Origin of the sequence: Cupriavidus sp. WGlv3 (assembly GCF_023952475.1) — a bacterium.
GTDB classification, from domain to species: domain Bacteria; phylum Pseudomonadota; class Gammaproteobacteria; order Burkholderiales; family Burkholderiaceae; genus Cupriavidus; species Cupriavidus phytorum.
Map to the genome: position 1 here is coordinate 1 of NZ_JALHRX010000020.1, position 55,529 is coordinate 55,529.

A 55,529-nucleotide genomic window follows, 5' to 3' on the forward strand; every position below is an offset into this window, starting at 1 on the left:
AAAACGCGCTTTTTGGTTACTTTTTGGCGCTCGGCCAAAAAGTAACCCGCCCAGCAGGGCGGAACCAGACGGTTCAACAGCCGACAGCATGTCACCAACACCGCCCCCCAAAAAATCCCCTACCAAGGCAACGAATACGTCTTCGTATTGCAAAAACTCTTCATCGCCTCCAGCACCCCTTCCTTATACCCCAGCCCAGAATCCTTGATCCCCCCGAACGGCGTCAGCTCGAGCCGATACCCCGGCACCTCCCGCACATTGACACTACCAACCTTAAGCTCCCGCACGAACCGCGTGATGTAGTCGAGCCGATTCGTGCAGACCGACGACGACAAGCCATAGGCAGTGCCGTTGGAAATACGGATGGCATCGTCGATGTCCTTGAAACGGATCACCGGCGACACCGGACCAAAGGTTTCGTGCTTCACCACCGTCATCTCCGGATCGACATGATCGAGCACCGTCGGCGAATACAACGCGCCGCGCCGGATATTGCCGTAGCGCAGCGTCGCGCCCGCGGCAATCGCTTCATTGACCACCTTCTCGAACTGGATCGCCGCGGCCTCGTCGATCACCGTGCCCATGTCGACCTTCGGGTCCAGCGGGTCGCCGTAGCAGACGGCCTCGGTCTTCGCCACCAGCAGCTCGACAAAGCGGTCAGCCACCGCCTCATGCACCAGCATGCGCTTGATCGCCGTGCAGCGCTGCCCCGAGTTCTTGTACGAGCCGCTGGCAGCCAACGTGGCGGCCTCCTCCAGGTCGGCGTCTTCCATCACGATGATGGGATCGTTGCCGCCCAGCTCCAGCACCTGGCGCTTGTAGGTGGCCTTGGCGGCGATGTACTTGCCGATCGGCACGCCGCCGGTAAAGGTAACCAGGTCGACGTCGGGGTGCGTCAGCATCTCGTCGGCGATTTCACGCGGATCGCCGGTGATGACCGACAGCATCTGCGGCGGCAGCCCTGCCTCATACAGGATATCGGCCAGCATGAAAGCCGCCAGCGGGGTCTTCTCGCTGGGCTTGAGCACCATGCGGTTGTTGGTGGCCACCGCCGGCGCGACCTTGTGGATCACCTGGTTGAGCGGGTGGTTGAACGGCGTGATCGCGGTGATCACGCCCAGCAGCGGCTCGCGCAGGGTATAGACCTTGCGGCTCTTGCCGTGGTGCGTCAGGTCGCACGAGAACACCTGGCCGTCGTCGACCAGCGCCTGGTTGGCGGCGAACAGCAGCACGTCCGAGGCGCGGCCGACTTCGTACAGCGAATCATTGCGGCACAGGCCGGATTCCAGCGTGATGGTGCGCGAGATCTCGTCCAGCCGCGAGGCGATGATCTCGCCGGCGCGCATCAGGATCTTGTAGCGCTCGTAGCGCGTCAGCGTGGGCTGGTAGTCGCGCGCGATGCGGTAGGCGTGGCGCACGTCGTCGAGCGTGGCCCTGGGCACGGTGGCGATGACTTCGCCGGTGTAGGGGTAGGTCACCTCGATCACGTCTTCGCGGTAGATCTTCTCGCCGGCGATGCGCAGGGCCTCGTGGCGGATATCGGGAATGGCATGCAATGCGGTCATGGTTTTACCCTCGCGGGTTTCTGAGCAGTGTGTTGAAAGACAATGCGGGCGTCGCAGGCGGGCCGGCGCGGTGCCGGCCCCGCCCGGCTAGCCGTTAGCGGCGGATGAACGCCGCGATCACGGCGCTGATCATGCAGCTGGCTGCCACGATCGGGAACACCAGCGAGGTATTGCCGGACTGGTCCAGGATGCGGCCGATCAGCGGCTCGCCCAGTCCGGCGAGCAGGTAGGAGAAGAAGTTGAGGATGCCGGTGGCCGTGCCCGCGCGCTTTGCGCCGACCAGGTCCGGACACAGCGCCCAGAACGACGAGGCCGGGCCATAGACGAAGAAGCCAGCGAGGAACAGCGCGACGATGGCGCCCATGCCCGTCGGCAGCTGGTACATCACCATCGAGGCGATCGCGCCCAGCACCATGTAGAGCATGATCGCCTTGCTGCGGCTCGAGCCGAACAACCGGTCCGAGATCCAGCCGTTGGACAGCGCGCCGAACGCCATGCCCACCGGCAGCGCCACCGAGATCCAGGCCGGGTCGATCAGCGTTTCGGCGGTCTTCCAGTCCTTGCCCAGGAAGTGCACCGGCACCCAGACGATCAGGCCATAGCGCGCCGCGTTCTGGAAGCCGATCGACAGGCCCGCGATGATCAGGCGCGGATTGCGCAGCACCGCCTTGTAGCGCGACCACGAGCTTTCCTCGGCATCGGTTTCAGGCGTTGTGTGGGCCGTTGTGCGTGCCGTTGTGCGCGGGTCGTCATCCTCGCCCTTGGCCACGCCGGTATCGGGCGACTTGTAGCCGAGGTCTTCCGGCCGCTCGCGCACGATCAGGTAGAAGGTGATGCCGCCCACCAGCATCAGCAGCACCGGCAGGCGGAAGATCCAGCGCCAGTCCAGATGCAGGATGTTCACCACCACGATCGAGGTCACGAACGACAGTACCGACGCGCAGCCGGCCGCGAACACGTAAAAGCCGTAGACCTTGCCGCGTTCTTCGGCGCCCCACCAGTTCGACAGCAAGCGGCTGCCGGGCGCCCAGCCGAGTGCCTGGAAATAGCCGTTGATGCCCCACGGAATCGCCAGGCTCTTGAAGCCGACAGCGAAGCTCACCACCCAGTTGGCCGCGCACGACAGGATCGCGCCGGCGGTCATCACGCGGCGCCCGCCGAACTTGTCGCCGAGGTTGCCGTTGATGGCCTGGCCGATGGCATAGCACCACAGCAGGCAGGTCGAGGCCCAGCCCAGCGCCGCCTTGGACAGCCCGAACTCTTCCTGGATGCCGGGAATGGCAAAGCCGAAGGTCTGCCGCCCGGTGTAGAAGAAGAAATAGCAGAACATGGCGGCCAGCAGCATGCGCCACTGTGCGCGCCGGAACGATTGCTCGGCGGGGGCAACGAACGCCCCTGCCTGGATGCGATCGGCAGTTTCCATGGTTGTCTCCTTTGGTATTGTCGGCCCGTTTGCCGGGCTCATGTGGGCGGGTAAACGCTGGCCGTCGCGAAGCGCTAGGCCGGTACGGCGCCGATGAAGTTCTTGCCGCGCGCGCCGTCCAGCGCACGCGCGATCATGGCGCCGGCCTCGTCGTCGCTGACGCCGTAGTCGGCAAACTCGGTCTTCACGCCCAGCCCTTGCAGCAAGGCGCGCAGGCGCTGCTGCCCGCCGTCCAGCGACGGGCCGAATAGCCGCTGCAGCGTGCGGTCGCGGTCGGGGCGGCGCGCCCAGGCCTTTTCCAGCACCAGCGGCAGCGTGAACGAGCAGGCAATGCCGTGCGGCAGGCCATGGCGCAGCGTCATCTCGTAGGAGATCGAATGCGCCAGCGCGGTCTTGGTGTTGGAGAACGCCAGGCCGGCCTTGAGTGCGGCCAGCGCCATGCGCTCGCGCAGCGACAGGTCGTCCAGGTCCTGGACCAGCTGCGGCAGGGTCTCGAAGATGTCCTCGACCGCCGACACCGCGAAGGTGTCGGAGACCGGATTGGCGTTGACGTTCCAGATCGATTCGAGCGCATGCGACAGCGCATCGAGGCCGGTGGCAATGGTGGTGCCGCGCGGCACCGACAGCATCAGCTGCGCATCGACGATGGCGGCTTCGGGCCAGGTCTGCGGCAGGTGCAGTGAGTATTTCTTCTGGTTCGCCGCATCCCATATGGTGGCCCACGGCGTGACTTCGCTGCCGGTGCCGGCGGTGGTCGGCACGGCGATCAGCGGCTTGACCTGCGCCGGCGTGAACGACTTGCCGCTCGCCAGCAGGCTGATCAGCGAGTCGAAGCGGCCCGAGCGGGTGCCGACCATCAGCGCCTTGGCGGTATCGATGGCGCTGCCGCCGCCGACCGCGACGATGGCGTCGCAGCGGTCGGCGTATTCCCAGAAGCGGTTGTACAGGCCGGACAGGTGCGCCACGTCCGGGTTGGGCTGCACGTCTTCGATCAGCCCGGCCAGGTCCGCGCCCAGCAATGCTTCCAGCCGCGCCACCAGGCCCAGCGCGCGCGCTTCGGGGAAGGTCACGACCACGGCGCGCCGGCCGTGCAGCAAGGCCGGCAACTGGTCGAGCGCGCCGGCCCCGCAGTGGATCGACACGGGGTTGTGGTAAGCATGGGTCATCGGGAATCTCCTGTGTTCTGGCTTGCGGTAGCTGGGCGGTCGGCCGGTGCCGTCGCGCCTGGTTGCCAGAAGTGTGGGAGACGCCAACCCCCCGGTCCAATCGCATCTTTGACGCCGGGGTGTGCCAAAACCGATGGATCGCCGCGGCGCCGCGCCGGCCTCGGGGAAACCCTGTACGCATCGGCGCACGGCTGTGGGAGACTCGCCGGACACGCCGCCGGAGCGGCGGCCAGCCCCCATCCATTCCATGTTCCACCAGTACTACAAGTCGATCCGCTGCTTCCACGCGGTGGCGCGCACCGGCGGCTTCACCGCCGCGGCGCATTACCTGCATATCGGGCAACCCACCGTGACCGACCAGGTCAAGGCGCTGGAGACGCGCTTCGGCGTGGAGCTGTTCCTGCGCAGCGGGCGCAGCGTGCGCCTGACCGATGCCGGCGAGCGGCTCTATGCGATCACGCAGGGGCTGTTCGGCCAGGAAGAGGAGGCCATGCAGTTCCTGCACAGCGCGCACAAGCTCAAGACCGGGCTGGTGCGGGTGGGCGCGGTATCACCGCCGATCGCGCTGGGGCTGGCGCGCAGCTTCCGCAGCGCGCATGCGGCGCTGGAACTGACCGTCACGATCGGCTCGGAGGCCTCGGTGCTGCGTGGCCTGCAGGACTTCGACATCGACGCCGGCATCCTTGCCGAGCCCGACCCGGTGGCGGGACTGCATGTCGTGCCCTATCGCAGGGAACGCATCGTCGCGGTAATGCCGGCGGACCATGCGCTGGCTGGCCGCACCACGGTCACGCTGCAGGACCTGGCCGGCGAACCCGTGATCCAGCGCGAGGCCGGCTCGAAGACCCGCGACCGCGTCGAGCGCGCGTGCGCCCAGCATGGCGTGGCATTGCACTGCGCGATGGAGATCAACAGCCGCGAGGCCATCCTGCATGCGGTGGCCAGCGGCATGGGCCTCAGCTTCGTCACCGAGATCGAATGCATCCCGTTGCCGGGGCTGCAGGTGGTGCCGGTGGACGAGCCGCTGCTGTCGATCGACTATTCCCTGTGCTGCCTGGCGGTACGCAAGGAGCGCCCGTTGATCTCCGCGCTGTTCGCGGTGGCGCTGGGCGGCGGCTGAGGCTGAGCGCGTTCCCGCTCGAGTTCAAGATCACGCTGGGCCTCGGCCGCGGCCTCATGCCGGCGCGAGCCGTAGCGGCGCGCGTACTGCCAGGTGAACTCCGCACCCAGCAGGAAGATCTGCGCGGAGTAATACACCCACAGCAGCAGCACCACCAGCGAGCCGGCCGCGCCGTAGCCGTTGGCGACGCCGCTCTTGCCGATATACAGGCCGATCAGGAACTTGCCCAGCGTAAACAGCAGCGCGGTCACCGCCGCGCCCAGCCAGACGTCGGGCCAGCGCACCTTGGCGCGCGGCATGATCTTGTAGATCATGGCGAACACCACTGTGATCAGCACCAGGCTGACCACGGTGTCGAGCACATGGCCGATCAGCTCTTCGGCCCCGAACAGCGGCCCCCACAGGCGGTTGAGCGCGGAGATGGCGGCGCTAAACAGCAGCGACACTACCAGCAAAAAGCCGATGCCCAGGATCATGCCGAACGACAGCAGCCGCGCGCGCAGCAATGAGAACAGGCCGGAAGTCTTGCGCCGCTCGGGCACCTCCCAGATCCGGTCGAGCGCGGACTGCAGCTCGGCGAACACCGTGGTCGCGCCGATCAGTAGCACCACCACGCCGACCACCGCGGTCAGGGCGCTGGCCGCGGGCTTGCTGACCGCGAGCAGCATGGCTTCGACGGTCTTGGCGCCTTCCGGGCCGAGCAGCCCCTGCAGCTGCGCCACCACTTCGCCGCGCGCGGCCTCGTGGCCGAACACCACCCCCGCCACCGAGATCACGATCAGCAGCAACGGCGCGATCGAGAACACCGTGTAGTAGGCCAGCGCCGCGCCCATGCTGGGGGCGTAGTCTTCCACCCAGGCGTTGACGGTATCCCGCAGCAGCCCGTAGAGCGCGCGTGGCGAGGACAGCAGAACCGACGAAATGGAAGGCATCGCTGGACCCCGAGGAAACGATACTGCCCCAGCCTCCCGCAATTCCCGTTCCTGCCCCCTGCCATGTGCTGCGGCCATGGCAGGCGCGCCGCCGGAGCGCCGCAAACCCAGGCGTGGTGCGGCCTGGCGGTGCGTCTCGGCATCCGTTTGGCGCCGCTCGGGCGCCGAATCGCATGCATTCTTTACAACGCCCGCGTCAGTCGGCCGGCGCCGCGCCGGGCTGGCCCAAGCCCGGACGGCCTGGTCACGGCGCCTGCATCGATACCCCGTAGCCGCCGAAGATGCGGGCCAGCTCGCCGTTGCCGCGGAGGGTATCCAGCGCGGTCTGGAGCGCTTCGGCCAGCTCGCGTTCGCCGGCCTTGACCGCCATGCCGACGGCCCAGCCGCGCGGCGGCAGCAGCGGCGCGCTGATGTCACTGGCGGCATAGCGGCTGGCGGCGTGGCCGCCGGCCTTGAGCGCGCTTTCATACTGGGCGCGCGTCACCAGCGCCGCGGCGATCTCGCCGGCGAACAGCGCGTGCAGCGCCAGCCCGGGCTCGGGGTAGATCCTGACCCGGTCGCGCAGCGCGCCGCCGCCGGCGGACAACAGCGCGTTGGCCCCGGCCGAGCCCGCGGCCGCGCCGGTGGGCTGGCCGGGCAGGTCTTCCAGGCCGCGCACGTCCGGCACGCGTTCGCGGTCTCGCACCAGCACGAAGGTCTCGCGGTAGTAGGGGGCCACGATCAGCGCCTTGTCGTTGGCGCGCATGAAGGCGCGGTCGACCGGCACGTGCAGCATCACGTCGGCCGGTCCGTAGCCCAGGTAATGGCCGCGCCAGACCATCGCGCGCAGGTCGTCGGCCATGTTCTCGTCGGCATCGAACGGCAACAGCGCCACTGACAGGCCCAGCGCCTTGCCCAGCGCCTGCGCCAGCGCCACGTCGATGCCGGCGTACTGGCTGCCGGCCAGCGACGAGAACGGCGGCAGGCCCTTGTACACCGCCACCTTCAGCGTGCCGGCCTGGCGGATCCGGGCCAGGTCGGCATGCGCTGGCGACACGCCGAGCAAGGCGGCGGCAGACAGCAGGATGCAGCCGAGCCAGCGCAGCATCCGCGCCGGCGGCGCGGGCAGGACGGAAAAGGTAAGCCGTGGGCCGCGCACAGGGCTGTCAGGCATGGCATTGCTCCAGTTGGACGAAGGGGACCGGCGGCATCGATGGCGTTGGCGCGGCGCTTACTCGTGGCGCGATTCCAGGTAGGTCTTGATGGCCCAGACCGCCTCCTGGCTCAGCACGCCGTCGAACGGCGGCATGTAGACACGGCCGTCGCGGGTGCGGCCCTTGCGCACGGTGGTGGTGTAGAACTGCGAGATCTCGCTCTGGCAGGCCTGCTTCTTCTTGGCGTCGGCCAGGGCGACGCAGTCGCCGTCCAGCTTGCGCAGGTCGGGGGCAATGCCGCCCGACACGGCCTCGAGCCCGTGGCAGCGCGCGCAGTTCTGGTTGTACGCCGACGAGCCGATGCGCAACGCCTCTTTGTGCGCATCGCCGCTGCGGTAGGGATTGTCCGGACGCCATTCGTCGCCCAGCTGTGGTAACGCTTTGGTGTCGACGGCCTGGGGCGTGACATCGCCATGGGCCAGCACCGGGCCGGCGGAAAATGCGGTCAGGGACGCGCAAAGCGAGAGCAAGGCAAGCAGGCGGCGCTGCGATTTCATGGATGTCTCCTACAGTGATGGGGCGGCTTTTGTTTGGCTCCGTTTCCGCAAGAGCCATACCAACGTGGCGGCGCGGCAAAAATACCGGCGAAGTGCCGCTTGGGGCGGGCAAAATCCGCCTGAGCAACGCAGCGGTGTCCCGGAATGCCACACCCTGGCAAGTGTTTTGCTTCACCACGCAACACTGTCGAGCCCGCGCCTGGCGCGGCCGGCGGCGACCCGCGCAGAGATCGCGGGCGGATTTTCCACAAGGAGACCGAGACATGACCATCCAGCCGGATCCGCATCCGCGCGCGGACGCCCCCGGTGATACCGGGCAGCACGAGCGTGCCGAGCTGATTGCCCAGGCCCACCAGCGCTCGGAGTCTTATGGCCTGCGCCCCTATGAATCGCCCGATTTCTGCCCGGTGCTGCAGAGCGAGCTGAAGACCCGCATCGAACGCAGCCAGTCGCTGTTCACCTATGCGCTGCCGGTGATGGAGACGCTGCACGACCAGATCGTCGACACCCAGAGCATGATCGTGCTGACCGACGCCGACGGCCTGATCCTGCACGCCATGGGCGACGACGACTTCCTCGCGCGCGCCGACAAGATCTCGCTGCGCCCGGGCTCGGAGTGGTCGGAGGCGCGCCGCGGCACCAACGCCATCGGCACGGCGCTGGCCGAGAACCGCGCCACGCTGGTCCACGGCGCCGACCATTACCTGGAGGCCAACCAGTTCCTGACCTGCTCGTGCATGCCGATCCTGGACCCTTACGGCAAGACCGTGGGAGCGCTGGACGTGACCGGCGATCAGCGCGGCTTCCACAAGCACACCATGGCGCTGGTGCGGATGTCGGCGCAGATGATCGAGAACCAGCTGTTCGGCAACGCCTTCCGCGACATGGTGTGCATCCGCTTCCATTCGCGCGCCGAGTTCCTGGGCACGCTGGTGGAGGGCATCGTCTCGTTCACGCCCGGCGGGCGCTTCCTGTCGGCCAACCGCAGCGGGCAGTTCCAGCTGGGCCTGTCCATCGGCGCGCTGCAGGCGCATACCTTCTCGTCGCTGTTCGGGCTGTCGATGTCGCAGCTGTTCGACGCGGCGCGCGCGGCCCATGCCGGCATCGTCCCGTTGCACCTGCCCAGCGGCGTCAAGGTCAGCGCGCGCGTGGAGTGGAAAACCCCGGCCGCGGCACTGCCCGGCGGCAACGAGGCGCGCCATGCAGGCACGGGTGCCACCGGCATGCCGCGCAGCCTGGCGGCGGGCCCGGCGCCCTCGCCGGGGCTCGATGAGCTGGACACCGGCGACGCGCAGATCCGCGCCGTGATCGGCAAGCTGCGCAAGGTCATCGGCAAGGACATTCCGGTGATGGTGCTGGGCGAGACCGGCACCGGCAAGGAACTGATGGCGCGCGCCATCCATGCCGACAGCGGGCGCCGCGCCGGGCCCTTCATCGCGGTCAACTGCGCCTCGATCCCGGAAAACCTGATCGAGTCGGAGCTGTTCGGCTACGAGGAAGGCGCCTTCACCGGCGCGCGCAAGAAGGGCGGCATCGGCAAGATGCTGCTGGCCAACGGCGGCACGCTGTTTCTCGACGAGATCGGCGACATGCCGCTGCACCTGCAGGGCCGCCTGCTGCGCGCGCTGCAGGAGCGCGCGGTATCGCCGCTGGGCAGCAGCAAGGTGATCCACATCGACGTCTCGGTGGTGTGCGCCACCAACCGCAACCTGCGCGACCTGGTCGCCAGCGGCCAGTTCCGCGAAGACCTGTACTACCGCCTCAACGGGCTGGTGGTGCGGCTGCCGGCGCTGCGCGAGCGCAGCGACCTCGACGTGGTCGCCGGCAAGCTGCTGCGCCAGGACCACGGCGGCGGCGCGGCCGGTGCGGACGGTGCGGTCAACGACGCGCCCCGCATCAGCGAGGCGGTGATGGCGCTGTTCCGCCGCTACCACTGGCCGGGCAATATCCGCCAGCTGTGCAACCTGCTGCGCACCGCGCGCGTGATGGCCGAAGGCGAAGCCGAGATCACCGAGGAGCACCTGCCCGACGACTTCCTCGACGACCTGCGCGAGCCGCCGGCGCCGGCGGCCGCGCTGGCCGTGCCGACGCCGCCGGGCGCGCAGCCCACGCGGCTGGCCGAGGTCGAGGCGATGGCGATCGTGGCCACGGTCAAGGCCCACAACGGCAATATCTCGGCGGCGGCCAAGGCGCTGGGGATCTCGCGCAACACGGTCTACCGCAAGATGGAGGAAGCGCGCGGCCTGCCGCACCAGGGCAGCTGACGCCGCCAGCGCACCCCGGCTTCAGGCCCGCGGCTCGCCCTGCATCCACGCGTCTTCAAGCTGGCGCCAGGCGCGCTGCAGGTTCAGCGGATGGCGCGTCGGGAAATGGCGCCAGTGGCGGAACGGCTTGGCCGCCACGGCATCGGCCGCTTGCGATGCATCGCGCCCCGCGGCCAGCGCGGCGCCGATGCCGTCGGTGAGCGCATCGAGATACGCCAGCGTCGGCACCAGCGTCTGCGCAGGCGTCCCGGTCGCGGTGGCGACGACGGTGTCCGCCGGCAGTGCGATCAGTTGGCGCAGCGCCTGGCGCCAGCCTTGCAGCGACGCCTCCTGCATCTCCGGCACGCGATCCCGGTACGCCAGCCCTCCCGCGCATAGCAGCCGCAACTGCGGCGCGTACAGCACGGTATCCGACGCGCTGTGGGCCGGCGCATGCACCTGCACCTGCCACGCGGTGTCGCCGGTGTGCAGCCAGGCGCCGTCCTGCAGCGCCGGCTCCGGCAACACGATCTCGGTGCCGCGCAGGGCCGCGCGGCCGAGCTGCGCGGTCAGGCGCGCCAGGCAATCCTCGCATCGTTGCCGCATCAACGCGGCGGTGGCGGCCGACGCCAGGAACAGCGGCCGCGGCCGCAGGCCGGCAAAGGCGGCGTTGGCCAGCACGTGCTCCGGATGGGCGTGGGTGTTGACCACCCAGCGCACCGGCTGCGCCGTCAGCGCCCGGATCGCGCCGAGCAGCGCCCTGCCCCACACTGCCTGCGGCCCGGGATCGGCCACCAGCACGCCCGCGCGCGTGACATGGACCAGGCTGGGCACCACCGCGCCGGCGTTCGCGCGCGTGGCTTCGGCGTTGACGGCGCGGGCGACGTAGACGCCCGGCTGCAGCGGGTCCAGCATCACCCGTGCGCTGGCCGCGGCGGCCGGCCGCCAGGCATCGACGGCTAGCGCCAGCGTGGCCCCGAGGAAATTGCGCCGGGTGGCAATCATCAGCGCTGCCAGGCGCTGGCGCGGATCGCGTCCGCGAGCGCATCACGCATGGCGCCGTCCGCCAGGTGCCCGGCGTCGACCCATGCCAGCCGCGCGTCCGGCATGGCGTGCCGCAGCCGCAGCGCATTGGCCGGCCGGCAGACCGCGTCGGCGCGGCCATGCAGCAGCGTCACCGGAAGGCCCTGCGCGGCGATCTCGCGCGCCGCGCGCAGCAACGCGGGCTTGCCCAGCCCGGCGCGGTGGCGCAGGTAGCGCGCCTGGATGCGGTACTTGCGTACCGTGGCCAGCCGTTCGCGCGCGGACTGCCGGCGTTCTTGCTCACCCCCGCGCAGGCCGAGCCGGTCCAGCTCGAGCCGGCGCCACGCCGCCGCGGTGTCTCGTTTTTGAACAGCCGTCCCACTTTGCAACAGTCGAGACACCGTCAGCAGCCGGGCACGCGCCTCGGGCAGCCGCTCGCCCGCCGGCGCGACGCGGCGCAACAGGCCGGCGCCGGGGCATGGCGCAAACAGGCCCAGCACGTCGTCGCGCCCGGTCAGGAAGGCGCCGCGCAACACCAGCGCCGCGACCGCATGCGGATAGCGCGCGGCATAGGCCAGCGCCAGCGCCGCGCCCCACGATCCCCCGACCACGCCCCAGCGCGCGATGCCCAGCGCCGCGCGCAGCTGCTCCAGATCCGCCAGCAGCGCGCCGACATTGTTGCGGCGCAGGCCGCCTGCGGGGGTCGAGCGGCCGGCGCCGCGCTGGTCGGGCATCACCACGCGGTGCCGTTGCGGGTCGAACCATGCCGCCATCGACGCGGCGCAGCCGCTGCCCGGACCGCCGTGCAGGACCAGCCAGGGTTCGCCGTGCGCCGGACCGCTCAGCCGCACATGCAGGCGCTGGGCGTCCGGGGTGCGCAGGTGGAAGACAGCGCTGCTCATAGTTGCGTCGGGCATGGTTGTTGCCTTTCCGGGCATTGCGGCAGCCACGCTGCCATGCCGCGACGATACTCACTAACCATGCCACCCAAGGAGACAGACATGACCTGGACCACGCCCGCCTACACCGAGCTGCGGCTCGGCTTTGAAATCACGATGTATATCGCCAACCGCTGACCGGCCGCGGCGTTCCGCGGGCGGGCGTCGCCGGTGGTTGCCGGTGGTTGCCGGTATGGCGCCTGCGCGGGACCGCCGTGATCCACTCTCGAGCGCTCGCGCCATGACCACCATCCGGGTACTGGGATCGGCCGCCGGCGGCGGCTTCCCGCAATGGAACTGCAATTGCCGCAACTGCGACGGCGTGCGCCGCGGCACCGTGCGCGCCACGCCGCGCACGCAATCGTCGATCGCGCTGTGGGGCGACGGCCCGGAAGCGATCCTGGTCAATGCCTCGCCCGACATCCTGCAGCAGCTGCGCCAGACCCCCGCGCTGCAACCTGCCCGCGCCGGGCGCGACACCGCGATCGCCGCGGTGCTGCTGATGGACGCGCAGATCGACCACGTCACCGGCCTGCTGATGCTGCGCGAACACCGCCGCGCGCTGCCGCTCTATGCCAGCGCCAGCGTGCTCGAAGACCTGGCCGGGGCGTTCCCGCTGACGCGCATCCTGTCGCATTACTGCGGGCTGCAGTGCCATGCGCTGCCCTGCGACGGCACCGCGTTCTCGGTGCCGCCGCTGGATGGCGTGGCGCTGACCGCGGTCCCGCTGCAAAGCAAGGCGCCGCCCTACTCGCCCAGGCGCCACACGCCGCAGCCCGGCGACAACATCGGCCTGCGCATCGAAGACCGCCGCAGCGGCCGCAGCGCCTTCTATGCGCCCGGGCTGGGCCAGGTCGACGACCATGTGTTCGCGCAGCTGCGCCGCGCCGACGTGGTGCTGGTCGACGGCACCTTCTGGCGCGACGATGAAATGCAGGCGCTGGGCTTCTCCGCGCGCAGCGCCGCCGACATGGGCCACCTGGCCCTGTCCGGGCCGGGCGGGATGATCGAGGTGCTGGACCGCCTGCCCGCCAAACGCAAGATCCTCATCCACATCAACAACACCAATCCGGTGCTGGCGGAAGACTCGCCCGAGCGTGCCGAGCTGGCCCGGCACGGCATCGAGCTGGCCTACGACGGCATGGAAATCGCGCTATGACAGCCACCGTTGCATGGACCCCGGCTGAATTCGAGGCGCGCCTGCGCGCCCGCGAAAGCGGCTACCACATCCACCATCCATTCAACCAGCGCATGGCGGCGGGCCAATGCACGCCCGCGCAGATCCGCGCCTGGGTGGCCAACCGCTTCTACTACCAGGCCAGCATCCCGCTCAAGGATGCCGCGATCCTGTCCAACTGCCCCGACCGCGCCACGCGCCGCGAGTGGGTGGTGCGCATCCTCGACCATGACGGCACCGACACCGAGCCCGGCGGCATCGAGGCCTGGCTGCGGCTGGGCCAGGCCGTCGGCCTGGAACGCGGCGCGCTGCTGGAGCACCGGCAGGTGCTGCCCGGGGTGCGCTTTGCCGTCGACGCCTATGTCAATTTCGCGCGCCGCGCGCCGTGGCAGGAGGCGGTGTGCTCGTCGCTGACCGAGATGTTCGCGCCGAAGATCCACCAGGAACGGCTGGCCGGCTGGCCCACGCATTACCCGTGGATCGAGGCCGGCGGACTGGACTATTTCCGCTCGCGCATCCCGCTGGCGCAGCGCGACGTCGACCACGGCCTGCGCGTGACGCTGGACCATTTCCGCAGCCCCGCGCAACAGCAGCGCGCCCTCGACATCCTGCAGTTCAAGCTCGACGTGCTGTGGTCGATGCTCGATGCCATCCAGCAGGCCCACTCATGAACGCCGGCACGCAAGACCTCGCCACGCCGACCCTGCACCGCACCTTCCGCCTGCAGTGGGAAGACTCGCAGCAAAGCTGGGTGCTGCTGTATCCGGAAGGGATGGTCACGCTCAACGACAGCGCCGCCGCGATCCTGCAGCGCTGCGACGGCAACCATACGCTCGACATGCTGATCGACGACCTGCAGGCCGCCTTCGGCGTGCAGGGCATCGCGCCGGAGGTCCATGCCTTTGTCAAACATGCCACCGAACGCGGCTGGCTGGTCTGAGCCGGCGCCGCCCGGCCCGCCGCTGTGGCTGCTGGCGGAGCTGACCTACCGCTGCCCGCTGCACTGCGCGTTCTGCTCCAATCCGGTCGACTATGCCCGCCATGCGGAGGAGCTGGACACCGCGCAGTGGTGCGACGTGTTCACCCAGGCGCGCGCGCTGGGCGCGGTGCAGCTGGGCCTGTCCGGCGGCGAGCCGCTGCTGCGCAAGGACCTGGAAGCGCTGGTGCGCCATGCGCGCGGCCTGGGCTTCTACACCAACCTGATCACCTCCGGCGTGGGCCTGACCGACGCCCGCCTGGCGGCGCTGCGCGAGGCGGGCCTGGACCATATCCAGCTGTCGTTCCAGGACTCCACGCGCGAGCTCAATGACTTCCTGTCGAGCACGCGCACATTCGAGCTGAAGCAGCGCGTGGCTAGGCTGGTCAAGGCGCACGGCTATCCGATGGTGATGAACTGCGTGCTGCACCGGCACAACCTGCCGCATGTCGGCACCATCATCGAGCTGGCCTTGCAGCTCGGCGCCGAATACCTGGAGCTGGCCAATACGCAGTACTACGGCTGGGCCTGGGAGAACCGGCTGGCGCTGATGCCGACGCAGGAACAGCTGCGCGAGGCCGAGGCCGTGGTGCGGCAGTACCGCGCGCGCATCGGCCGGCAATGCCAGATCCTGTTCGTGGTGCCGGATTATTTCGAGGAACGGCCGAAGAAATGCATGAACGGCTGGGGCACCACCTTCCTGGGCGTGGCGCCGGACGGCACCGCGCTGCCGTGCCATGCGGCGCGCATGCTGCCGGACCTGGTGCTGCCCGATGTCAGGACGGAAACCCTGCGCGACATCTGGCACCACAGCGACGCCTTCCGCCGCTTTCGCGGCACGCAGTGGATGCCGCAACCGTGCCGCTCGTGCGAGCACAGCGAGGCGGACCTGGGTGGCTGCCGCTGCCAGGCCTTCCTGGTCACCGGCGATGCCGCCGCGACCGACCCCGCCTGCGCACAGGCGCCCGGGCACGGGCGATTGCGCGAGATCGTGTTGGAGGGCCGGCTGGCGGCGGCGCAAGCGCGCGAGTATCCGATGGTGTTTCGCAGCGATGCCAACTCGTTGAGATTGAGTTCATCGCGGAATTCCGAAGGATGAGGTTGGGCCGCGCGGATAGATGCGGTTGACTTCGTGGATGCGCCGGCCCTCTCCCCCGCCCCTCTCCCGCAAGCGGGAGAGGGGAGCAAACCAGCGGGGGCTCGCCCGCGATAGCGCGTGCGAGCGCAGCGACGCACTCCGTGCCAGTGCACAAGACCTGAGATTGAGAGCGCGCGCAGCGCAGCCGAAGGCGTCCCACCAATAGCGTCCGCAGCAGGTGGCCTACACCCTGTTGGGATCGTTCAAAAGTGGGGGATCGGAGGCGTTGTCCCTGACTCACATAGCGTTAGCAGGTTCGAACGGGCACCCACGCCAAACGGAAATCACCACCGCCCGAACCACCAACGCCGCGGAATTGATTGCCAGCCGCACAGGCGACGCGTTTCTTGCCTACTTCTTGGCGCTCGGCCAAGAAGTAGGTCGCCGGCTACGCCGGCGAAACAGCCACGCCCGCCAAGCACGACAGACCGGAGGCAAGCGCTGAATCAACGCCCGCGCCGGCGCCGCCGCAAGCGGGTCTTGCGCCGGCCGCCCACGACGGCCCCGCGGCCGACGCAGCGCCCGCAGCCCACGCCCCGCCCCGGCTCAACCGACACCAAGCACCCACTCCGCCAGCTTCTTCGCATCATCCTCTCCCAGATTTCCATGCGGCGGCATGGGGATCCGGCCCCATGCCCCCTTGCCGCCCTCCCGGATCTTCTTCGCCAGCGACGCGGCCGCCTGGCTGTCGCCCTTGTAGCGCGCCGCCACCTCGGCAAACCCTGGCCCCACCAGCTTCGACTGCATGCCGTGGCAGGAGAAGCAGCCGCTCTTGTCGGCCAGCGCCTGCATCTCCGCCGCCGTGGCGGCCAGCGCCGCGCCCGGCAACATCGCGCCAACCGCCGCCAGCGCCATCCATTCTTTCTTCATACCTGTATCCCGATCCGATGCTGTTGCTACCTTGCCGCGCGCACGCCTGCATCGGGCGATGCAATGGCGTACGCGCGGCCGTGTCACCCGTTACCCGTTCAGCTCTTGTGCAGCTTGAACACCCACACCGAGCCGCCCTGCTCGAGGAAATTCACGCGCTTGGCGACCTCGCCGCCCCACAGCGGCACCGCGCCGCCCCAGCCCGAGACCACGGCGACGAACTGCTCGCCGTTCTCTTCCCACGTGACCGGCGGCGCGACCACGCCGCTGCCGGTCTGGAACTGCCACAGCTCCTTGCCGGTCTTGGCGTCGGCCGCCTTCAAGTAGCCTTCCGGCGTGCCCCAGAACACCAGCCCGCCGGCGGTGGTCATGGCGCCGCCCCATAGCGGCGCGCCGTTCCTGACCTCCCACACGATCTTGCCGGTCTTGGGGTTGATTGCGCGCAGCGAGCCGATGTAGTCCTCGTTGAGCGGCTGGATGGTGAAGCCCGCGCCGAGGAAGGCGGCGCCCTTCTTGTAGCTGATGGGCTCGTTCCAGATGTCCATGCCCCATTCGTTGGCGGGCACGTAGAACAGGCCGGTCTGCGGGCTGTAGGCCATCGGTTGCTGGTTCTTGCCGCCCAGGAAACCGGGCGCGGCGAACACCGACTTGCCCTTCTTCTCGCCGTTGGCGGCGGCCGGGTCGCCGGGGCGGCCCTCGGCGACGTAGTTGGGACGGCCGCTCTTCAGGTCGATGCCGGAGGCCCAGGTGATCTTCTTGACGAAGGGAAAGGCGTTGACCAGCTTGCCGCTGCTGGCATCGTTGACGTAGAAGAAGCCGTTGCGGTCGGCCTTGCCGCCCATGCGCTTGCCGTCGAGGTCGAAGGTGACGAACTCGTTCACGCCGTCGAAGTCCCAGCCGTCGTTCGGGGTGTTCTGGTAGTGCCAGACGATCTTGCCGGTGGCGGGATCGAGCGCGACGGTGGAGGCGGAGTAGAGGTTGTCGCCCTTGCGGATATGGCTGTTCCACGGGCCGGGATTGCCGGTGCCGAAGTAGGCCAGGCCGGTGGCCGGGTCATAGGTGCCGCCCAGCCACGTGGCCGCGCCGCCGGTCTTCCAGGTCTCGCCGGGCCAGCTGGCGTTCTGGGTGCCGGTCATGCCGATCTCGGTCTTGTTGCCGTCCTTGTCGTACTTGTAGCCCATGTGGCCTTCGACCACGGGCCGCGACCACACCAGCTGCCCGGTCCTGGCATCGCGCGCGTCGACGCGGCCGACCACGCCGAATTCGCCGCCCGAGATGCCGGTCAGCACCAGGCCCTTGGCCACCAGCGGCGCGGCCGTATACGAGTAGCCGGCCGCGTAGTCTTCCAGCTTTTCCTTCCACACCACCTTGCCGCTGTTCTGGTCCAGCGCCACCAGTTGCGCGTCGAGCGTGCCGAAGATCACCAGGTTGTCGTACAGCGCCGCGCCGCGGTTGACCACGTCGCAGCACGGCATGATGCCTTCGGGCAGGCGGTGCTCGTACTTCCACAGCTTGCGCCCGGTCTTCACGTCGAGCGCATAGATGCGCGAATACGAGGCGGTGACGAACATCTTGCCGTCGTGGATCAGCGGCTGCGATTCCTGTCCGCGCTGCTTTTCGCCGCCGAACGAGAACGACCACGCCGGCACCAGCCGGCCCACGTTCTTCGTATTGATGCGCGCCAGCGTGGAATAGCGCTGGCCCTGCGGGCCCATGCCCCACGACAGCACGTCGCCGGGTGACTTCGCATCGTTCTCGATCATGGCGTCGCTGACCGCCGCCTGCGCGGCAACGCTCGCCGCGGCGGCCGGGATTGCCGCCGCGGTTGCCGCCGCGGTTGCCACGACCGCCAGTCCAACTCGTATCGTCCTCATTGCCATCTCCTCTCTTGTTTTCGATTTCGCTGGTGCGCCACTGCGCCACACACCAGCACGCAAATGGCAAATCCCATGCCAGTGGACTACAGCCTGATCACGGGCCCTGCAAGTCCGCAGCACGGCTGCGGCCCGCGCCAGCGTGCAACACTGCGTTGCAGCTGCGCCAGAATTGAACAGCCGGAGTCGGGCGCCTTCACCGGGCCAGCGCGGCTTCTTCGTGCGCCGGGTAGAGATGGATCACGTTGCGCAGATACTCGGCCGGCAGCGCGCCCCAGCGCGCATAGGGCTCGGGCACCGGCATGGCCATCACCTCGGCCAGGTCGCGTCCCTGCGCCGCGGCCTCGCGCAGGCGCGCATCGAGCCATTGCAGGTAGGCGCGCGTCTGCGCGATGGCCTCCGTGCCGCCCAGCGCGGGGCCGTGGCTCGGCACCAGCAGGCGCGCCCCGCTCTGCGCCATCAGCGCCTGCAGCCGCGCGAGGCTGTCGAGCCAGCGGCCGATATGCGCGTGCGGCGTGGTCGGGATGCGCTCGCGGAACACCAGCCCGCCGGCGAAGACGATGCCGGCATCGCGGTCCAGCAGCACCAGGTCCGCGTCGGTATGGCCTTGCAGGCGGATCAGTTCCAACGTGCGGCGCCCGATGGTGCGGACGCCGGGGGCCAGCGGGTGGACCGGCGGCGCGGGCTCGGTCCCGCGCATCCAGTCGCCGCACAGGCGGTAGAGGTTGTCGGCGTAGGCCGCGCCTTCGCGGCGTGCGCCGTCGATGGTGGCGGGCAGTGCGCTGGCGCCCACGTCGGCATAGGCCTGGTTGCCGAAGAAGTAGTCGGGATGCAGGTTCAGGTTCAGCACCAGCCGTACCGGCGCGCCGGTCAGCGCGGCGATGGCGCGGCGCTGCTGCTCGCCATATTCGCGTGACGGGCCGGTGTTGATCACCACCACGCCGTCGCCGGTGTCGATGAAGGCGGTATTGATGATGTTGCAGCCATTGTCCGGCGCGAAGTCGGCATTGGCGCCTTCCAGCAGCCACACGCCGGCGGCGATCTCGCGCGGCGCCAGGCGGTAGTCGGGCGGCTGCACAGGCGCTGCCAGGACCGCGGCAGTGGCCAGCCACAGCAGCAGCGACGGCAATACGCGCTTCATGGCGACACCCGCGCCGCGATGCGGTTGCCGTTGTTGTCGTGGCCGGCCACGGTCAGGCCGGGCACCACCGCCTCGCGCAGGTCGAACGAGAAGATCGGGTTCTCGGCCACGGGCTCGTGCAGGGTCAGCCGCAACAGCGGCTGCCGCGCCGCGTCGGCCAGCACCAGCGTCTCAAGATGGAACGCCGGGATGCCTGCGACCAGGCCGGTGTCCATCGGGTGCATCACGCGCAGGCGCACGCGTGCGCCGGCATCGCCCAAGGCCGGGAACACGCGCGCCTCGACCCGGTTGAGGGTGCGGCTCCAGCTGCCGTCGCGGCGGGTCGCGCCCGGCACGGTGCAGCCACCACCGCCGGCGTCGACCCACGCGCTGCCGACATGCCAGGTGCCGTCGCGCGTGCGCGCCGCCACCCGCACCGGCGAGGCCTGCTCCAGCTTGAAGCGGAACGACAGCGACGGGCGCACCCGCAGCGGCTCGAACGCCAGCACCGGGCGGATCGGGTTGCGGTCCACCGCCACCACGATGCGCTCGACCTCGCCCAGCGCCGACGCGTCGAAGGCGATCGGCACGCGCATGGGGTCTTCGGCAAAGACGGGGCCGGTGACGCGCACGCGGCTGTCGAACACCACCGGCCCCTGCTGCAGCAGCTCCTTGTGGATCGAGGCCCATTGCGGCGACTGCATCGGATCGCTGTGCATGATCGCGGCACCGGTGCCGGGCGCGGCTGACACCGTGGCGCCGGCCAGTCCCAGCCATGCCAGCGCCAGCAGCGCCATGCCCTGCCGGCGGCCGGTCATGCCGGCGCCCCGCGGCCCGCCAGGCCGCGCTGCGGGTCGTAGCCGCGCAGCGCCAGCGCGAAAAACACCACCGCGCTGGCCGCGACGATGGCCAGGCTCTGCGGCGCCAGCTGCCCGTACAGCGCAAAGCGGATCGCCTCGACCGCATGCGTGAACGGGTTCAGCCGCGCCAGCTGGAACACCGCCTCGGCGCCCGACTCCTGCAGGCGCCACAGCGGATACAGCGCCGAGCTGATGAAGAACATCGGGAAGATGACGAAGTTCATGGTGCCCGCAAAATTCTCCAGCTGGCGCACATGGACCGACAGCAGCAGGCCAAGCGCGCCCAGCATCAGCGCGGCCAGCGTCATCGCGCCCAGGCCGGCCAGCAGGTGCAGCGGCGCGAAGCGGATGCCGAAGCCCGCCGCCACCAGCAGGAACGCGGCCATCTGCAGCAGCGACAGCAGCGTGCCCGCCGCCAGCTTGCAGCCCAGCAACCAGCCGCGCGGCAGCGGCGCGGTCAGCAGCAGCCGCATCACGCCCATCTCGCGGTCGTACACCATCGCCAGCGACGACTGCATGCCGTTGAACAGCGCGATCATGCCCAGCAGCCCGGGCGCGACATAGACCTGGTATTCGATGTAGCTGTCGTACGGCGGCGCGATCGCGACGCCCAGCGCGTTCTGGAAGCCCGCGGCGAATACCAGCAGCCACAGCAGCGGGCGCACCAGCGACGACAGCAGCCGCCCGGGCTGGCGCAGGTACTTGCGCAGCTCGCGGCCGCAGACCGCGCGCAGCGCGCGCCAGCGATGGCGCATCGACGGGGGCAGGATTGCGGGCATGGTCATGGGTGTCAGGTCGGGGCGGGGCACGCGGTGTCGGCTTCGTCGGCGCCCAGGGTGTCGAGGTTGTTCTTCGGATGCAGCACGCCTTCGACCGGCGCGATGCCGATCACGCCGTCGGGGTGCGCCAGCATCAGCGGCTGGCGCAGCTGGCGGTCCCAGCGCCGGAACGACAGCGGCGGGCCCTTGAAGCCGTCCACCACCACCTGCCCCGCGGCCAGCGCCTGCGCCTGCGCGGCAAAGCCCGCGGGCTGCCGCACCACGCTCTCGGCAATGGCCTTGACCGCGACCCAGGCGGCCCAGTCGTAGCCGGTCATCGGCCGGCCCGCGGCGCGGGCGAAGCGCCGGTTGAGCTGCGGCCCGCCGTTGCGCTCCCAGGCCCAGTGCCAAGCCTGCGCGCCGAGGCCGCTGGCGCCCACCACCGGGCGCGGCAGCTGCGTGGCATAGGGCAGGCCGCGCGCGAACTCGCCGTCGGCGTCGGCCACCACCACCACGTCGTAGTCCGCGCCACTGGTCAGCATCCTGACGTTGGCCTGGTCGCGCTCGCGCGGATCGTTGGACAGCCGGAACGCGCGCTGCGCGCTCCAGGCGATGCCGAAGCGCCGCGCCGCGCCCAGCAGCGCCTCGCGCTGCGCGGCATCGGCCGGCGACGGCCCGCTCAGCAGCAGCGCGCGGCGCCACTTGCGCGCGGCCAGGTACTGCATCAGCGCGTCGGCGCGCATGCGCACGCTCGGCAGCGTATGCAGCAGCACCGGCGCGCAGCCGGCGCCGCGCAGCGCATCGTCGTCGGCCGAGACATTGAACAGCAGCGCCTCGCCCGGCCGGACCGCGCCCGCGGCGGCACGGACCGAAGCCGGCGGCAGGTCCAGCAGGATAAAGCGCGTGCCCTGGCGCGCCAGCGCCGCAACCAGCGTGGCCACTTCGGCTTCGGTGCGGGCCTGCTGCGCCTCGACCCGGAGCGACTGGCCCGCGGCCTCCAGCGCAAAGCGCGCTTCCGCCGCCGCCACCTGGGCGCCGTCGAGCGCGCGGCCCTGCGGCTGGTCGGGATAGCGCTGCGCCAGGCGCCGCGGCGCATGGCGGGCATCGTCGGCCAGCGACACCACCGCCACGCGCACCTCGACGGCGTGCAGTGGCGCCGCCAGCACCACCGCAAGCGTAAAGGCCAGCACCGCCAGCGCCCGCTCAGTCATCGATCGCCACCGAATGCGGCACGCGGCCCGCCTTGAGCGTGGCCACCGCCTTGCGGCTGGCGGTGTCGACCACGCTGACATCGTCGGACAGCCCGTTGGCGACGTAGAGCCGCGCGTTGTCGCGGCTCAGCGCCAGCCCCCAGGCGCGCCGCCCCACCAGCACGTAGTCCTGCACGCGGCGCGATGCCACCTCGACCACTGCGACATGGTTGGCGCGGCCCAGCCCGATATAGGCGTGGCTGCCATCGCTGCGCGCCGCCATCCCGACCGGCGTCACGTCTTCGGCGCGCATGCCGCGCGGCGCGAAGGCGATGGTCTGCACCACCTCCAGCGTATCGGTGCGGATCACGCTGACGCTGGCCGACAGCTCGTTCGAGACCCACAGCTCCTTGCCGCCGCGCACCAGCAGCAGCCGGCGCGGCCGGTTGCCGACGCGGATATTGCGCACCACCTTGCGCGTGGCGACGTCGACCACATGGACCAGGTTGGCCACTTCGGAGGCCACGTACACCTGCCGTCCGTCCGCGCTGACCCTGACGCCCTCCGGTTCTTCGCCCACCCCGACCGCGAACACGCGCTTGCCTGAGCCGGTGTCGTAGGCCGACAGCAGCGCATCTTCTTCATTCGACACGTAGAGCGTGCGGCCATCGTGGCTGAGGTCGAACAGTTCCGGGTCGTCGCCGACCGGCAGCGACGCCACGGTCCTGCGCGTGGCGACGTCGACCACGTCGACGCGATGGTCGTCGCTGCAGGCCACGTACAGCCGCGCGTGGTCCGGCGACAGCTGCAGGTGGCGCGGCCGCCGGCACTGGCGCCACGACGCCAGCTGCTGGCCGCTGCCGGCAGCGTAGGCGGTCAGCGCGTCGTCCTTTTCGCTGGAGACAAAGACCTGGCCGGTGGCGGCGCGCGCGGGGCCGCCCTGGGCGCCCTCGGCCATGCCGGCGGCAACCAGCAACGCGGTGGCGATCAGCCAGGCGCCGGCGAGCCAGGCGGGGGATGGCATCGGCTTCATGCGGTGAACTCCGTTTGCGCCGCGCGGAGGACCGACGGCGTCATGGCAAGAAAAGCGGCTTCCAGCGTCGCGGCCGCGGTGACGCCCAGCAGCGCGGCCGGGGTGCCATCGAAGCGCACCGCGCCGCGGTCGAGCACGATCACGCGGTCGGCCTGCTCCACCTCCTGTACCAGGTGGGTGGCCCACAGCACGCCGGCGCCGGCGTGCCGCGCCAGGCGCCGGGTCTCGGCCAGCAGCTGCACGCGCGAGGCCGGGTCCAACCCCACCGTCGGCTCATCGAGCAGCAGCATGGCCGGTTCATGCAGCAGCGCGCGCGCCAGCTCGACCTTGCGCCGGCTGCCGCCGGAAAGTTCGCGCACCGGCGCTTGCGCGCGCGGCGCCAGGCCGAAGGCCTGCAGCAGGCGCGCGCTCCGCTGCGCCGCCTCGCGCCGCGGCAGGCCATGCAGGTCGGCATGGAAGCGCAGGTTGGCCAGCACCGGCAGGTCCAGATCGATGGCGGGCTGCTGGAACACGATGCCCAGCTGCGCCAGCGCGCGCACCGGGTCGCGTCGCATGTCGCAGCCCATCACCGTGACCTGCCCGGCATCGGCGACGAACAGGCCGCTGAGGATCTGGAACAGCGTGGTCTTGCCCGCGCCGTTGGGCCCGAGCAGCGCCACGAACTCGCCGCGCCGCACGCACAGCGAGACTCCGTCGAGCGCGACGCGCCCGCCGAACGCCTTGCGCACCGCGTCGCAAGCAAGCGCCGGCGCTTCCTGCATCGGCAGCGCGTTCATAACTGCTCCTTCGCCCGTGCCGTGCCCGCACGCTGGGCAAAGCTGCGTTCGGTGTCCCAGGCCTGGCGCAGGAAGGCTTCGTATTGCGCGGTGCCCAGGTAAGTCAGTTCCTGGTCGTAGCGGGCCAGCTCGGCTAGATGGCGCGGCTGCTGCATGGCGGCGCGGAACGCGTCGTGCAGGCGCCTGACGATGGCCGCATCGGTGCCGCGCGGCACGCCGATGCCGTAGGGCGAGTTGTGGACCGCGTCGGCGAAGCCAAGCTCGGCCACGGTCGGCACCTCGGGCCAGCGCGCCGAACGCTGCGCGCTGAACACCGCCAGCAGGCGCAGCTTGCCGGACTCGACGAAGGGCGCGAAGCCGGTGGAATTGACGCCCGCCATCAGCGAGCCGTTGGCCACCGCCAGCATCTGGTCGGCGGTGCCGTGGTACGGCACGTGCAGGTAGCGCACGCCGCTGCGGCCCAGCACGTCCTCCATCGCCAGGTGCGCGGTGGTGCCGATGCCGGTCGAGCCCACGGTCAGCTGGCCCGGGTGCGCGCGGCCCCAGGCAATCAGCTCGCGCAGCGAGCGCCACGGGCTGTCGGCGGGCACCACGATGCCGAAGGTATAGCCCGAGATCATCAGCACCGGCTGGATGTCGCGCAGCGGCTGCCACGCGGTCTTTTGCTGGTGCGGGAACCGGTACACCGTCAGCGGCAGCTGGCCGATGGTGTAGCCGTCCGGCCGTGCGGCGGCAAGCAGCCCGCCCACCAGCGTGCCGCCGGCGCCGGGCCGGTTCTCCACCACGATCGGCTGCCCCAGTTCGCGCCCGGCCAGCTCGGCCAGGATGCGCATCGAGATATCGGTGGCGCCGCCGGCTGGCCACGGCACCACCAGCGTGACCGGACGCGACGGATAGGCGGCTGCGCCCTCGGCCCGCGCGAATCCCGCCGGCAACAGGCCGAGGCACATCGACAGCAGGCAGGCAAGGCAACGGAACATGGCAAAGCACCGGACCGGGTTGGGATGCGGTGTGACACAGCAAGGCCGATACCATGTGCGATGCAGCACGGCATGTCGCACCCCGAGGACCTTGCCGGGCCGGCGCTGCACGGCTTGCGGCCGCCGCCTTGCAGCGACGCTTGCTGCGATGCGCCGCGCAGCACTGTGCCGTGATGGAACACTGTGCGCTGATGGCAACGCCCCTTTGTCCTGTTTTGTGACAGGGCGCAGGCCCACGCTGCTGCCCGGTACGAAAACTGCTGAAGCCCTGCCCACAGGCGCGGCCCGATGCAGGCATGCGCCGCTATCCCGAGGAGACCGACCATGCCAGCCATCCCGCGCCCTGCACCGCCAGGCCAGCGGCCATCCCGACTTCCGCGCGCCGTCGCAGCCCGCCCGTGCCGCCGCGCCGCGGTGCTGTCCGCGCTGATCACGCTGCTGTGCCAGCGTGCCGCTGTGGCGCAACAGGACACTGTTGCGCCAAACCAGGACAGTACGCTGCTGCCCGAAGTGCTGGTGGTGGCCGCCGCGCCGCTGCCCGGCATCGGCGTGGCCAGCGACCTGGTGCCCTACACCGTGCAGACCGTGCACGGCAGCGAGCTCGGCGGCGCGCGCGCCGGCAACCTGGCCGACTACCTGAACCGCCATCTCGCCGGCGTCAACGTCAACGACATCCAGGGCAGCCCGTTCCAGACCGACATCACCTACCGCGGCTTCCGCGCGTCATCGATCCCCGGCGTGCCGCAGGGGCTGTCGGTGTACCTGGACGGCATCCGCGTCAACGAGCCCTTCGGCGACGTAGTCAGCTGGGACATGATCCCGGAGGCGGCGCTGGCGAACGCGTCGCTGGTGTCCAGCGCCAACCCCGCCTACGGCCTCAACACGCTCGGCGGCGCGCTCGCCATGACCACGCGTTCCGGGCTGGACTCGCCCGGCTTCACCGCCGACCTGTCCTACGGCAGCCAGGCGCGCAAGCGCGCCGACCTGTCCGGCGGCGTGCGCAGCGACAGCGGCTGGCATGCGTTCGCCGCCGGCACGCTGTTCCAGGAGCACGGCTGGCGTGACCATTCGGAGGGCCGGCTCGGCAATGTCTTTGCCAAGGCGGGCTACGCCGGCGCCAGCAGCAGCTGGGATGTCTCGGTGCTTCATGGGCGCAGCACGCTGACCGGCAACGGGCTGGTGCCGAGCTATCGCGCGGCTGACGGCGGTACCCTGCCCGAGCTGTACCAGTCCAACCGGCGCGCGGTCTACACCTATCCCGACCAGACCCGCAACCTGGTCACGCAGGCGGCGCTCAACGGCCGCCACTGGTTCGACGACAAGACCAGCGCCGCGGCCATGGCTTATGTGCGCAACAGCCGCCGCGACACCGCCAACGGTGACGTCAATCCCGACTACGAGGCCTATGCCGAAGACTGCGAGGACGGCTTCGACGCCGACGGCAGCCCGCGCGGCGACGACTGCGGCATGACCCGCGCCGAAGGCGCGGCGCTGCACCCGGCGGTGCTGAACACCAGCCATATGCGGCAGCAGACCGTGGGCATGGCGCTGAGCCTGGCGCGGGAAGGCGAGCACCACGTGCTCAATGCCGGCCTGACGCTCGACCGCAGCCGCCTGACCTATTCGCAATACGCACAGCCCGGCAGCTTCACCGACGACCGCGGCGTGGTCGCCGATCCCGCCGCGGCCAACGCCCTGTTCTCCGGCGTCAGCGGCAATGCGCGCACGCTGGGCCTGTACCTGTCCGATACCTGGTCGCTGACGCCCACCACCTTCCTGACCGCGTCGGCGCGCTGGAATCACGTCACCGTCAGCAATACGCTGCGCAACAGCGACGGCAGCGAGCAGCCGCGCGAAAGCTTCACCTACCGCCGCCTGAACCCGGCGCTGGGACTGGCGCAGAAGCTCGGCAGCGGCGTCACGGTGTTCGGCGGCTATGCGCAGAACAACCGCGTGCCCACCGTGCTCGAGCTCGGCTGCGCCGACCCGGAGCGGCCCTGCCGGCTGCCGGCGGGCCTGCAGGCCGATCCCTACCTGAAGCAGGTGGTGTCGCATTCGTTCGAGGCCGGCGTGCGCTGGCACCCGCGCCCGCACACCGAGCTCACGGCGTCGCTCTACCGCATCGACAACCACGACGACATCCTGTTCGTGCGCGCACCGAATACGCAGCTCGGCTACTTCGCCAACTTCGACCGCACCCGCAACCAGGGGCTCGACCTGAGCGCGCGCCACCGCCTGGGCCCGGTCACGCTGCGGCTGGCCTACAGCTACCTGCAGGCCACCTACCAGTCCGCCGGCGCGCTGGCCGCCGGCGAACGCACCATCGATATCCGCCCGGGCATGCGCATGGCGGGACTGCCGCGCCATACGCTCAAGCTGGGCGCGGACTGGCAGGCGCTGGCCGGGCTGGTGCTGGGCGCCGACCTGGTGGCGGTGTCGGGCTCGGTCTCCAGCGGCAACGAGGACGGCCTGCGCAGCGACCCGCAGCCGGGCGCAGCGCCGCAGGCCGCCGACTGGAGCACGCCGGGCTACGCCACCATCAACCTGCGCGCGGCGTATCAGGTCAGCAAGCGCTTCGAGATCTACGCGCGCGTGGCCAACCTGCTGGACCGGCGCTACGAGACCTATGGACAGATCGCCAACGATGTGTTTCCCGGCGGCAACCTGGTGCGGCCGCACGTGGCCCCGGGCGATGCCGCCAGCGCGCTGTTTGTGGCGCCCGGGGCGCCGCGCAGTGTCTGGCTGGGGGTGGTGTTCCGGATGTAGCGCCGCCGTCTTCACGATTCCTTACAGACAACGGCGCGGGCACAATCTATTCTCCTGTCGCAAATGGAATCCCTCACAACAAGGAGAATGCAATGAAATCCGTCCTGGCCCTTCTGGTTGCGTGCAGCGCGCTGCTCGGCGGCTGCGTGGTCGCCCCTTATGACACCTACGGCGGCGGCCCGCAGGGCTGCCCGCCGGGGCAGGCCAAGAAAGGCAACTGCCGCGTCGACGCGTACGGCAACGAGTCGTTCTGCCCGCCGGGCCAGGCCAAGAAGGGCCGCTGCTAAGCCGGCGCGGGGCCGGCGCCGGCGTTCCTGCTGCTTGCGCCGGGCGGGCCGGCAGCCGGACAATGGTGCTGCGGACATTCCCTCTTGCAGGAGCGTGCCATGCCACCCCGGTCCCTGCCCCGCCGTCAGCTCGTCCTCTTTTGCATAGCCGCCGCCCTGCTCGGCGCCTGTGCCACGCTGCAGCCGGAGCAGACCGGCCAGCAGATGATAGGCAGCCCTGAAAGTGCGGTGCGCCAGACTTTCGGCCCACCCAGCGAGACCCACCGCCTGGCCGACGGCACCACCCGCTGGCTGTGGTCGCGGCAACCCTTCGGCCATGAGGTCTACGCCGCCGACTTCGACGCCGCGGGCAGGCTGACCCGCTACCGCCAGATGCTGACCGAGGCCGAGATCTATCGCGCCCAGGTCGGGGTCTGGACCAAGCAGGACGTGCAGCAGCACTTCGGCCTGCCGCGCGAGCCGGTGCAGTATTACCCGCTGATGCAGCGCGAAGCCTGGTCCTGGCGCATGTACAAGGACGGCCTGCAGACGGCGCACTTCAGCTGCTACTTCGACAACGCCGGCGTGCTGCGCCAGACCATGATCATCGTCGATCCGCTTGGCGGCGACGCGCGCCGCGCGCGCTGACGCTACCGCTGAAGCAGCCGCCGGTGCCAATGCCGGCAGCAGGGCCTCCCCGGCCCCGCCACCGTTTTGCGCGCAGAATGGAGGCGATGCGGCAATGCCCGCCAACCCTCCATGCGGAAAACCAACGTGACCACAGCCATCCTGCTCGAGAACATCCACCAGAGCGCCAACGCCCGGCTGGCCGAAGCCGGCCTGCAGGTCGAGCGCCGCACCGGCGCGCTGGCCGGTGCGGAACTGCGCCAGGTGCTGGCCGATCATGACGTGATCGGCATCCGCTCTGCCACGCACCTGCGCGGGGACGATATCCGCAGCGCGCCCGGACTGCTCTCGATCGGCTGCTTCTGCATCGGCACCTCGCAGGTCGACCTCGACGCCGCCACCGCCGCCGGCATCCCGGTCTTCAACGCGCCCTTTTCCAACACCCGTTCGGTGGCCGAGCTGGTGGTCGCCGAAGCGGTGATGCTGCTGCGCCGGATCCCCGAGAAGAACACGCTGGCGCATGCCGGCAAATGGGCCAAGGGTGCCGCCGGCGCGTTCGAGACGCGCGGCAAGACCATCGCCATCGTCGGCTACGGCAATATCGGCTCGCAGGTAGGCGTGCTGGCCGAATCGATGGGCATGCGCGTGGTCTACTACGATGTGCTCGCGCGGCTCTCGCACGGTTCGGCCCGCGCCGCGGGCTCGCTCGAAGAAGCGGTGTCGCAGGCCGAGGTGGTGACGCTGCACGTGCCGGCCACGCCGCGCACGCGCAACATGATCGATGCCAGCATCCTGGCGGCGTTCAAACCCGGCGCGATCCTGATCAATGCCTCGCGCGGCAGCGTGGTCGACATCGCCGCGCTGGCCGCGGCGCTGCGCGAGAAGCGGCTGGGCGGCGCGGCCATCGACGTGTTCCCGGAAGAGCCCAAGACCAACCAGGATCCCTTCACCAGCGAGCTGCAGAACCTGCCCAACGTGCTGCTGACCCCGCACGTCGGCGGCAGCACCGAGGAAGCGCAGGAGAACATCGGCACCGAGGTCGCGGCCAAGCTCGCGCACTTCCTGGCCACCGGCGGCACCATCGGCGCGGTCAACTTTCCCGAGGTCGACCCCGGTCCGCTGCATGCGCCGGCGCGGCTGCTCAACGTGCACGGCAACGCGCCCGGCGCGCTGGCGGCGCTGAACACGCTGCTGGCGCAGGAAGGCGTGAACATCACCGGCCAGCATCTGCAGACGCGCGGCCACACCGGCTACGTGGTCACCGACCTCGACCGCGCGCCATCCGAACAGCTGATGCAGGCGCTGCAGACCCACGCCGGCTTCGCGCGCTCGCGGCTGATCCTGCGCGGGGCGGCTTAGCCTCGACCAAAACCGTGGGCCATGGCCGCGGACCATGGCCACGGTCCCACCCCTTTTTAATCTCCACCAAACTGTCTGAAATTCCAAAAATGCTCTGAAGCAGGGGCTATGCTGAATGCAGCCCACACGCGCATTGGTGGGCCTGCACGGTACGCGATGACAATGGCGGCCCGCGTCGGCGCCGCACCAACAATCGTGAGGTCAGACATGTCGCTTGAACGGAGCAGGAAGGCCGCCGCCCTGGTCGGGCGGCTGGCCGCAGCCACGCTGCTGGTAACCGCGGGGATCGGCAGCGCGGCAGCGCAAACCGGCACCATTACGTTCCTCGGTGCCATCACCAGCCCCTCATGCGGTTTCCGCGCGTCCGCCGGACTGGTACAGGCGAGTTGCCAGCAACCATCGGGCCGCATCGTCTCGGCGCCCTTCGCCGTGGCGCCGCACCATCCGGCAGGACCGACGCGCATCGGCGCGGCCAGGCTGGAAGTGCAACCGGCGCTCGCCGGCGAGCGCGGCGCGGTGCCCGCCTACCTGGTCGTAGTGACCTATCACTAGATGACATATCCGGCCGGGACTGCACGCTCCCGGCTAACGCAATCGGGGGATCGCGCAGCCAGCGTTGCGGCCCATGCCGCATCTCGTGCCCCCGCTGGCTGCGGCGTCGCGAGTGCAGTCTTGACACCTTCGCATGGGCTTCCTTTAATGGTGTAACGGATCGGGCCACGCCTAATCCCTTTCTTCCGAGGACGTCAACCTGCGATGGAAACCGGTGACACCCACGATCCGCAACGCAAGCAAGAAGAACTGCGCAGTTTCCTTTTCCTGACCGCCGTCATGGTGCCGGTGTTGTCCGTCATCATCGTCGCGGGCTATGGGTTCATTGTCTGGATGACCCAGCTGATCAGCGGACCGCCGTCCCACTAGGCGCGGCCCGTGCAGGTCCGGTGCGGCAGGCTCGCCGCGGCCGGGGCATTTGACTGATAAAAACAAGCTGCAGCACAGACTGAAACGGCATCGAACCGGAGCTTGCGCATGCCCGCAGCAAGACGTGCCATCCCCATCCAGCCGTTGCCGGCGAACGCAGAGTGGCATATTGCCGGCATCGTCGTGCATGCCATGCCCGACCGCCTGCCCCAGGTTCGCGCCGCGATCGACGCGATCACCGGCGCCGAAGTCCACGCCGCCAGCGACGCCGGCAAGCTCGTGGTCACCATCGAAGCCCCCACCTCGCGCGCCATCGCCGCGCACCTTACCTACCTCCACCAGCTCCCCGGCGTGCTCTCTGCCGCGCTTGTCTACCAGCACAACGAAGACGCCGACGCCATGAGCGAGACCATCCACGAGGAGGGCGCAAGATGAACATCTCCCGCCGCGATTTCATCAAGCAGACCGCCGTCGCCGCGACGGCTTCGGTGGCCGGCGTCACGCTGCCGGCCGGCGCCGCCAACTTTGTCACGGACAGCGAAGTGACCAAGCTGAAATGGTCCAAGGCGCCGTGCCGCTTCTGCGGCACCGGCTGCGGGGTCACGGTGGCGGTCAGGGACAACAAGGTCGTGGCCACGAACGGCGACCCGCAGGCCGAGGTCAACAAGGGCCTGAACTGCGTCAAGGGCTACTTCCTGTCGAAGATCATGTACGGCCAGGACCGGCTCACCAAGCCCTTGCTGCGCATGAAGAACGGCAAGTACGACAAGAACGGCGAATTCGCCCCGGTCACCTGGGAACGCGCCTTCGACGAGATGGAACTGCAGTTCAAGCGCGTGCTGAAGGAAAAAGGCCCGACCGCGGTGGGCATGTTCGGCTCGGGCCAGTGGACCGTGTGGGAAGGCTATGCCGCGTCCAAGCTGTACAAGGCCGGATTCCGCTCCAACAACATCGACCCCAATGCACGCCACTGCATGGCATCGGCCGTGCAGGGCTTCATGCGCACCTTCGGCATGGACGAGCCGATGGGCTGCTATGACGACTTCGAGGCCGCCGACGCCTTCGTGCTGTGGGGCTCGAACATGGCGGAGATGCACCCGATCCTGTGGACCCGCATCACCGACCGCCGCCTGAGCCACCCGAAGACGCGCGTGGCGGTGCTGTCCACCTTCACGCACCGCTCGTTCGACCTGGCGGACATCCCGGTCATCTTCAAGCCCCAGACCGACCTGGCGATGATGAACTACATCGCCCACTACATCATCAAGAACAACAAGGTCAACAAGGACTTCGTCAACAAGCACACGGTCTTCAAGGAAGGCGTGACCAACATCGGCTACGGCCTGCGTCCGGAGCATCCGCTGCAGAAGGCGGCCAAGAATGCGGCCGATCCCGGCGCCTCGCGCCCGATCACGTTCGATGACTTCGCGCGCTTCGTGGCCAAGTACGATGCCGATACCGTCAGCAAGCTGTCCGGCGTGCCCAAGGCCAAGCTCGACCAGCTCGCCGAGCTCTATGCCGATCCCAACATCAAGGTGATGTCGCTGTGGACCATGGGCTTCAACCAGCATACGCGCGGCAGCTGGGCCAACAACATGGTCTACAACCTGCACCTGCTGACCGGCAAGATCTCCACGCCGGGCAACAGCCCGTTCTCGCTGACCGGGCAGCCGTCGGCGTGCGGCACCGCGCGCGAGGTGGGCACCTTCTCGCACCGGCTGCCGGCCGACATGGTGGTGACCAATCCCAAGCACCGCGAAGAAGCCGAGCGCATCTGGAAGCTGCCGCCGGGCACCATTCCCGACAAGCCGGGCTACCACGCCGTGCTGCAGAACCGCATGCTCAAGGATGGCAAGCTCAATGCGTACTGGGTGCAGGTCAACAACAACATGCAGGCGGCGGCCAACCTGATGGAAGAGGGCTTGCCGGGCTACCGCAATCCCGCCAACTTCATCGTGGTGTCGGATGCCTACCCCACCGTCACCGCGCTGGCGGCGGACCTGATCCTGCCGAGCGCGATGTGGGTCGAGAAGGAAGGCGCCTACGGCAATGCCGAGCGCCGCACGCAGTTCTGGCACCAGCTGGTCGATGCGCCGGGCGAGGCGCGCTCCGACCTGTGGCAGCTGATGGAGTTTTCCAAGCGCTTCAAGGTCGAGGACGTCTGGCCCGCCGACCTGATCGCGAAGAAGCCGGAATACCGTGGCAAGACCCTGTTCGACGTGCTCTACCGCAACGGGCAGGTCGACAAGTTCCCGCTCAAGGAAGCCAGCACCGAGTACAACAACGCCGAGGCCAAGGCCTTCGGTTTCTACGTGCAGAAGGGGCTGTTCGAGGAATACGCCACCTTTGGCCGCGGCCATGGCCACGACCTGGCGCCGTTCGACGCCTACCATGAGGCGCGCGGCCTGCGCTGGCCGGTAGTCAACGGCAAGGAAACCCGCTGGCGCTACCGCGAAGGCAGCGATCCCTATGTGAAGGCCGGCACCGGCTACCAGTTCTATGGCAACCCCGACGGCAAGGCGGTGATTTTCGCGCTGCCCTACGAGCCGCCCGCCGAGTCGCCCGACAAGGAATATCCGTACTGGCTGGTCACCGGCCGCGTGCTGGAGCACTGGCATTCCGGCTCGATGACGCGGCGCGTGCCCGAGCTGTATCGCGCCTTCCCCAACGCGGTGGTGTTCATGCACCCGGAGGACGCCAAGGCCATGGGCCTGCGCCGCGGCGTGGAAGTGGAAGTGGTGTCGCGGCGCGGGCGCATGCGCTCGCGCCTGGAGACCCGCGGACGCGACGCGCCGCCGCGCGGGCTGGTGTTCGTGCCGTGGTTCGATGCCAGCCAGCTGATCAACAAGGTGACGCTGGACGCCACCTGCCCGATCTCGCTGCAGACCGACTTCAAGAAGTGCGCGGTCAAGATCGTCAAGGTCTAGCGCGGCCGATACAACAGGGAGACGCCATGAAACCGAGTCGATCCTGGCTGCCACTGCTGGCCTTGCTCACGCTGCTGCTGGCGCTGCTGGCGGCATTGCCGCTGCCGGCACGCGCACAGCAGCCACAGCAGCCACAGCAGCAGCAAGGGCTGGTCGATGCCATGCGCGGCAACACCCCCATCGGCAACGAGACCAAGGCGCCGATCATGTACCCGACCGAGAACAAGGACATCCGCCGCAACCGCAACTACACCATGCAGCCGCCGACGATCCCGCACAAGATCGACGGCTACCAGGTCGACAAGGACTTCAACCGCTGCATGTTCTGCCACGCGCGCACCCGCACCGAAGAAACGCAGGCGATCCCGGTCAGCATCACGCACTACATGGACCGCGACAACAACGTGCTGGCCGAGGTGTCGCCGCGCCGCTATTTCTGCACGCAGTGCCATGTGCCGCAGGCGGACGCCAAGCCGCTGGTGGGCAATAGCTTCATCGATGTCGAGCAGATGCTCAAGCGCAAGCCCGGCGCAAAAGGAGCCGCCGACACCAAGGGAGCGGCCAAATAAGGGAGCGACCCGATAGCAGCGCCCGGCCCCGACAACAACCTCATAGCGGATGCGCGCCATGCTCGACCTGTTCAAGCGCTACTGGCGGACCATTAACCGGCCCAGCGCATATTTCAGCCTGGGCTTCCTGACGCTGGGCGGCTTTATCGCCGGCGTGGTGTTCTGGGGCGCGTTCAACACCGCGCTGGAACTGACCAACACCGAGCAGTTCTGCACCGGCTGCCACGAGATGCGCGACAACGTCTACCAGGAACTGCAGGGCACCATCCACTTCACCAACCGCAGTGGCGTGCGCGCCAAATGCTCGGACTGCCACGTGCCGCACAACTGGACCGACAAGATGGCGCGCAAGATGCAGGCGTCCAAGGAGGTCTGGGCCAAGGTCTTCGGCACCGTCGACACGCGCGAGAAGTTCCAGGCGCACCGGCTCACGCTGGCGCAGCACGAATGGGCCCGCTTCAAGGCCAACGATTCGCTGGAATGCCGCAACTGCCATGACTACCAGTCGATGGACTTCACGCGCCAGAGCCCGCGCGCGCAGGCCATGCACTCGACCTACCTGGCCAACAAGGAAAAGACCTGCATCGACTGCCACAAGGGGATCGCGCACCACCTTCCGGACGTATCCAAGGCCGAGGAGAAATGACGCGTGCTGCCACCCGCCGCCCGGCCCGGTTCGATCCCTCCCGCGCTGAGCGGTGAAGGGCTCGGGCTGTCGCGCGCCGGCCGCCCGGTGCTGCGCGGCATCGACCTGGCGCTGTCGCCCGGCTGCCTGCTGCAGGTACTGGGCGCCAACGGCAGCGGCAAGACCAGCCTGCTGCGCGTGCTGTGCGGCCTCGCCGTGCCGGACCAGGGCACGCTGCACTGGCACGGCCGGCCGCTGCGCGCCGGCGATCCTGCCTACCTGCAAGCACTTGCCTATGTCGGCCATGCCAATGGCATCGACCCGGACCTGAGCCCGGCTGAAAACCTGCGCTTTGCCGCGCGCATGGCCGGCAGCGATGCGGCCGGCGCGGTCGCGAATGCCCTGGCCGCGCAGGCGCTGGAGCGTGTCGCGCACACACCGGTGCGCGCGCTGTCGCAAGGGCAGCGGCGGCGCGTGGCGCTGGCGCGCCTGTCGCTGGCGCGGCGCGCGCTGTGGCTGCTCGACGAACCGGTGGCCGCGCTGGATGCCGACGCCTGCGCGCGCTTCGACGCACAGCTCGACGCGCATCTGGCAGCGGGCGGCATGGCCGTGATCGCCACCCACCAGCTGCTGCGCGCCGGCGGCACGGTGCTGTGGCTGGGGGCGGCGGCATGACCCGCACCCTGGCCGCCATCGTCGCGCACGACGTGTCGCTGTCCTGGCGCCGGCGTGGCAGCCTGCTCGGCAGCGTGGTGTTCTTTGTCATCGCGGCGAGCCTGTTCCCGCTGGCGATCGGTCCCGAGCCGCAGCAGTTGCGCGCGCTGGCGCCCGGGATCCTGTGGGTCACGGCGCTGCTGGCGTCGATGCTGTCGCTGTCGCGGCTGTTTGCGCAGGAGCACGCGGATGGCAGCCTCGACCAGCTGCTGCTGTCGCCGCATCCGCTGGCGCTGCTGGTGCTGGCCAAGATCGCCGCGCACTGGCTGACCAGCGGCCTGCCGCTGTTGCTGCTGACGCCGTTGCTGGCGCAGCAGTACGGGCTGCCGTGGAGTGCATCGCTGCTGCTGTCGGCCTCGCTGCTGGTCGGCACGCCGGCGCTTTCCCTGATCGGCGCGGTGGGCGCCGCGCTGACGCTGGGCGTGCGCGGCGGCGCGGTGCTGCTGTGCATCCTGGTGCTGCCGCTGTGCGTGCCGGTGCTGGTGTTCGGCGCCAGCGCCGCGGCAGCGGCCGATGCCGGGCTCGACGTGGTGCCGCAGTTCTCGTTGCTGGGCGCGTGCCTGGCGCTGTCGCTGTTCCTGTGCCCGCTGGCCACTGCCGCGGGGCTACGCATCGCCATGGAGACGCCGGCATGAGCCAGCCGCTGCCATCGCTGCACACTGCCGGGACGCCGCGGGCGCACATCCCCTGGATGGCGTACGCGGCGCCGGTGCGGTTCTATCCGCTGGCCGGACGCATGGCGCCGTGGTTCTTCGCGGCGGCGGCGTTGTTCGCCCTCGCCGGCTTGTATGTCGGCTTTGCCCTGGCGCCCACCGACGCGCAGCAGGGCGAGGTCTACCGCATCATCTTCATCCACGTGCCGGCGGCATGGATGTCGATGTTCATCTACCTGGTCATGGCCGGCTACTGCGCGCTGGCGCTGGTGCTGCGCACGCGGCTGTCGTCGATGATGGCCTCGGCCCTGGCGCCCACCGGCGCGCTGTTCACGGCGCTGGCGCTCTGGACCGGTGCGCTGTGGGGCCAGCCCACCTGGGGCACGTGGTGGGTATGGGACGCGCGGCTGACCTCCGAGCTGATCCTGCTGTTCCTGTACCTGGGCTTTATCGCGCTGGAAGCCGCCATCGACGAGCCGCGCCGCGCCGAGCGCGCCTGCGCGGTGCTGGCGCTGGTGGGCGTGGCCAATATCCCGGTGATCTACTTCTCGGTGCAGTGGTGGAACACGCTGCACCAGGGCGCTTCGGTCAGCCTGACGGCGGCGCCGTCGATGGCCGCCACCATGCTGGCCGGCATGCTGCTGATGACGCTGGCGTGCTGGATGTACACCATCGCCGTGGCGCTGGTGCGCGTGCGCTGCATCCTGCGCGAGCGCGGCGAGGTGCCGGTCGACGGAGAGACATCATGAGCTTGTCGTCGCTGCTGCCCTACGGGGCCCATGGCATTTTCATCGCTGGCGCATTCGGCATGAGCGCACTGTTGCTGGCGCTGGAACTGGTGCTGCTGGCGCGCCGCTGCCGCGCCAGCGCGCAACAGGCCGGCACGCGCCGATGACGCCGCGCCAGCGCCGCTTCGGCATGCTCGCCGCGGCCCTGGCCTGCGGCGGCATCGCGCTGGCGCTGGTGCTCAATGCCTTCCGCTCCAACCTGGTGTTCTTCTTCAGCCCGAGCCAGGTGGCCGCGCAGGAAGCGCCGGTGGCGCGCAGCTTCCGGCTTGGCGGACTGGTCGAACCCGGCTCGATCCGGCGAGAAGGCGACGGCATGACCGTGCGCTTCGTCGTCACCGACACCGCGCGGCAGGTGCCGGTGCGCTACCGCGGCCTGCTGCCCGACCTGTTCCGCGAGGGCAAGGGCGTGGTCGCGCGCGGCAAGCTGGAAGCCGACGGCACCTTCGTCGCCAGCGAGGTGCTGGCCAAGCACGACGAGAACTACATGCCGCCCGAAGCCGCCAATGCGCTCAGGCAGGCTGAACAGGTGAACCGCCGCATGGCCGGGGCGCCGGCGCAGGGAGCGCGCCAATGATCGCCGAACTGGGGCACTTCGCGCTGATCGTCGCGCTGCTGGTCGCGCTGGTGCAGGCGGCAGTGCCGCTGGCGGGCGCGGCAAGCGGCAGGCTGGCGTGGATGGCGGTGGCGCGGCAGGCGGCGCACGTGCAATGCGTGCTGGTGGCATTGTCGTTCGCGGCGCTGGCATGGGGCTTTGTCGCGAATGACTTCAGCGTGCGCTATGTCGCCGCCAACTCCAACAGCGCCCTGCCGCTTGCCTACCGCATTGCAGCGGTATGGGGCGGGCATGAAGGCTCGATGCTGCTGTGGACGCTGATGCTGGCGCTGTGGTCGCTGGCGGTGGCGCGCTACAGCCGCCAGCTGCCGCTGGCCGCGGTGGCGCGCGTGCTGGGCGTGATGGGGGCGATCAGCGCTGGCTTCCTGCTGTTCCTGCTGTTTGCCTCCAACCCGTTCATACGGCTGCTGCCGCCGGCGATGGCGGGGCGCGACCTCAACCCGCTGCTGCAGGACCCCGGCATGGTCTTCCACCCGCCGCTGCTCTACATGGGCTACGTCGGCTTCTCGGTGACCTTTGCCTTTGCCGTGGCGGCGCTGCTGGCCGGGCGCGTCGATGCCGCCTGGGCGCGCTGGTCGCGGCCGTGGACCACGGTGGCGTGGGCCTTCCTGACGCTGGGCATCATGCTGGGCAGCGCGTGGGCATATTACGAGCTGGGCTGGGGCGGCTGGTGGTTCTGGGATCCGGTCGAGAACGCCTCGTTCATGCCATGGCTGGCGGGAACCGCACTGATGCATTCGCTGGCGGTCACGGAGAAGCGCGGCGCGTTCCGCGCGTGGACCGTGCTGCTCGCCATCTTCACGTTCTCGCTGAGCCTGCTCGGCACCTTCCTGGTCCGCTCCGGCGTGCTGACCTCGGTGCATGCGTTCGCGGTCGATCCCAGGCGCGGCATCTTCATCCTGGCGCTGCTCGGCCTGGTTACCGGCATCGCGCTGGCGCTGTACGCATGGCGCGCGCCGCGCTTGTCGCGCCGCGTTGAGTTTGCCGCGGTCTCGCGCGAGTCGCTGCTGCTGGCCAACAACGTGCTGCTGGCGGTGGCGGCGGCAACGGTGCTGCTCGGCACGCTCTACCCGCTGCTGGTCGATGTGCTGGGGCTGGGCAAGATCTCGGTCGGCCCGGCCTACTTCGAACAGGTGTTCGTGCCGCTGATGGCTCCCGCGGTGCTGCTGATGGGCGCGGCGCCGCTGGCGCGCTGGCGTCATGGCAGCCTGCCCGACATGGCACGGCGGCTGCGCTGGGCCGGCATCGCCAGCGTGGCCATCGGCCTGGGGCTGTTGCTGGTGCTGCGCAATGCTTCCGCCATGACCGGGCTGGGGCTGCTGCTGGCGGCCTGGTGCGTGCTGAGCGCGGTGGCGAGCCTGGCGGCACGGCTGCGCCACCAGCAGGGGCGCAGGTTCAGCGCGCTGCGCCAGCTCGCGCCCAGCTACTGGGGCATGCTGCTGGCGCATGCCGGCGTCGGCATCTTCATCGCGGGCGTGACGCTGGTCACCGGGCAGGAAAGCCTGCGCGAACTGCCGATGCGCGCGGGCGATACCGTCAGCGTCGGCGGCTACGACTTCCGCTTTGCCGGCGTGAGGCAGGCCGCCGGTCCCAACTACGACGCGCTGCGCGGCACGCTGACCGCATCGCGCGACGGCAAGCGCGTGGCGGTGCTCTATCCCGAGCGCCGCATCTACCGCAGCCAGGACATGCCGACCACCGAGGCCGCGATCGACAGCGGCCTGACGCGCGACCTCTATGTGGCGCTGGGCGAGAACGTGGCCAACGGCGTCGATGGCAGCGCCTGGGCCGTGCGCATCCACGTCAAGCCTTTTGTGGACTGGATCTGGGCGGGCTGCGTGCTGATGGCGCTGGGCGGCCTGCTGGCCGCGTGCGACAAGCGCTACCGCCTGCGCCGCCGCGTCGCGGCCGAATCGCCGCCGGCGCCGGTGAATGAACCTACCGCGCCCGCACTGGCCTCCACGCGCGAGGAGACGCCGGCATGACCCGCTTCCTGTTGCCGCTCGCCGCCTTCCTCGCGCTGGCCGTCGCGCTGGCGGCGGGGCTGCGCCACGATCCGCGCGAGCTGCCCTCGCCGCTGGTCGGCAAGGCCGCGCCGGCCTTCGCGCTGCCGCTGCTGGAGCCGGAAGGCCGCACGCTGGCGTCCGCCGACATGCGCGGCAAGGTGTGGCTGCTGAACGTGTGGGCCTCGTGGTGCGCGGCCTGCCGCACCGAGCACCCGGTGCTGGTCGATTTCGCCGCGCGCGCGCCGGTGCCGCTGTACGGCCTGAACTACAAGGACGAGGCCGGCGCCGCGCGCGACTGGCTGCGGCGGCTCGGCAACCCCTACACCGCATCGCTGGTCGACGCCGACGGGCGCGTGGGCATCGACTACGGCGTCTATGGCGTGCCCGAGACCTTCGTCATCGACCAGCAGGGCGTGGTGCGCTACCGCCAGGTCGGCCCGGTCACGCGCGAGGTGCTGGAGCAGAAGCTGTTGCCGCTGATCGAGCGGCTGCAGCGCCAGGGAGGAGGCCATGCATAGGCTGCGCGCTGCGCTTGCCCCGTGGCTATGCTGCCTGTCGATGCTGGCGACTGCCGCGCCGACCGAGGCCGAGCTTGATGCGCGCGTGCATGCGCTGTCCAATGAACTGCGCTGCCTGGTGTGCCAGAACCAGACGCTGGCCGATTCCAACGCCGACCTGGCGGTCGACCTGCGCCGCCAGATCCGCGAGCAGCTGCGCGGCGGCGCCAGCGACCAGGCGGTCAAGGACTACCTGGTGCAGCGCTATGGCGACTTCGTGCTGTACAAGCCGCCGCTGCGGCCGCTGACGTGGCTGTTGTGGTTTGGCCCCCTGCTGCTGGTTGCCGGCGTCGCATGGGCAATCGTGCGGGCTCGCGCAAGTCATCGCGGCACGGGTGCTGCACTCGACGACAGCGCGCGGCGCGACCTTGAAAGCCTGCTCAACGACGCCGCCGATCCTGCCCGCCCAAGACAACCATGACGACCTTCTGGCTGCTCGCCGCCGCACTGATCGCCGCCGCCATGGCGGGCCTGCTGTGGCCGCTGCTGCGCCGCCACGCCATTCCTGACCCCGGCACGCCGGAGCGCACGCTGCTGGTCGACCTGTACCGCGACCAGTTGCGCGAACTCGACGCCGACCTGCGCACCGGCACGCTGAGCGCGGCCCGCCATGCCGAAGCCCGCGACGAACTCGCCCGCCGGCTGCTGGATGAAGCCGCGGACACCGCCACCGGCACGCACCGCGCCAGCACTTGTCCCCTACTCGCCGCGGCATTGCTGGCGGCGTTGCCGAGCGCCGCCATCCTGCTCTACCTGCACCTGGGCAACCCCGTCGCGCTCTGGCGCGCCGACGACGTGCCGCAGGCGAGCGGCAGCCAGCACCAGCTCAGCGGCGCGCAGGTAGAAGGCATGGTCAACCAGCTGGCGCAACGGCTGCGCGAGGCTCCGGCCGATCCCGCAGGCTGGGCCATGCTGGCGCGCTCCTACAGCGTGCTGGAGCGCTATGCCGACGCGGCCGCGGCCTACGCCCGTGCCGTCGAGCTGGCGCCCGAGGTGGCATCGCTGCGCGCCGATTACGCCGACGTGCTGGCCAGCCTCAATAACGGCTCGCTGCAAGGCGCGCCCATGGCGGAGATCAGGCGGGCGCTGGGGCTGGATCCGGATGACCCCAAGGCGCTGGCACTGGCGGCCAGCGCGGCGGTGGAGCGCGGCGACAGGCAGGCGGCGATCGGCTACTGGGAACACCTGCACCGGCTGCTGCCCCCGGACTCGCAAACCGCGGCGCGCGTGGCCGCCAACCTCGCCGCGGCGCGCGGCACGTCCGCCGCGCAGCCGGCGCAGATTACGGGCATGGTCACGCTCAGCGAAAAGGCCGGGCGCACGCCGCAGCCGGGCGACACCCTGTTCGTCTACGCCCTGCCCGCCGACGGCTCGCGCATGCCGCTGGCGGTGCTGCGCCGGCAGGCGCGCGACCTGCCGCTGACGTTCACGCTGGACGATGCGATGGCGATGCGGCCCGACCGCAAGCTGTCGGCACACACGCAGGTGGTGGTGGAAGCGCGCATTTCCGCAAGCGGGAATGCCCTGCCGCAGTCGGGCGACCTGGTCGGGCGCAGCGGTCCGCTGGCAGTCGGCAGCGAAGGCGTGCGGATCGCCATCGACGCCGCGATGCCATAGCGCTCAGGCGGCCAGCGTCGCCCTCAGGTTGGCCAGCATGTCCGCGACCATTTCCTCCAGGCCGTACTGCGCCTTCCACCCCCAGTCCGCGCGCGCCACCGAATCGTCGATCGAATCCGGCCAGCCTTGCGCGATGGCCTGGCGATAGTCGGGTTCGTAGCGGATCTCGAAGTCCGGCACATGCTTGCGGATCGCCGCGGCGATCTGCGCGGGCGTGAAGGTGGTGCCGGCGATGTTGTAGCTGCCGCGCTCGCCCAGCCGTTCCGCCGGCGCCTCCATCAGTTCGATGGTGGCGCGCAGCGCGTCGGGCATGTACATCATCGGCAGTGCCTCGTCTTTCTTCAGAAAGCACGTGTAGGGCTCGCCCTTCACGGCCGCATGGAAGATGTCGACCGCATAGTCGGTGGTGCCGCCGCCCGGCGGTGTCTTGTGCGAGATCAGACCCGGATAGCGCACGCTGCGCACATCGACGCCGTGGTTGGCGTGGTACCAGCGGCACCAGCCCTCGCCGGCCTGCTTGGAGATGCCATAGACGGTGGTCGGCTCCATCACGGTCTTCTGCGGCGTATCCACGGCTGGCGTGGTCGGGCCGAACGCCGCGATGGAACTGGGCCAGAACACGCGCTCCAGCCCGGTCTGCCGCGCCAGCTCCAGCACGTTGAGCAGGCTCGTCATGTTCAGGTTCCACGCCCATTGCGGCGCCTTTTCGCCGGTGGCCGACAGCGCCGCCGCCAGCAGGTAGACCTGCGTGATGCCATGGCGCTCGACCACGGTGGCGAGTTCGCCGCGGTCGGTGGCGTTGAGCATCTCGTGCGTGATGTGCACGTGGCGGCCGGTCGGCACCACGTCGGAGGTGATGACGCTGGTGCGGCCGTAGCGCTCGGCCAGCGCCAGTGCCAGCTCGGAGCCGATCTGGCCGTTGGCGCCGACGATCAGGATCCTGGGGGTGCTGTCGGCCATCAGATCAGCCCCAGTTCGCGGCCGGCCGCGCCGAACGCATCCAGCGCCGCCTGCAGCGCGGCCTCGTCATGCAGCGCGCTCATCTGCACGCGGATGCGGGCCTGGCCCTTGGGCACCACGGGGTAGAAGAAGCCCACCACGTACACGCCCAGCTCCAGCAGCCGCTGCGCGAGCTGCTGCGCCTTCTCCGCGTCGTAGACCATGATCGGAATGATGGGATGCTCGCCCGCCTTGACGTCGAAGCCCAGCTTGTCCAGCCCCGCGCGGAAGAACTTCGTGTTGCGTTCCAGCCGGTCGCGCAGCTCGGTGCTGCCTTCCAGGAGATCGAGCACCGCGATCGATGCCCCGACGATGGCCGGCGCCACGGTATTGGAGAACAGGTACGGCCGCGAGCGCTGGCGCAGCAGCGCCACCACTTCCTGGCGCGCGCTGGTGAAGCCGCCGGACGCGCCGCCCAGCGCCTTGCCCAGCGTGCCGGTGATGATGTCGATCTTGCCGAACACGCCGCGCAACTCATGCGTGCCGCGCCCGCGCGCGCCCAGGAAGCCAGTGGCGTGGCATTCGTCGATGCCCAGCAGCGCGCCATGCTTGTCGCAGATCGCGCGCATCTCGTCCAGCCGCGCGATGGTGCCGTCCATCGAAAACGCGCCGTCGGTAAATACCAGCACGAAGCGCGCGCCGTCCGCGCGCGCCTGCGCCAGCTGCACGCGCAGGTCGTCGAGGTCGTTGTGCTGGTAGCGGTAGCGGCGCGCCTTGCTCAGGCGGATACCGTCGATGATCGAGGCATGGTTGAGCGCATCGCTGATGACCGCGTCCTCGGCACCCAGCAGCGTCTCGAACAGCCCGCCGTTGGCATCGAACGCCGAACCATAAAGGATGGTGTCCTCGGTGCCCAGGAACGCCGACAGCCGCGCTTCCAGCGTCTTGTGCAGGTCTTGCGTGCCGCAGATGAAGCGGACCGAACTCAGCCCGAAGCCATGCGTGCGCAGCGCTTCGTGCGCGGCCTCGATCACGCGAGGGTGCGACGACAACCCAAGGTAGTTGTTGGCGCACAAATTGATCACTTCGCGGCCGTCGGTGGTGCGCACCCGCGCGCCCTGCGGCGTGGCGATCACGCGCTCCTGCTTGAACAGCCCGGCCTCGCGGATCGCGTCGAGTTCGGTACGGATGGATGCGTAGAATGCCTCGGCATTCGACATGGCTGGCTCCCGGTGAGGTGCAGTGGTGTGCTGGGGCTATGCTACGATTCGATCGATAAATCGAACGTGTTCTGTATATCGAACATTTTGCGCAATATAACGAACATCCATCCATGACGCAAGCCTCGGCCCAGACTCCGCAAGCCGAAGGCCCGCCGGCAGTCGGCCTGGCGCTGCAGGCATTGCGCCAGCAGCAGCGGCTGTCGCTCGACGAACTGTCGCGCCGCGCCGGCGTATCCAAGTCGATGCTGTCGCAGATCGAACGCAACCTGGCCAACCCGACCGTTGCGGTGCTGTGGCGCCTGGCCAATGCGCTGGGCGTGAGCCTGGCCGACTTCCTCGCCGGCGGCGCCGCCGAGCGTCCCGGCGCTGGTATCACCGTGCTGCAGCCGCACGCGATCCCGTCGCTGAAAAGCCCCGATACCCGCTGCGACCTGCGCATCCTTGGCCCGATCGAACTGGCCGGGCGCTTCGAGTGGTATGAGCTGACCATCCAGGCCGGCGGCGTGCTGACCTCCGAGCCGCACGAGGCCGGCACGCAGGAACACCTGACGGTATTGGGCGGGTCGATGACGGTGCGCGCTGGCGCCGACGAGAAGAAGCTGCGGCACGGCGAGACCGCGCGCTATGCGGCTGATGTCGCACATGCGATCTCCAATGGCGGCAAGACCGCTGCCACCGCACTACTGGTTGTAGTGCATCCGGGGTAAGGCGGGCAAGGGAGGCAGCGCCCGCCCCGCCCCCGGCAAGCGTTCAGCGGGCGCCGAACAAGCGCTTGACACGCTCCCACAGCACGCCGAAGAACATTGCCACCGGGTTCAGGCGCACGGCCTGGTTGCGTTCGGCCTCGCTGAGCGTGGGGTCCATCCTGCGCGATACCGACCTGCCGAAGTCGGCGATCATCCGCCGCACGAAGTCCCGCACCAGCCCCGAGCGCGAGAACTGGGCCAGCGGCCCTTGCAGCGAATACTGCAGGTCGACCGCGACTTCGGTCCCGCCGGCAGACAAGGCCCTGAGCAGGTAGGCGATATCGCCCGCGGCCTTGGAATTGCTGAGCGAGTCCTGTCCCGCACCCTTCAGCACGCCGCGCTTGTTCGCATCATCGCGCTGCAGGCGCGCGGCCCCCTCGAACCTTGCCGACATGGGGCCGAACTTGATCGCGATATGGCCCTTGACCTTCTCCCCGGCCACTTCCGTCAGCACCGCGCCGGGCAGGCAGCCCGCCACGGCCGGCAGGTCCGCCATGAAGGCCCATACCTCGTCCAATGCATAGGGCACGGTGAAGCCGCCTTCGATCCGCGACCAGCCCTTGCGGTCGGCCGAGCGCTCGGGCTCGGCGCTGCCCGCTGCGGCAAGGTGCGGCTGCGTGCCGAGCGCCTCGTCCGCGACCGTGAAGCCCGCGAACGGCAACGGTGCGAAAGCCGCACCGGCATGCCGCGCGATCACGCCGGCGGCCGCGCGGCGCGCTTCCAGCACCGAACGGATCGCGGCGACGATGCCCATATAGCCGGTGCAGCGGCACAGGTTGCCTGACAGTTCATGGCGGATGGTGGCTTCGTCGGCATCGGGCAGGCGCAGCACGATATCACGTGCGGTGGCCAGCATCCCGGGCGTGCAGTAGCCGCATTGCAGGGCGTGGTGCCGGTTGAAGGCGGCGCGCAGATCGGCCATGACCGCGTCGTCCTCGTAGCCCTCCACCGTGACGATGTCGGCGCCCTGGCAGGCGGCGGCAAAGGTGATGCACGAGCGCACCGGCTTGTCGTCGACCAGCACGGTGCAGGCGCCGCACACGCCGTGCTCGCAGCCCAGGTGGGTGCCGGTCAGGCGATGCGTGTCGCGCAGGTAGTCGCCCAGGTGCGTCCGGTCCGCGCACGCGCCGGACACCCGGCGGCCGTTGACGGTGAATTCGATAGTCTGCACGGCGCTCCTCAGTTCAGCAGTTGCGTGACGCAGCGCATCACGACGGTTCGGTACAGCTTGCGGTCGATGGCGTCCTTGCCCGGCGCGGCCTGGGCGACCGCCTCGGCGACGGCATCGGCCGTCAGCGCGGCCGCGCCCTGCGCCGCGACGGCGCGCGTCAGGCCGGGCAGCACCATCGGCGGCCCATCCAGCGCACCGAGCACGATGCGGGCGAAGCGGCGGCTGGCGTCGAAGTACGCGGCGCAGCTGGCCTCGGCGAATTCGCCGGTCTTGCGGCAGAGCTTCTGGTAGCCCCAGCGGCTGTGCGCCGTTTTCAGCGGCACCCGCACCGCGGCGATCAGCTCGCCGTCGGCCAGCACGGTGGTGTAGGCGCCGAGCATGAACGACTCCATCGGCACTTCGCGCGTGCCGGCGGCGGACGCGATCTCGATGTGCGCGCCCAGCGCGGTCATGGCCACGACCCAGTCGGCCGCGGGGTCCGCATGCGCGAGGCTGCCGCCTACGGTGCCGCGGTTGCGGATCGCCCGATAGGCGATGCCGCCGGCAACGGCCTGCAGCATGGTGCCGCGCAGCGGCTCGAACACGCCATCCTCGATCTGTGCGTGGGTCACGCAGGCGCCGATGCGGATGCCGTCGGCGGTTGCGGTCACGTCGCGGAGCTCGCGCAGCGCCGACACGTCGACCACCGTATCGGGCCGGGTCAGGCGCAGGTTCAGCATCGGCCCGAGCGATTGCCCGCCGCCCATGGCCTTGGATATATCGGTGCCCGCGCCCAGGCGGGACAGCGCCTCCGGCAGCGAGCCGGGCGCGTGGTAGGAGAATGCAACGGCTTTCATCGGTCAGGCTGCCTTCCTGTTTTGGGCATCGGCCTCGGCCGCTTCCAGTGCTTCCAGGATCTTGCGCGGCGTCAGCGGCGTCTCCTTCAACTCGACGCCAAAATCACGCAGCGCGTCGTTGACGGCATTGAAGATCGCCGCCGGCGGCGCGATCGCCCCGCCCTCGCCCATGCCCTTGGCGCCGAACTCCGTATGCGGTGACGGCGTCTCGAAATGATGGATGCGGATCGACGGGATCTCGGTCGGCCCCGGCAGCATGTAGTCCGCCAGCGTCGACGCCAGTGGCTGGCCGTTGCCGTCGTAATGCATCGCTTCGAACATCGCGGTGCCGATACCCTGCGCCACGCCGCCGTAGGTCTGCCCTTCGACCACCATCGGGTTGATCATGGTGCCGCAGTCCTCCACCACGACGTAGTCAAGAATCTCGACGTGGCCGGAATCGATGTCGACTTCCACCGCCACCGCATGCGTGGCATAGGTAAAGCTGCCGGTATCGACGGCGGGCTTGAAGCCCATCGTGACTTCCAGCCCCTGCGCATCGACGTCCGGTGGCAACAGGTGCGGGTTGATGTACCAGGCGTTGGCGATGCGCGCGATGTCGGCGGTGCCCGCATCCCCGGCCGCCACGGCCCCGTCGCGGAACACCACGGCATCCTGCGGCAGGCCCAGCATGTGCGCACCGATCCTCAGCAGGCGCGGCAGCAGCGCCTTGCACGCGCGCGACACCGCGCCGCCGGACATCACCAGCGAGCGCGACGCATACGTGCCCGTCGAGAACGGCGTCAGGCCGGTATCGCCGTGCACGACCTTGATCCGCGCGATGTCGATGCCAAGGATCTCGTTGGCGATCTGCGCGAAGGTGGTCTCCATGCCCTGCCCGTGCGAATGCACGCCCACGCGCACCTCCAGCCCGCCGTCCGGCGTGATGCGTACCGTCGCCGAATCGAAGCCCGGAATCACCGGAGTGCCCCACGCGGCGAACACCGAGGTGCCGTGCGCCGATTGCTCGGTGTAGGTGCCGAAACCCACGCCGACATAGGTGTTGCCCTGGGGGCCCGCCCTCTGGCGTGCGCGGATCGCGGGCAGGCCGATCATCTCCATGGCCTTGCGTACGCTGGCCGGGTAATCGCCGCCGTCGAAATGCTTGTTGGTGACGTTGACATAAGGCATGGCCTCGGGTGGCACGAGGTTTTCGCAACGCACCTCCCAAGGTTCGCGTCCCACCTCGCGGGCGATGGCGTCGATCATCAGTTCCATCGCAAAGCAGACGCCGGTGCGCGCCACGCCGCGATAGGGTACGAAGCCCGGCTTGTTCGTCGCCACGCAAGTGGTTTCGCAGCGGTAGCCGTCAAAGGCGTACGGCCCCGGCAGGTTGCCGATCGCCTGCCCCGGTTCCAGCCCGATGGTAAAAGGCCATACCGAATAGGCACCGCCATCGATCACGACCTTTGCATCGAGCGCCAGCAGGCGGCCGCGCGCATCGGCATACGCGGTCAGGTCGTAGTGGTGCTCGCGCGAGTTCGCGCCAGCGGTCAGGTGCTCGCGCCGGTCCTCGATAAAGCGGAACGGGCGCTTGTGGGTCAGCGCCAGCCAGGCGATGCACAGCTCTTCCTGCTGCAGCACGCACTTGTAGCCAAAGGCGCCGCCCACGTCGGGCGAGATCACCCGCACGCGCTCCTGCTCCAGCCCCAGGCACTGCGCCAGGATCGTGCGGATCATGTGCGGCACCTGCGTCGCGCTGTAGACCACCAACTGGTCGAACTGATGGTCCCAGTAGGCCAGCACCGCCTTGCCTTCCATCGGCACCATGCACTGGCGCGCGAGGTCGATCTGGCGGCGCACCACCACCGTGGCCTCGCGCTGGCGCGCCTCGAAGTTCTTGTCGGCGGTCAGCGTCAGGAAGGTGTTGTCGCGCCAGTGGTCGTGCACGCGCACCTCGCCGGCTAGCTGGCGGGCCTGCGCCACGTCGGCCAGCGCGGGCAGCTCGTCGAACGACACGGCAACCTGCTCGGCAATGTCCTCGGCCTCGGCGCGCGTGGGCGCGAATGCCATCGCCACCGGCTCGCCGACAAAGCGCACCTTGCCGCAGGCCAGAGGCGGCTGCGCCGAGGGCTGGTAGGACGGGAAGGACGAGTCGGCGACGATGTCGCTGGCCGCCGTCATGTCTTCACGCACGATCACCGCGGCGGCGTGTTCAGACGGCTTGGCCACGGACAGCAGCCGGGCGTGCGCCACCGGGCTGCGCAGGAACGCCACTTCCTGCAGGTCCGGCATGGCGATGTCCGCGACGAAGCGGCCCTTGCCGTGCAGGTGGCGCGCGTCCTCCTTGCGCGCCACGCGGGCGCCGACGCCCTGCCCGCGCGAGTTTTCCGGATGATCCGGTTCCATCGACGATGTCATTGGCCTGTCCGTTCCGAAGCGTGGTTTATTCAGCATACTGAGCAAAATCCTATGAAAACGGCCCCTGCCCTGTCAATTGGGCTTTACCGCATCCCGGCAGCCGCCCCGCCCCTTCAGGCGCCTATTCGCGCACGCCGATGGCGGCAAGTCCCTCCGCCCGCGTCGCGACCGTTGCGTACTTCTGCGCCATGTCGAACAGATTGGCCTCATGCGGCCCCAGCGCGCGGTCGCCCACGCAGTCGGACAGCACCAGCGGGCGGAAGCCGTACTGCATCGCATCGACCACGCTGGCGCGCACGCAGCCGCTGGTGACGGCACCGGCCACCACCAGCGTGCGCACGCCGCGCTGCGTCAGCCATGCCGCCAGCGACGTGCCGAAGAAAGCCGACGGCACGGTCTTGCGCACCACCGGCTCGCCCGGGCGCGGCGCCAGTTCTTCCACGATGGCGCTGTTGAAGGCATGCTCCTTCAGCGTCAGCATGTTCGGCACTTTCATCGAGAAGACGTTGTGGTCGGCGCCATCGTCGGCAAAGACGATGCGGCTGTGCGCGACCGGCCAGCCTTGGCGCCGCGCCACCGCGAGCAGCGGCACGGTACTGGCAATGGCCTCGCGGATATTGCCGCCGCCGAAGACCGCCGGATCGGCAAAGCCGTTGACGAAGTCCACGATCAGCAGCCCGAAGGGCCCATCCAGCTCCAGCGCATTGCCGAAGCCCTGGCGCTGGTACGCGCCGATTTCCTTGTGCATCACGACTTGTCCTCCGGGTAGCGGAAACCGTCGGTCACCTTGCCCGCGGTCACCACGTCGACGCCGTCCAGGCGGACGGTGCAGCGGCGCACCGGGATGTCGATATGGCAGGCCGTGGTGCGATGGCCGCCGGCCTCGTTGTTCGGGCCGAGCGAGAACAGGAAGTTGCCCTCGAACGCGCGCGCATCCATGCCAATGGTGGCCTCGCGGTCGTACAGGCCCAGCGTCGACCAGTGCGCGCGCGGCTGCAGCCCCCAGCCGATATGCGAGATCGCGTACGCTTCCGGGTCGTTGAACGACGCCATGTACTCGCTCAGCAGCTCGGCATGGAGCCCGCCCTCGATGCGCGTCGCAAAGCCGGCCTCCACCGTCAGGCGGATCGGCTCGGTCACGTAGGTCTTCTGCGGCAGCAGGATGTCGCCCTGGTCCAGCACGATGGTGCCGTGGGCGGCGCCTTCGTCCGGCCAGGTCAGCGCGAAGCCGCTGGGCCAGTGGTCCCAGCGCCCGGGCTCGTCGACAAAGCCGTACTCGCTGATGGCAGGGAATTCACCCAGCGGGCAGCGCAGGTCGGTGCCGGCGGGCGAGACCACGTGCATTTCCTTTGCGCTTGCCAGCCGCTGAGACGCCGCCTTCACGCGTTCGCGATCGGCCTCGCAGGGCACCAATCGGGCCAGCACCTCGGGCGGCTCGACGGCGAGCAGGATTTTGGTGCCGCCCTGCAGGATCTCGTGCTGCTCCGGCGAGAACAGCAGCGTCATCAGATCCAGCACCAGGTCGCTCGCCTTCAGTGCGGCGATGGCCGCCGGATTGCCGGTCAGCGGCGTGGTACCGAGGTAGGCGAGCGCATCGCGGCTCAGTGCCTTCTCGCCGTTGACGGGCGGCAGGTCGAGCCGGTTGACGATGGCGCCCATCGATTGCGTGGCGGTGAGCGCGGTGGACAGCGTCTGCGGGTGGGTAGCGGCGCTGGTGAGGATGGTGACGGTCTGTCCCGGCTCCAGCCGGGACAGCCGCAGCACCTTGCGCCAGGCCTCGATCATCTGGTGGTCGCTTACCGGCATGTCGGCTCCTTGTTCGCTGATTGCGCCAGCGGCGCGCCGAGGAAATCCCCCAGCGCCGCGTAAAAGCCAGCTTCGTCGTCCCACGGGATCATGTGGCCGGCATTGGCGACGTGGCTGCCCAGCACGCCGGGCAGCAGCGTGCGGATTTCCGCGACGTCTTCGGGCCGCACCACGTCGCCACGGCCTGCGGTCATCAACAGCGTGGGCACCCCGACCCGCGGCATGTCGGCGTGGACGTCGTCACGGTGGAAGTCCTCGAAGCTGCGCACCACCGCGTCTTCGTTGCAGGTGTGCAGCCATTCGGCGCGCAGGCGCAGTTGCGCGTCGGTCCAGGTCGGGCAGAAGCGGCGCATGCCTTCCAGGTCGGTGCCTTCCCGGGACAGCCGGATCGAATCGACGTACCACGGCAGTTGCGCCGGATATGGGCGACGCCCGGGGCCCGAGACAGGCGGGTCGACCATCACCAGCCGCGCCAGCCCGTGCGGCCTTCCCGCCGCGGCTCGCAGGCCGATCCGCGCGCCCATCGAATGGCCGACCACGCTGTAGCGCGGCAGGCCCAGCGCTTCGGCAAAGGCGACGACGTCGCGCGCCTGCGCATCGAGGCCATAGTCGAGCCCCGGCTCCGCCGACGACAGCCCGCGGCCGCGCACGTCGAGGATGTAGGTGTCAAAGCGCGTGCCGAACTGCTCGCCGACAAACCCCCATGTGATCGCGGGGCTGGTGATGCCGGGCACGATAACGACGGCGTCGCGCCCGGCACGCTCGCCCTCATTGCCGCCGTAGCGCAGGTAATGCTGGCGGATGCCATTGGCATGAACCTGGCCTCCGTATTGGAAGGTACTCATGGCCGCTCCTCAGTAGGCGCCGGACAGCAGCGCACCCGCGCCCGGCACGACCGGCTCAAGGTCCAGCGCCCGGAGCATCGCGTAGGTAGTGGCAATGGCGGCGGTCAGCACCGGCTTGCCGGTCATCGCCTCGACCTTCGCCACGGCCGGCAGCGACGGCATCTGCACGCAGGCAGACAGCACGATCACGTCGGCGTCCCGCGTGTTCATCTGCGCGACGATGCCGGGCAGCCGCGCGGGATCGTGGCGGCCGACTTCCAGGTTGTCGGGGATTTCCAGGGCGCGATAGTCCACGACTTCATAACCCTCGTTGCGGATATAGTCCACGACCAGTTCGGTCAGCGGCTTCATGTAGGGCGCGACCACTGCAATGCGCTTCGCGCCCATCACCTTGAGCGCATCCACCAGCGCGCCGGCACTGGTGATGACGGGCGCGTCGCCGCCGTTCGCGGTGGTATGTGCCTTCAGGCGCTGCTCGGATTGCCGGTGGTAGCCGTGGCCCATCGCCATGATCGCGACCAGGCAGGCATAGCCGAGCACGTCGACGCGGGCATCGCTCAGCTCCACCGCGCAGCGGTCGGACTCGGCATCCATTGCCGCCAGTTCTTCCTTGACCACCTTCTTCATCCGCATGCGGCTGGAATGGAAGGTGAAGCGTTCCGGGCGGATCTGCTGGCGCGCCATTAGCATGGCAGGGATTTCGGTTTCCATCGTCGTGTTCGAGCTGGGGACGATCTGGCCGATACGAAAGACTTTTTGCATGGGGTTTCCAGGTTGTGCGATCAGAGCTTGAGCAGGCGTTGCGCGTTGCCGTGGCAGACCAGTGCGCGCGTGGTGTCGTCGAGCGGCGCGCTCTCGATGAACCGCGCGGCCACTTCGGTGGATTCATAGGGATAGTCGACCGAGAACATCACCGCCTCGGGTCCCAGTTCAGCGATGGCGCCCATCAGCGCGCCGTGCGAGCACACGCCCGAGGTGGTGATGACGATATTGCTGCCGATGTACTCGGACGGCGCGCGCTGCAGCTTGACGCCGTGTGAGTAGACCGCGAAGCGGCTGTCGAAGCGCCAGCGCTGATACGGCAGGCCCTCGCCCATATGGCCGAGGATCAGCTTCAGATTTGGAAAGCGGTCAAACACGCCGCTGAACAGCAAACGCAGCGCGTGCGAAGCGGTTTCCACGCCCCAGCCCCACGCGGCTCCCGCCAGCTCGGGATGGCCGGCGAGGACTTGCGGCGACACGAAGGCATCGGTCGGATGCAGGTACATCGGCACGTCCAGCGCCTGCATGCGCTCCCAGAACGCGTCATACGCCGGGTCGTCGTAGTAGCGGCCATGCGTATGGCCGTTCACCAGCGAGCCCTTGAAGCCGAGCTGCAGCACGGCGCGCTCCAGCTCGGCCGCCGCCTGTTCGGGATCCTGCATCGGCAGCGCGGCAAAGCCGGCATAGCGCGTCGGATGGCGGGCGATCTGCGCTGCCAGGAAGTCATTGCTCTCGCGCGCCCGAGTCAGCGCGAGGCCGGCGTCGGCCTCGCCCTGCACGCCCGGGCCGGTTTGCGAAAGCACGGTGATGTCGATGCCGCAGCGGTCCATCTCGTCCAGGCGTTCCTCGTCGAAATCGGCAAGGCGGCGACCGAGTTCGGCAAACACCGCCGGATCGATATGCTGGGTGAACCCTTTGGAGTAAGCCTGGAAGCCGGGGGTCATGAAATGCTCTTCCAGAGCGATCTTCTTCACGTAGGTCATGCTGGTGGGGGCTCCTGCTAGATGAAATTGCGGCGTGCCGGGCCTGTCGCGCGTGTGCAAACGCGCTAGCTGCGCCAATTGCTCAGTACACTGATTATTTGCGGATTCTAGTCAGCGGATTTTCAAAAGTCCAGATGCCGCGCGGAGGGTTAACACCTATAACGATGCGCAAAGTCGCTCAGTACACTGACTCGAAATGCTCAGTATGCTGACAATATGAAATGGTCGTTTAAAAACGGACCTTCGGGCGACTGGGGAGACACCAGCAAGCGCCCGCACTGGTCCGCATTTTGCTCAGCATACTGCGCTTCTAATCAGCATACTGACTGATGCACCGGCAGGATGCAGCGCTGCACAGTAGCGGGTCACGACGACCCGCGTCACCGGCGCCGGCACCACCGGGAAGCAAACAAACAACAGAGACAACGGCCTGACCAAGAGGAGCCCCCGCCATGACGATCAGCCTGACTCGCGCCAAAACGCGCGTCGAAAACCACGCCCCCGCCTCCGGCATGACCGCCGAAGAACGCAAGGTCATCCTTGCCTCATCCTTCGGCGCCCTGATGGAGTGGTATGACTTTTACATCTACGCGGCGCTGGCAGTGTACTTCGGCGCACTGTTCTTTCCGCCGGGCAATGAAACGGCCGCCTTCCTGGCCAGCCTGGCCACCTTCGGCGCAGGCTTCCTGATCCGCCCGGTGGGCGCGCTGCTGTTCGGTCGCCTGGGCGACCGGATCGGCCGCAAGTACACCTTCCTGGTCACCATCCTGCTGATGGGAGTGGCCACCGTGGGCGTCGGCGTGCTGCCGACATACGAGCAGATCGGCATCACCGCCACGGTGCTGCTGGTGCTGCTGCGCCTGCTGCAAGGCCTGGCGCTCGGCGGCGAAGTGGGCGGCGCGGTCACGTATGTCGCCGAGCACTCGCCGGCAAGCAAGCGCGGCCTCTACACCAGTTCGTTGCAGACCACCGCCACGCTGGGGCTGCTGGCCTCGTTGTTCGTGGTCTACCTGCTCAAGACCTTCCTGACCGAAGCGGAATTCCGCGCGTGGGGCTGGCGCATCCCGTTCATCGTGTCGCTGGTGATGCTGGTGATTTCGGTCTATATCCGCGGCAAGCTGCATGAATCACCGGTGTTCGCGCGCATGAAGGCCGGCAATGCCACCTCGAAATCCCCCATCCGCGAGAGCTTCACCCAGTGGCAGAACCTGAAGTCGGTGCTGCTGCTGTTCGTGGTGGCCGCCGGGCTGGGCGCGATTTTCGGCACCGGCCACTTCTACAGCATGTTCTTCCTCAACAAGACGCTGCACGTGCCGATCGAAACCGTGCACAAGCTGATCGCCATCGCACTGGTGGTGGCCACGCCGTGCTACCTGTTCTTCGGCTGGCTGTCGGACCGCATCGGCCGCAAGTACATCATGATGGCGGCGTGCCTGCTGGCGGCGCTATGCATCCAGCCGGTGTTCAAGGGGCTGACCCACTACGCTAATCCGGCGCTGGAGCAGTTCCAACGTCAAGGCGCGGTGCAGGTGAGCGCCGGCGACTGCCGGGCGCGCCTGTTCGGCGAACCGGTGTCGGCCTGCGACAAGATCCGCGGCTACCTGACCGACCTGGGCGTGGGCTACACCTTCGTGCCGGCCAGCGATCCGGCACAGGCCGAGGTACGTATCGGCGAGCGTACTCTGCAGGGCTTCGACCGCGCCGCCATCAAGGGCGCGCTGATCGAGGCCGGATGGCCCGAGCGCGCCGATCCCGCCAGGATGAATACGCCGATGGTATTCATGCTGCTGCTGGTGCCGATCCTGTTCCTGGCCATGGTCTATGGCCCGATGGCCGCCTTCATGGTCGAGCTGTTCCCGGCCAGGGTGCGCTACACCTCGCTGTCGCTGCCCTTCCACCTTGGTGCGGGCTGGGTCGGCGGCATGCTGTCGTTCGTGGTCACGGCGATGAACGTGTCC

The 55,529-nt window shown here is 69.2% G+C and carries 55 protein-coding genes (1 of these 55 running past the window's edge); 28 read left to right on the forward strand and 27 right to left on the reverse strand.

Features of this window, described 5'->3' with window-relative positions; all coding sequences use genetic code 11:
• Positions 1-119 precede the first annotated feature (119 nt).
• The 3 genes from phnY to psrA all read right to left on the reverse strand — a co-directional run bounded on the left by phnY (position 120) and on the right by psrA (position 4,154).
• On the reverse strand, positions 120-1,565 hold the full coding sequence (phnY, locus tag MKD38_RS25005; protein ID WP_252681104.1) for a phosphonoacetaldehyde dehydrogenase: 1,446 nt from the start codon (positions 1,563-1,565) through the stop codon (positions 120-122).
• Between the two features lie 94 nt (positions 1,566-1,659).
• Positions 1,660-2,988: an MFS transporter gene (locus MKD38_RS25010; protein WP_252681106.1), complete on the reverse strand. Its 1,329-nt coding sequence runs from the start codon at positions 2,986-2,988 to the stop codon at positions 1,660-1,662.
• Between the two features lie 74 nt (positions 2,989-3,062).
• The gene (gene psrA, locus MKD38_RS25015) at positions 3,063-4,154 is read right to left on the reverse strand and encodes an iron-containing alcohol dehydrogenase PsrA (protein WP_252681109.1); all 1,092 of its coding nucleotides are present in this window, start codon (positions 4,152-4,154) and stop codon (positions 3,063-3,065) included.
• A gap of 247 nt (positions 4,155-4,401) precedes the next feature.
• On the opposite strand from psrA, the gene MKD38_RS25020 reads away from it, so the two are divergent.
• Entirely contained in the window at positions 4,402-5,274 is an 873-nt protein-coding gene (locus MKD38_RS25020; protein ID WP_252681113.1) for a LysR substrate-binding domain-containing protein, read from the forward strand.
• Here the strand turns inward: MKD38_RS25020 and MKD38_RS25025 are convergent.
• The 3 genes from MKD38_RS25025 to pedF form a co-directional block, all read right to left on the reverse strand.
• A complete protein-coding gene (locus tag MKD38_RS25025; protein WP_252681116.1) occupies positions 5,193-6,206 on the reverse strand; it encodes a YihY/virulence factor BrkB family protein in 1,014 nt (337 codons plus the stop codon). The two genes, MKD38_RS25020 and MKD38_RS25025, sit on opposite strands and share 82 nt — an antisense overlap.
• A 244-nt stretch (positions 6,207-6,450) precedes the next feature.
• Positions 6,451-7,359, reverse strand: a complete 909-nt coding sequence (locus MKD38_RS25030) for a substrate-binding periplasmic protein (protein WP_252681118.1) — start codon at positions 7,357-7,359, stop codon at positions 6,451-6,453.
• A 57-nt stretch (positions 7,360-7,416) separates the two neighbouring features.
• Positions 7,417-7,896: a cytochrome c-550 PedF gene (gene pedF, locus MKD38_RS25035; protein ID WP_252681121.1), complete on the reverse strand. Its 480-nt coding sequence runs from the start codon at positions 7,894-7,896 to the stop codon at positions 7,417-7,419.
• Between the two features lie 263 nt (positions 7,897-8,159).
• On the opposite strand from pedF, the gene MKD38_RS25040 reads away from it, so the two are divergent.
• Positions 8,160-10,160: a sigma-54-dependent Fis family transcriptional regulator gene (locus MKD38_RS25040; protein WP_252681125.1), complete on the forward strand. Its 2,001-nt coding sequence runs from the start codon at positions 8,160-8,162 to the stop codon at positions 10,158-10,160.
• A gap of 21 nt (positions 10,161-10,181) precedes the next feature.
• Here the strand turns inward: MKD38_RS25040 and MKD38_RS25045 are convergent, their stop codons facing one another.
• Both MKD38_RS25045 and MKD38_RS25050 read right to left on the reverse strand, forming a co-directional pair.
• A complete protein-coding gene (locus MKD38_RS25045; protein WP_252681127.1) occupies positions 10,182-11,144 on the reverse strand; it encodes an MBL fold metallo-hydrolase in 963 nt (320 codons plus the stop codon).
• Positions 11,144-12,079 (reverse strand): alpha/beta fold hydrolase, encoded by a 936-nt coding sequence (locus tag MKD38_RS25050; RefSeq protein ID WP_252681129.1) that lies wholly within the window; start codon positions 12,077-12,079, stop codon positions 11,144-11,146. Before MKD38_RS25050 ends, MKD38_RS25045 begins: the two co-directional genes overlap by 1 nt.
• 84 nt (positions 12,080-12,163) lie before the next feature.
• On the opposite strand from MKD38_RS25050, the gene pqqA reads away from it, so the two are divergent.
• From pqqA to pqqE, 5 genes are all read left to right on the forward strand, one after another.
• A complete protein-coding gene (gene pqqA, locus MKD38_RS25055; protein WP_012355514.1) occupies positions 12,164-12,238 on the forward strand; it encodes a pyrroloquinoline quinone precursor peptide PqqA in 75 nt (24 codons plus the stop codon).
• Between the two features lie 103 nt (positions 12,239-12,341).
• A complete protein-coding gene (gene pqqB / locus MKD38_RS25060) occupies positions 12,342-13,259 on the forward strand; it encodes a pyrroloquinoline quinone biosynthesis protein PqqB (protein WP_252681131.1) in 918 nt (305 codons plus the stop codon).
• The gene (pqqC, locus tag MKD38_RS25065; RefSeq protein ID WP_252681134.1) at positions 13,256-13,948 is read left to right on the forward strand and encodes a pyrroloquinoline-quinone synthase PqqC; all 693 of its coding nucleotides are present in this window, start codon (positions 13,256-13,258) and stop codon (positions 13,946-13,948) included. Before pqqB ends, pqqC begins: the two co-directional genes overlap by 4 nt.
• Positions 13,945-14,217, forward strand: coding sequence for a pyrroloquinoline quinone biosynthesis peptide chaperone PqqD (pqqD, locus tag MKD38_RS25070; RefSeq protein ID WP_252681135.1), 273 nt, complete (start codon positions 13,945-13,947; stop codon positions 14,215-14,217). Before pqqC ends, pqqD begins: the two co-directional genes overlap by 4 nt.
• Positions 14,189-15,352 (forward strand): pyrroloquinoline quinone biosynthesis protein PqqE, encoded by a 1,164-nt coding sequence (pqqE, locus tag MKD38_RS25075; RefSeq protein ID WP_371925745.1) that lies wholly within the window; start codon positions 14,189-14,191, stop codon positions 15,350-15,352. Before pqqD ends, pqqE begins: the two co-directional genes overlap by 29 nt.
• A gap of 585 nt (positions 15,353-15,937) precedes the next feature.
• Here pqqE and MKD38_RS25080 read toward each other — a convergent pair.
• The 9 genes from MKD38_RS25080 to MKD38_RS25120 form a co-directional block, all read right to left on the reverse strand.
• Positions 15,938-16,261, reverse strand: coding sequence for a c-type cytochrome (locus tag MKD38_RS25080; protein WP_115699984.1), 324 nt, complete (start codon positions 16,259-16,261; stop codon positions 15,938-15,940).
• 98 nt (positions 16,262-16,359) lie between these two features.
• On the reverse strand, positions 16,360-18,135 hold the full coding sequence (locus tag MKD38_RS25085) for a PQQ-dependent methanol/ethanol family dehydrogenase (RefSeq protein ID WP_252681139.1): 1,776 nt from the start codon (positions 18,133-18,135) through the stop codon (positions 16,360-16,362).
• 196 nt (positions 18,136-18,331) lie between these two features.
• Positions 18,332-19,276 carry a quinoprotein relay system zinc metallohydrolase 1 gene (locus MKD38_RS25090; RefSeq protein ID WP_252681141.1) on the reverse strand — a complete coding sequence of 315 codons (945 nt, stop codon included), beginning with the start codon at positions 19,274-19,276 and terminating at the stop codon, positions 18,332-18,334.
• Positions 19,273-20,073: a quinoprotein dehydrogenase-associated SoxYZ-like carrier gene (locus tag MKD38_RS25095; protein WP_252681143.1), complete on the reverse strand. Its 801-nt coding sequence runs from the start codon at positions 20,071-20,073 to the stop codon at positions 19,273-19,275. The genes MKD38_RS25090 and MKD38_RS25095 overlap by 4 nt, the downstream gene beginning before the upstream one ends.
• Entirely contained in the window at positions 20,070-20,900 is an 831-nt protein-coding gene (locus MKD38_RS25100) for an ABC transporter permease (RefSeq protein ID WP_252681145.1), read from the reverse strand. The genes MKD38_RS25095 and MKD38_RS25100 overlap by 4 nt, the downstream gene beginning before the upstream one ends.
• Positions 20,901-20,905: 5 nt before the next feature.
• Positions 20,906-22,084: an ABC transporter substrate-binding protein gene (locus MKD38_RS25105; RefSeq protein ID WP_252681148.1), complete on the reverse strand. Its 1,179-nt coding sequence runs from the start codon at positions 22,082-22,084 to the stop codon at positions 20,906-20,908.
• A complete protein-coding gene (locus tag MKD38_RS25110; protein WP_252681151.1) occupies positions 22,077-23,096 on the reverse strand; it encodes a PQQ-dependent catabolism-associated beta-propeller protein in 1,020 nt (339 codons plus the stop codon). Before MKD38_RS25110 ends, MKD38_RS25105 begins: the two co-directional genes overlap by 8 nt.
• Positions 23,093-23,872, reverse strand: coding sequence for an ABC transporter ATP-binding protein (locus MKD38_RS25115; protein ID WP_252681154.1), 780 nt, complete (start codon positions 23,870-23,872; stop codon positions 23,093-23,095). The genes MKD38_RS25110 and MKD38_RS25115 overlap by 4 nt, the downstream gene beginning before the upstream one ends.
• On the reverse strand, positions 23,869-24,852 hold the full coding sequence (locus MKD38_RS25120; RefSeq protein ID WP_252681156.1) for a tripartite tricarboxylate transporter substrate binding protein: 984 nt from the start codon (positions 24,850-24,852) through the stop codon (positions 23,869-23,871). The genes MKD38_RS25115 and MKD38_RS25120 overlap by 4 nt, the downstream gene beginning before the upstream one ends.
• Positions 24,853-25,176: 324 nt before the next feature.
• Here MKD38_RS25120 and MKD38_RS25125 point away from each other — a divergent pair, with 324 nt between their 5' ends.
• From MKD38_RS25125 to ccmI, 19 genes are all read left to right on the forward strand, one after another.
• Positions 25,177-27,618 carry a TonB-dependent receptor gene (locus MKD38_RS25125; RefSeq protein WP_252681159.1) on the forward strand — a complete coding sequence of 814 codons (2,442 nt, stop codon included), beginning with the start codon at positions 25,177-25,179 and terminating at the stop codon, positions 27,616-27,618.
• Between the two features lie 92 nt (positions 27,619-27,710).
• On the forward strand, positions 27,711-27,905 hold the full coding sequence (locus MKD38_RS25130) for a hypothetical protein (protein WP_062802722.1): 195 nt from the start codon (positions 27,711-27,713) through the stop codon (positions 27,903-27,905).
• A gap of 99 nt (positions 27,906-28,004) precedes the next feature.
• Positions 28,005-28,532, forward strand: a complete 528-nt coding sequence (locus MKD38_RS25135) for a hypothetical protein (RefSeq protein ID WP_252681162.1) — start codon at positions 28,005-28,007, stop codon at positions 28,530-28,532.
• A 111-nt stretch (positions 28,533-28,643) separates the two neighbouring features.
• On the forward strand, positions 28,644-29,870 hold the full coding sequence (gene serA, locus MKD38_RS25140) for a phosphoglycerate dehydrogenase (protein WP_252681165.1): 1,227 nt from the start codon (positions 28,644-28,646) through the stop codon (positions 29,868-29,870).
• Positions 29,871-30,077: 207 nt separating this feature from the next.
• The gene (locus tag MKD38_RS25145) at positions 30,078-30,422 is read left to right on the forward strand and encodes a hypothetical protein (protein ID WP_252681168.1); all 345 of its coding nucleotides are present in this window, start codon (positions 30,078-30,080) and stop codon (positions 30,420-30,422) included.
• A 204-nt stretch (positions 30,423-30,626) separates the two neighbouring features.
• Positions 30,627-30,791, forward strand: coding sequence for a periplasmic nitrate reductase, NapE protein (napE, locus tag MKD38_RS25150; RefSeq protein WP_115665170.1), 165 nt, complete (start codon positions 30,627-30,629; stop codon positions 30,789-30,791).
• Between the two features lie 108 nt (positions 30,792-30,899).
• A complete protein-coding gene (locus tag MKD38_RS25155; RefSeq protein WP_252681170.1) occupies positions 30,900-31,226 on the forward strand; it encodes a chaperone NapD in 327 nt (108 codons plus the stop codon).
• Positions 31,223-33,718 (forward strand): periplasmic nitrate reductase subunit alpha, encoded by a 2,496-nt coding sequence (gene napA, locus MKD38_RS25160; protein WP_252681173.1) that lies wholly within the window; start codon positions 31,223-31,225, stop codon positions 33,716-33,718. The genes MKD38_RS25155 and napA overlap by 4 nt, the downstream gene beginning before the upstream one ends.
• Positions 33,719-33,744: 26 nt before the next feature.
• Entirely contained in the window at positions 33,745-34,287 is a 543-nt protein-coding gene (locus MKD38_RS25165) for a nitrate reductase cytochrome c-type subunit (protein WP_252681175.1), read from the forward strand.
• 58 nt (positions 34,288-34,345) lie between these two features.
• Positions 34,346-34,933: a cytochrome c3 family protein gene (locus MKD38_RS25170; RefSeq protein ID WP_252681178.1), complete on the forward strand. Its 588-nt coding sequence runs from the start codon at positions 34,346-34,348 to the stop codon at positions 34,931-34,933.
• A 3-nt stretch (positions 34,934-34,936) separates the two neighbouring features.
• A complete protein-coding gene (gene ccmA / locus MKD38_RS25175; protein WP_371925744.1) occupies positions 34,937-35,587 on the forward strand; it encodes a cytochrome c biogenesis heme-transporting ATPase CcmA in 651 nt (216 codons plus the stop codon).
• Positions 35,584-36,261 carry a heme exporter protein CcmB gene (gene ccmB, locus MKD38_RS25180; protein WP_252681180.1) on the forward strand — a complete coding sequence of 226 codons (678 nt, stop codon included), beginning with the start codon at positions 35,584-35,586 and terminating at the stop codon, positions 36,259-36,261. Before ccmA ends, ccmB begins: the two co-directional genes overlap by 4 nt.
• Positions 36,258-37,028, forward strand: a complete 771-nt coding sequence (locus MKD38_RS25185) for a heme ABC transporter permease (RefSeq protein ID WP_252681183.1) — start codon at positions 36,258-36,260, stop codon at positions 37,026-37,028. Before ccmB ends, MKD38_RS25185 begins: the two co-directional genes overlap by 4 nt.
• A complete protein-coding gene (locus MKD38_RS25190; RefSeq protein WP_252681186.1) occupies positions 37,025-37,174 on the forward strand; it encodes a heme exporter protein CcmD in 150 nt (49 codons plus the stop codon). The genes MKD38_RS25185 and MKD38_RS25190 overlap by 4 nt, the downstream gene beginning before the upstream one ends.
• Positions 37,171-37,641, forward strand: a complete 471-nt coding sequence (gene ccmE, locus MKD38_RS25195) for a cytochrome c maturation protein CcmE (RefSeq protein WP_252681188.1) — start codon at positions 37,171-37,173, stop codon at positions 37,639-37,641. The genes MKD38_RS25190 and ccmE overlap by 4 nt, the downstream gene beginning before the upstream one ends.
• On the forward strand, positions 37,638-39,665 hold the full coding sequence (locus tag MKD38_RS25200; protein WP_252681191.1) for a heme lyase CcmF/NrfE family subunit: 2,028 nt from the start codon (positions 37,638-37,640) through the stop codon (positions 39,663-39,665). Before ccmE ends, MKD38_RS25200 begins: the two co-directional genes overlap by 4 nt.
• Entirely contained in the window at positions 39,662-40,204 is a 543-nt protein-coding gene (locus MKD38_RS25205; protein WP_252681194.1) for a DsbE family thiol:disulfide interchange protein, read from the forward strand. The genes MKD38_RS25200 and MKD38_RS25205 overlap by 4 nt, the downstream gene beginning before the upstream one ends.
• The gene (locus MKD38_RS25210) at positions 40,197-40,664 is read left to right on the forward strand and encodes a cytochrome c-type biogenesis protein (protein WP_305882534.1); all 468 of its coding nucleotides are present in this window, start codon (positions 40,197-40,199) and stop codon (positions 40,662-40,664) included. Before MKD38_RS25205 ends, MKD38_RS25210 begins: the two co-directional genes overlap by 8 nt.
• Positions 40,661-41,860: a c-type cytochrome biogenesis protein CcmI gene (ccmI, locus tag MKD38_RS25215; protein WP_252681197.1), complete on the forward strand. Its 1,200-nt coding sequence runs from the start codon at positions 40,661-40,663 to the stop codon at positions 41,858-41,860. The genes MKD38_RS25210 and ccmI overlap by 4 nt, the downstream gene beginning before the upstream one ends.
• 3 nt (positions 41,861-41,863) lie before the next feature.
• Here the strand turns inward: ccmI and MKD38_RS25220 are convergent, their stop codons facing one another.
• Both MKD38_RS25220 and kbl read right to left on the reverse strand, forming a co-directional pair.
• Positions 41,864-42,820 (reverse strand): L-threonine 3-dehydrogenase, encoded by a 957-nt coding sequence (locus tag MKD38_RS25220; protein WP_252681199.1) that lies wholly within the window; start codon positions 42,818-42,820, stop codon positions 41,864-41,866.
• Positions 42,820-44,019, reverse strand: a complete 1,200-nt coding sequence (kbl, locus tag MKD38_RS25225; protein ID WP_252681202.1) for a glycine C-acetyltransferase — start codon at positions 44,017-44,019, stop codon at positions 42,820-42,822. The genes MKD38_RS25220 and kbl overlap by 1 nt, the downstream gene beginning before the upstream one ends.
• Before the next feature lie 113 nt (positions 44,020-44,132).
• Between kbl and MKD38_RS25230 the strand changes: the two genes are divergently transcribed.
• The gene (locus MKD38_RS25230) at positions 44,133-44,729 is read left to right on the forward strand and encodes a helix-turn-helix domain-containing protein (protein WP_252681204.1); all 597 of its coding nucleotides are present in this window, start codon (positions 44,133-44,135) and stop codon (positions 44,727-44,729) included.
• A 43-nt stretch (positions 44,730-44,772) separates the two neighbouring features.
• Here the strand turns inward: MKD38_RS25230 and MKD38_RS25235 are convergent, their stop codons facing one another.
• The 8 genes from MKD38_RS25235 to MKD38_RS25270 form a co-directional block, all read right to left on the reverse strand.
• Positions 44,773-45,939 carry a xanthine dehydrogenase family Fe-S subunit gene (locus MKD38_RS25235; protein ID WP_252681206.1) on the reverse strand — a complete coding sequence of 389 codons (1,167 nt, stop codon included), beginning with the start codon at positions 45,937-45,939 and terminating at the stop codon, positions 44,773-44,775.
• An 8-nt stretch (positions 45,940-45,947) separates the two neighbouring features.
• Positions 45,948-46,775 (reverse strand): FAD binding domain-containing protein, encoded by an 828-nt coding sequence (locus tag MKD38_RS25240; protein WP_252681207.1) that lies wholly within the window; start codon positions 46,773-46,775, stop codon positions 45,948-45,950.
• A 3-nt stretch (positions 46,776-46,778) separates the two neighbouring features.
• Positions 46,779-49,163, reverse strand: a complete 2,385-nt coding sequence (locus MKD38_RS25245; RefSeq protein WP_371925746.1) for a xanthine dehydrogenase family protein molybdopterin-binding subunit — start codon at positions 49,161-49,163, stop codon at positions 46,779-46,781.
• 133 nt (positions 49,164-49,296) lie between these two features.
• The gene (locus tag MKD38_RS25250; RefSeq protein ID WP_252681305.1) at positions 49,297-49,923 is read right to left on the reverse strand and encodes an N-carbamoylsarcosine amidohydrolase; all 627 of its coding nucleotides are present in this window, start codon (positions 49,921-49,923) and stop codon (positions 49,297-49,299) included.
• Positions 49,923-50,981: a 2,5-dihydroxypyridine 5,6-dioxygenase NicX family protein gene (locus tag MKD38_RS25255; protein WP_252681211.1), complete on the reverse strand. Its 1,059-nt coding sequence runs from the start codon at positions 50,979-50,981 to the stop codon at positions 49,923-49,925. Before MKD38_RS25255 ends, MKD38_RS25250 begins: the two co-directional genes overlap by 1 nt.
• The gene (locus MKD38_RS25260; protein ID WP_252681213.1) at positions 50,972-51,826 is read right to left on the reverse strand and encodes an alpha/beta fold hydrolase; all 855 of its coding nucleotides are present in this window, start codon (positions 51,824-51,826) and stop codon (positions 50,972-50,974) included. The genes MKD38_RS25255 and MKD38_RS25260 overlap by 10 nt, the downstream gene beginning before the upstream one ends.
• Positions 51,827-51,835: 9 nt before the next feature.
• Positions 51,836-52,588 (reverse strand): maleate cis-trans isomerase family protein, encoded by a 753-nt coding sequence (locus MKD38_RS25265; RefSeq protein ID WP_111521112.1) that lies wholly within the window; start codon positions 52,586-52,588, stop codon positions 51,836-51,838.
• A 20-nt stretch (positions 52,589-52,608) separates the two neighbouring features.
• Positions 52,609-53,571: an amidohydrolase family protein gene (locus tag MKD38_RS25270; RefSeq protein WP_252681215.1), complete on the reverse strand. Its 963-nt coding sequence runs from the start codon at positions 53,569-53,571 to the stop codon at positions 52,609-52,611.
• A 452-nt stretch (positions 53,572-54,023) separates the two neighbouring features.
• On the opposite strand from MKD38_RS25270, the gene MKD38_RS25275 reads away from it, so the two are divergent.
• On the forward strand, positions 54,024-55,529 hold the 5' portion of the coding sequence (locus MKD38_RS25275) for an MFS transporter (RefSeq protein WP_252681218.1). 111 nt of this gene lie beyond the right edge of the window; the window shows 1,506 of its 1,617 coding nt (coding positions 1-1,506); its start codon is at positions 54,024-54,026; its stop codon lies off the right edge, out of view.

Coding starts and splice junctions, on each gene's coding strand:
- pqqB (WP_252681131.1), top strand. CDS start 12,342: ATGACCACCATCCGGGTACTGGGATCGGCCGCCGGCGGCGGCTTCCCG.
- MKD38_RS25010 (WP_252681106.1), bottom strand. CDS start 2,988: ATGGAAACTGCCGATCGCATCCAGGCAGGGGCGTTCGTTGCCCCCGCC.
- ccmI (WP_252681197.1), top strand. CDS start 40,661: ATGACGACCTTCTGGCTGCTCGCCGCCGCACTGATCGCCGCCGCCATG.
- MKD38_RS25260 (WP_252681213.1), bottom strand. CDS start 51,826: ATGAGTACCTTCCAATACGGAGGCCAGGTTCATGCCAATGGCATCCGC.
- MKD38_RS25245 (WP_371925746.1), bottom strand. CDS start 49,163: ATGGAACCGGATCATCCGGAAAACTCGCGCGGGCAGGGCGTCGGCGCC.
- MKD38_RS25190 (WP_252681186.1), top strand. CDS start 37,025: ATGAGCTTGTCGTCGCTGCTGCCCTACGGGGCCCATGGCATTTTCATC.
- MKD38_RS25125 (WP_252681159.1), top strand. CDS start 25,177: ATGCCAGCCATCCCGCGCCCTGCACCGCCAGGCCAGCGGCCATCCCGA.
- kbl (WP_252681202.1), bottom strand. CDS start 44,019: ATGTCGAATGCCGAGGCATTCTACGCATCCATCCGTACCGAACTCGAC.
- MKD38_RS25020 (WP_252681113.1), top strand. CDS start 4,402: ATGTTCCACCAGTACTACAAGTCGATCCGCTGCTTCCACGCGGTGGCG.
- pqqD (WP_252681135.1), top strand. CDS start 13,945: ATGAACGCCGGCACGCAAGACCTCGCCACGCCGACCCTGCACCGCACC.
- MKD38_RS25265 (WP_111521112.1), bottom strand. CDS start 52,588: ATGCAAAAAGTCTTTCGTATCGGCCAGATCGTCCCCAGCTCGAACACG.
- MKD38_RS25090 (WP_252681141.1), bottom strand. CDS start 19,276: ATGAAGCGCGTATTGCCGTCGCTGCTGCTGTGGCTGGCCACTGCCGCG.
- MKD38_RS25100 (WP_252681145.1), bottom strand. CDS start 20,900: ATGACCATGCCCGCAATCCTGCCCCCGTCGATGCGCCATCGCTGGCGC.
- MKD38_RS25050 (WP_252681129.1), bottom strand. CDS start 12,079: ATGCCCGACGCAACTATGAGCAGCGCTGTCTTCCACCTGCGCACCCCG.
- MKD38_RS25025 (WP_252681116.1), bottom strand. CDS start 6,206: ATGCCTTCCATTTCGTCGGTTCTGCTGTCCTCGCCACGCGCGCTCTAC.
- MKD38_RS25185 (WP_252681183.1), top strand. CDS start 36,258: ATGAGCCAGCCGCTGCCATCGCTGCACACTGCCGGGACGCCGCGGGCG.
- ccmE (WP_252681188.1), top strand. CDS start 37,171: ATGACGCCGCGCCAGCGCCGCTTCGGCATGCTCGCCGCGGCCCTGGCC.
- MKD38_RS25095 (WP_252681143.1), bottom strand. CDS start 20,073: ATGACCGGCCGCCGGCAGGGCATGGCGCTGCTGGCGCTGGCATGGCTG.
- napA (WP_252681173.1), top strand. CDS start 31,223: ATGAACATCTCCCGCCGCGATTTCATCAAGCAGACCGCCGTCGCCGCG.
- MKD38_RS25170 (WP_252681178.1), top strand. CDS start 34,346: ATGCTCGACCTGTTCAAGCGCTACTGGCGGACCATTAACCGGCCCAGC.
- MKD38_RS25145 (WP_252681168.1), top strand. CDS start 30,078: ATGTCGCTTGAACGGAGCAGGAAGGCCGCCGCCCTGGTCGGGCGGCTG.
- MKD38_RS25110 (WP_252681151.1), bottom strand. CDS start 23,096: ATGAAGCCGATGCCATCCCCCGCCTGGCTCGCCGGCGCCTGGCTGATC.
- pqqE (WP_371925745.1), top strand. CDS start 14,189: ATGCCACCGAACGCGGCTGGCTGGTCTGAGCCGGCGCCGCCCGGCCCG.
- napE (WP_115665170.1), top strand. CDS start 30,627: ATGGAAACCGGTGACACCCACGATCCGCAACGCAAGCAAGAAGAACTG.
- MKD38_RS25105 (WP_252681148.1), bottom strand. CDS start 22,084: ATGACTGAGCGGGCGCTGGCGGTGCTGGCCTTTACGCTTGCGGTGGTG.
- pedF (WP_252681121.1), bottom strand. CDS start 7,896: ATGAAATCGCAGCGCCGCCTGCTTGCCTTGCTCTCGCTTTGCGCGTCC.
- serA (WP_252681165.1), top strand. CDS start 28,644: ATGCGGAAAACCAACGTGACCACAGCCATCCTGCTCGAGAACATCCAC.
- MKD38_RS25240 (WP_252681207.1), bottom strand. CDS start 46,775: ATGAAAGCCGTTGCATTCTCCTACCACGCGCCCGGCTCGCTGCCGGAG.
- MKD38_RS25205 (WP_252681194.1), top strand. CDS start 39,662: ATGACCCGCTTCCTGTTGCCGCTCGCCGCCTTCCTCGCGCTGGCCGTC.
- MKD38_RS25045 (WP_252681127.1), bottom strand. CDS start 11,144: ATGATTGCCACCCGGCGCAATTTCCTCGGGGCCACGCTGGCGCTAGCC.
- MKD38_RS25220 (WP_252681199.1), bottom strand. CDS start 42,820: ATGGCCGACAGCACCCCCAGGATCCTGATCGTCGGCGCCAACGGCCAG.
- MKD38_RS25230 (WP_252681204.1), top strand. CDS start 44,133: ATGACGCAAGCCTCGGCCCAGACTCCGCAAGCCGAAGGCCCGCCGGCA.
- MKD38_RS25130 (WP_062802722.1), top strand. CDS start 27,711: ATGAAATCCGTCCTGGCCCTTCTGGTTGCGTGCAGCGCGCTGCTCGGC.
- ccmB (WP_252681180.1), top strand. CDS start 35,584: ATGACCCGCACCCTGGCCGCCATCGTCGCGCACGACGTGTCGCTGTCC.
- MKD38_RS25155 (WP_252681170.1), top strand. CDS start 30,900: ATGCCCGCAGCAAGACGTGCCATCCCCATCCAGCCGTTGCCGGCGAAC.
- pqqC (WP_252681134.1), top strand. CDS start 13,256: ATGACAGCCACCGTTGCATGGACCCCGGCTGAATTCGAGGCGCGCCTG.
- phnY (WP_252681104.1), bottom strand. CDS start 1,565: ATGACCGCATTGCATGCCATTCCCGATATCCGCCACGAGGCCCTGCGC.
- MKD38_RS25120 (WP_252681156.1), bottom strand. CDS start 24,852: ATGTTCCGTTGCCTTGCCTGCCTGCTGTCGATGTGCCTCGGCCTGTTG.
- MKD38_RS25030 (WP_252681118.1), bottom strand. CDS start 7,359: ATGCCTGACAGCCCTGTGCGCGGCCCACGGCTTACCTTTTCCGTCCTG.
- MKD38_RS25085 (WP_252681139.1), bottom strand. CDS start 18,135: ATGAGGACGATACGAGTTGGACTGGCGGTCGTGGCAACCGCGGCGGCA.
- MKD38_RS25255 (WP_252681211.1), bottom strand. CDS start 50,981: ATGCCGGTAAGCGACCACCAGATGATCGAGGCCTGGCGCAAGGTGCTG.
- MKD38_RS25165 (WP_252681175.1), top strand. CDS start 33,745: ATGAAACCGAGTCGATCCTGGCTGCCACTGCTGGCCTTGCTCACGCTG.
- MKD38_RS25270 (WP_252681215.1), bottom strand. CDS start 53,571: ATGACCTACGTGAAGAAGATCGCTCTGGAAGAGCATTTCATGACCCCC.
- MKD38_RS25115 (WP_252681154.1), bottom strand. CDS start 23,872: ATGAACGCGCTGCCGATGCAGGAAGCGCCGGCGCTTGCTTGCGACGCG.
- MKD38_RS25210 (WP_305882534.1), top strand. CDS start 40,197: ATGCATAGGCTGCGCGCTGCGCTTGCCCCGTGGCTATGCTGCCTGTCG.
- MKD38_RS25250 (WP_252681305.1), bottom strand. CDS start 49,923: ATGCACAAGGAAATCGGCGCGTACCAGCGCCAGGGCTTCGGCAATGCG.
- psrA (WP_252681109.1), bottom strand. CDS start 4,154: ATGACCCATGCTTACCACAACCCCGTGTCGATCCACTGCGGGGCCGGC.
- MKD38_RS25200 (WP_252681191.1), top strand. CDS start 37,638: ATGATCGCCGAACTGGGGCACTTCGCGCTGATCGTCGCGCTGCTGGTC.
- MKD38_RS25040 (WP_252681125.1), top strand. CDS start 8,160: ATGACCATCCAGCCGGATCCGCATCCGCGCGCGGACGCCCCCGGTGAT.
- MKD38_RS25080 (WP_115699984.1), bottom strand. CDS start 16,261: ATGAAGAAAGAATGGATGGCGCTGGCGGCGGTTGGCGCGATGTTGCCG.
- MKD38_RS25135 (WP_252681162.1), top strand. CDS start 28,005: ATGCCACCCCGGTCCCTGCCCCGCCGTCAGCTCGTCCTCTTTTGCATA.